General features: G+C 56.0%; 51 protein-coding genes, 2 pseudogenes and 1 other annotated feature (2 of these 54 cut by a window edge). Of the genes and pseudogenes, 33 read left to right on the forward strand and 20 right to left on the reverse strand.

Annotated elements, in window-relative coordinates:
• The 4 genes in view from ACOTZF_RS01905 to xthA are tightly spaced (at most 15 nt apart) and all read right to left on the reverse strand, a layout consistent with a single transcriptional unit that may run on beyond the window.
• Positions 1-717, reverse strand: partial view of a thiamine ABC transporter permease gene (locus ACOTZF_RS01905; protein ID WP_129252773.1) — the 5' portion only. The gene continues 813 nt to the left of window position 1, outside the view; the window shows 717 of its 1,530 coding nt (coding positions 1-717); its start codon is at positions 715-717; its stop codon lies beyond the left edge, outside the window.
• Positions 690-1,850 carry an ABC transporter substrate-binding protein gene (locus ACOTZF_RS01910; protein WP_421636042.1) on the reverse strand — a complete coding sequence of 387 codons (1,161 nt, stop codon included), beginning with the start codon at positions 1,848-1,850 and terminating at the stop codon, positions 690-692. Before ACOTZF_RS01910 ends, ACOTZF_RS01905 begins: the two co-directional genes overlap by 28 nt.
• 15 nt (positions 1,851-1,865) lie before the next feature.
• Positions 1,866-2,549 carry a TVP38/TMEM64 family protein gene (locus tag ACOTZF_RS01915; protein WP_129252775.1) on the reverse strand — a complete coding sequence of 228 codons (684 nt, stop codon included), beginning with the start codon at positions 2,547-2,549 and terminating at the stop codon, positions 1,866-1,868.
• A gap of 6 nt (positions 2,550-2,555) precedes the next feature.
• On the reverse strand, positions 2,556-3,362 hold the full coding sequence (xthA, locus tag ACOTZF_RS01920) for an exodeoxyribonuclease III (RefSeq protein ID WP_038979896.1): 807 nt from the start codon (positions 3,360-3,362) through the stop codon (positions 2,556-2,558).
• 433 nt (positions 3,363-3,795) lie between these two features.
• Between xthA and astC the strand changes: the two genes are divergently transcribed.
• The 7 genes from astC (at position 3,796) to ves (ending at position 11,494) form a co-directional block, all read left to right on the forward strand.
• Positions 3,796-5,016: a succinylornithine/acetylornithine transaminase gene (gene astC / locus ACOTZF_RS01925; RefSeq protein WP_029882003.1), complete on the forward strand. Its 1,221-nt coding sequence runs from the start codon at positions 3,796-3,798 to the stop codon at positions 5,014-5,016.
• Positions 5,013-6,047 carry an arginine N-succinyltransferase gene (gene astA, locus ACOTZF_RS01930; RefSeq protein ID WP_129252777.1) on the forward strand — a complete coding sequence of 345 codons (1,035 nt, stop codon included), beginning with the start codon at positions 5,013-5,015 and terminating at the stop codon, positions 6,045-6,047. The genes astC and astA overlap by 4 nt, the downstream gene beginning before the upstream one ends.
• Positions 6,044-7,531: a succinylglutamate-semialdehyde dehydrogenase gene (gene astD / locus ACOTZF_RS01935; protein WP_013097030.1), complete on the forward strand. Its 1,488-nt coding sequence runs from the start codon at positions 6,044-6,046 to the stop codon at positions 7,529-7,531. The genes astA and astD overlap by 4 nt, the downstream gene beginning before the upstream one ends.
• Entirely contained in the window at positions 7,518-8,843 is a 1,326-nt protein-coding gene (astB, locus tag ACOTZF_RS01940) for an N-succinylarginine dihydrolase (protein WP_058681920.1), read from the forward strand. Before astD ends, astB begins: the two co-directional genes overlap by 14 nt.
• Positions 8,844-8,853: 10 nt before the next feature.
• Positions 8,854-9,819, forward strand: a complete 966-nt coding sequence (gene astE / locus ACOTZF_RS01945) for a succinylglutamate desuccinylase (RefSeq protein WP_129252779.1) — start codon at positions 8,854-8,856, stop codon at positions 9,817-9,819.
• Positions 9,820-10,156: 337 nt separating this feature from the next.
• Positions 10,157-10,648 carry an ATP-independent periplasmic protein-refolding chaperone Spy gene (gene spy, locus ACOTZF_RS01950; protein ID WP_014831529.1) on the forward strand — a complete coding sequence of 164 codons (492 nt, stop codon included), beginning with the start codon at positions 10,157-10,159 and terminating at the stop codon, positions 10,646-10,648.
• A 288-nt stretch (positions 10,649-10,936) separates the two neighbouring features.
• Positions 10,937-11,494, forward strand: a complete 558-nt coding sequence (ves, locus tag ACOTZF_RS01955) for an environmental stress-induced protein Ves (RefSeq protein ID WP_421636041.1) — start codon at positions 10,937-10,939, stop codon at positions 11,492-11,494.
• 27 nt (positions 11,495-11,521) lie between these two features.
• Here the strand turns inward: ves and cho are convergent.
• Both cho and nadE read right to left on the reverse strand, forming a co-directional pair.
• Positions 11,522-12,172 (reverse strand): annotated as a pseudogene (gene cho / locus ACOTZF_RS01960) (excinuclease Cho); the annotation flags it as partial.
• Positions 12,173-12,321: 149 nt separating this feature from the next.
• Positions 12,322-13,149 (reverse strand): ammonia-dependent NAD(+) synthetase, encoded by an 828-nt coding sequence (gene nadE / locus ACOTZF_RS01965; protein ID WP_129317762.1) that lies wholly within the window; start codon positions 13,147-13,149, stop codon positions 12,322-12,324.
• 232 nt (positions 13,150-13,381) lie between these two features.
• On the opposite strand from nadE, the gene osmE reads away from it, so the two are divergent.
• The 7 genes from osmE to chbG all read left to right on the forward strand — a co-directional run bounded on the left by osmE (position 13,382) and on the right by chbG (position 19,234).
• The gene (gene osmE / locus ACOTZF_RS01970; RefSeq protein ID WP_003857836.1) at positions 13,382-13,726 is read left to right on the forward strand and encodes an osmotically-inducible lipoprotein OsmE; all 345 of its coding nucleotides are present in this window, start codon (positions 13,382-13,384) and stop codon (positions 13,724-13,726) included.
• Between the two features lie 281 nt (positions 13,727-14,007).
• Complete coding sequence (gene chbB / locus ACOTZF_RS01975) at positions 14,008-14,325, forward strand: PTS N,N'-diacetylchitobiose transporter subunit IIB (protein ID WP_013097023.1); 318 nt, start codon at positions 14,008-14,010, stop codon at positions 14,323-14,325.
• 79 nt (positions 14,326-14,404) lie between these two features.
• Positions 14,405-15,763, forward strand: a complete 1,359-nt coding sequence (gene chbC, locus ACOTZF_RS01980) for a PTS N,N'-diacetylchitobiose transporter subunit IIC (RefSeq protein WP_013097022.1) — start codon at positions 14,405-14,407, stop codon at positions 15,761-15,763.
• Positions 15,764-15,811: 48 nt separating this feature from the next.
• Positions 15,812-16,159, forward strand: a complete 348-nt coding sequence (chbA, locus tag ACOTZF_RS01985; RefSeq protein ID WP_013097021.1) for a PTS N,N'-diacetylchitobiose transporter subunit IIA — start codon at positions 15,812-15,814, stop codon at positions 16,157-16,159.
• Between the two features lie 29 nt (positions 16,160-16,188).
• Positions 16,189-17,007, forward strand: coding sequence for a transcriptional regulator ChbR (gene chbR / locus ACOTZF_RS01990; RefSeq protein WP_013097020.1), 819 nt, complete (start codon positions 16,189-16,191; stop codon positions 17,005-17,007).
• Positions 17,008-17,117: 110 nt separating this feature from the next.
• Positions 17,118-18,473, forward strand: a complete 1,356-nt coding sequence (locus tag ACOTZF_RS01995; RefSeq protein WP_129252783.1) for a 6-phospho-beta-glucosidase — start codon at positions 17,118-17,120, stop codon at positions 18,471-18,473.
• 11 nt (positions 18,474-18,484) lie between these two features.
• On the forward strand, positions 18,485-19,234 hold the full coding sequence (chbG, locus tag ACOTZF_RS02000) for a chitin disaccharide deacetylase (RefSeq protein WP_038979913.1): 750 nt from the start codon (positions 18,485-18,487) through the stop codon (positions 19,232-19,234).
• Between the two features lie 89 nt (positions 19,235-19,323).
• On the opposite strand, the gene katE is transcribed toward chbG, so the two are convergent.
• Complete coding sequence (gene katE / locus ACOTZF_RS02005) at positions 19,324-21,573, reverse strand: catalase HPII (protein WP_045295825.1); 2,250 nt, start codon at positions 21,571-21,573, stop codon at positions 19,324-19,326.
• Positions 21,574-21,761: 188 nt separating this feature from the next.
• On the opposite strand from katE, the gene cedA reads away from it, so the two are divergent.
• Positions 21,762-22,016, forward strand: coding sequence for a cell division activator CedA (gene cedA, locus ACOTZF_RS02010; RefSeq protein WP_072203699.1), 255 nt, complete (start codon positions 21,762-21,764; stop codon positions 22,014-22,016).
• A gap of 447 nt (positions 22,017-22,463) precedes the next feature.
• Complete coding sequence (locus ACOTZF_RS02015; protein ID WP_348563282.1) at positions 22,464-32,297, forward strand: autotransporter outer membrane beta-barrel domain-containing protein; 9,834 nt, start codon at positions 22,464-22,466, stop codon at positions 32,295-32,297.
• 66 nt (positions 32,298-32,363) lie between these two features.
• Here the strand turns inward: ACOTZF_RS02015 and tcyP are convergent, their stop codons facing one another.
• The 4 genes from tcyP to hxpB all read right to left on the reverse strand — a co-directional run bounded on the left by tcyP (position 32,364) and on the right by hxpB (position 36,129).
• Positions 32,364-33,755: a cystine/sulfocysteine:cation symporter gene (gene tcyP, locus ACOTZF_RS02020; RefSeq protein WP_038419159.1), complete on the reverse strand. Its 1,392-nt coding sequence runs from the start codon at positions 33,753-33,755 to the stop codon at positions 32,364-32,366.
• Positions 33,756-33,882: 127 nt separating this feature from the next.
• Positions 33,883-34,473 carry a metal-dependent hydrolase gene (locus ACOTZF_RS02025; protein WP_013097014.1) on the reverse strand — a complete coding sequence of 197 codons (591 nt, stop codon included), beginning with the start codon at positions 34,471-34,473 and terminating at the stop codon, positions 33,883-33,885.
• Between the two features lie 93 nt (positions 34,474-34,566).
• Positions 34,567-35,328, reverse strand: a complete 762-nt coding sequence (gene kduD, locus ACOTZF_RS02030; RefSeq protein ID WP_038979918.1) for a 2-dehydro-3-deoxy-D-gluconate 5-dehydrogenase KduD — start codon at positions 35,326-35,328, stop codon at positions 34,567-34,569.
• Between the two features lie 129 nt (positions 35,329-35,457).
• Positions 35,458-36,129: a hexitol phosphatase HxpB gene (hxpB, locus tag ACOTZF_RS02035; protein WP_013097012.1), complete on the reverse strand. Its 672-nt coding sequence runs from the start codon at positions 36,127-36,129 to the stop codon at positions 35,458-35,460.
• A gap of 148 nt (positions 36,130-36,277) precedes the next feature.
• On the opposite strand from hxpB, the gene ACOTZF_RS02040 reads away from it, so the two are divergent.
• Complete coding sequence (locus tag ACOTZF_RS02040) at positions 36,278-36,814, forward strand: YniB family protein (RefSeq protein ID WP_020688370.1); 537 nt, start codon at positions 36,278-36,280, stop codon at positions 36,812-36,814.
• A 33-nt stretch (positions 36,815-36,847) separates the two neighbouring features.
• On the opposite strand, the gene ACOTZF_RS02045 is transcribed toward ACOTZF_RS02040, so the two are convergent.
• The 3 genes from ACOTZF_RS02045 to pfkB all read right to left on the reverse strand — a co-directional run bounded on the left by ACOTZF_RS02045 (position 36,848) and on the right by pfkB (position 39,140).
• Positions 36,848-37,708, reverse strand: coding sequence for a fructosamine kinase family protein (locus ACOTZF_RS02045; protein ID WP_038979921.1), 861 nt, complete (start codon positions 37,706-37,708; stop codon positions 36,848-36,850).
• 105 nt (positions 37,709-37,813) lie between these two features.
• Positions 37,814-38,104 (reverse strand): type V toxin-antitoxin system endoribonuclease antitoxin GhoS, encoded by a 291-nt coding sequence (ghoS, locus tag ACOTZF_RS02050; protein WP_013097009.1) that lies wholly within the window; start codon positions 38,102-38,104, stop codon positions 37,814-37,816.
• A gap of 103 nt (positions 38,105-38,207) precedes the next feature.
• A complete protein-coding gene (gene pfkB / locus ACOTZF_RS02055; protein WP_129252807.1) occupies positions 38,208-39,140 on the reverse strand; it encodes a 6-phosphofructokinase II in 933 nt (310 codons plus the stop codon).
• Positions 39,141-39,435: 295 nt separating this feature from the next.
• On the opposite strand from pfkB, the gene ACOTZF_RS02060 reads away from it, so the two are divergent.
• Positions 39,436-40,194 carry a DUF481 domain-containing protein gene (locus ACOTZF_RS02060; protein WP_013097007.1) on the forward strand — a complete coding sequence of 253 codons (759 nt, stop codon included), beginning with the start codon at positions 39,436-39,438 and terminating at the stop codon, positions 40,192-40,194.
• A gap of 261 nt (positions 40,195-40,455) precedes the next feature.
• Complete coding sequence (locus ACOTZF_RS02065; RefSeq protein ID WP_023620708.1) at positions 40,456-40,665, forward strand: hypothetical protein; 210 nt, start codon at positions 40,456-40,458, stop codon at positions 40,663-40,665.
• 107 nt (positions 40,666-40,772) lie between these two features.
• Here ACOTZF_RS02065 and yniD read toward each other — a convergent pair whose 3' ends face one another.
• The gene (gene yniD / locus ACOTZF_RS02070) at positions 40,773-40,880 is read right to left on the reverse strand and encodes a small membrane protein YniD (RefSeq protein ID WP_008500658.1); all 108 of its coding nucleotides are present in this window, start codon (positions 40,878-40,880) and stop codon (positions 40,773-40,775) included.
• 85 nt (positions 40,881-40,965) lie between these two features.
• Positions 40,966-41,070, reverse strand: a complete 105-nt coding sequence (yncL, locus tag ACOTZF_RS02075; protein ID WP_071829997.1) for a stress response membrane protein YncL — start codon at positions 41,068-41,070, stop codon at positions 40,966-40,968.
• Between the two features lie 294 nt (positions 41,071-41,364).
• Here yncL and thrS point away from each other — a divergent pair, with 294 nt between their 5' ends.
• The 14 genes from thrS (at position 41,365) to selO (ending at position 54,060) form a co-directional block, all read left to right on the forward strand.
• Complete coding sequence (gene thrS / locus ACOTZF_RS02080) at positions 41,365-43,293, forward strand: threonine--tRNA ligase (RefSeq protein WP_013097005.1); 1,929 nt, start codon at positions 41,365-41,367, stop codon at positions 43,291-43,293.
• Between the two features lie 3 nt (positions 43,294-43,296).
• A complete protein-coding gene (gene infC / locus ACOTZF_RS02085; RefSeq protein WP_023616141.1) occupies positions 43,297-43,839 on the forward strand; it encodes a translation initiation factor IF-3 in 543 nt (180 codons plus the stop codon).
• A gap of 97 nt (positions 43,840-43,936) precedes the next feature.
• Positions 43,937-44,134, forward strand: coding sequence for a 50S ribosomal protein L35 (gene rpmI / locus ACOTZF_RS02090; RefSeq protein WP_001124225.1), 198 nt, complete (start codon positions 43,937-43,939; stop codon positions 44,132-44,134).
• A gap of 50 nt (positions 44,135-44,184) precedes the next feature.
• Complete coding sequence (rplT, locus tag ACOTZF_RS02095) at positions 44,185-44,541, forward strand: 50S ribosomal protein L20 (protein WP_000124850.1); 357 nt, start codon at positions 44,185-44,187, stop codon at positions 44,539-44,541.
• A gap of 178 nt (positions 44,542-44,719) precedes the next feature.
• Positions 44,720-44,844: a sequence feature (Phe leader region), on the forward strand.
• Entirely contained in the window at positions 44,725-44,769 is a 45-nt protein-coding gene (gene pheM / locus ACOTZF_RS02100; protein ID WP_001386830.1) for a pheST operon leader peptide PheM, read from the forward strand. Its footprint overlaps the feature before it by 45 nt.
• Positions 44,845-44,906: 62 nt before the next feature.
• Positions 44,907-45,890: a phenylalanine--tRNA ligase subunit alpha gene (pheS, locus tag ACOTZF_RS02105; RefSeq protein ID WP_129252790.1), complete on the forward strand. Its 984-nt coding sequence runs from the start codon at positions 44,907-44,909 to the stop codon at positions 45,888-45,890.
• A 15-nt stretch (positions 45,891-45,905) separates the two neighbouring features.
• On the forward strand, positions 45,906-48,293 hold the full coding sequence (pheT, locus tag ACOTZF_RS02110) for a phenylalanine--tRNA ligase subunit beta (RefSeq protein WP_040019679.1): 2,388 nt from the start codon (positions 45,906-45,908) through the stop codon (positions 48,291-48,293).
• Between the two features lie 4 nt (positions 48,294-48,297).
• On the forward strand, positions 48,298-48,597 hold the full coding sequence (ihfA, locus tag ACOTZF_RS02115) for an integration host factor subunit alpha (protein ID WP_013097001.1): 300 nt from the start codon (positions 48,298-48,300) through the stop codon (positions 48,595-48,597).
• A gap of 103 nt (positions 48,598-48,700) precedes the next feature.
• A complete protein-coding gene (gene btuC, locus ACOTZF_RS02120; RefSeq protein ID WP_129252792.1) occupies positions 48,701-49,681 on the forward strand; it encodes a vitamin B12 ABC transporter permease BtuC in 981 nt (326 codons plus the stop codon).
• 22 nt (positions 49,682-49,703) lie between these two features.
• Positions 49,704-50,255 carry a glutathione peroxidase gene (locus ACOTZF_RS02125; RefSeq protein WP_129252794.1) on the forward strand — a complete coding sequence of 184 codons (552 nt, stop codon included), beginning with the start codon at positions 49,704-49,706 and terminating at the stop codon, positions 50,253-50,255.
• Complete coding sequence (gene btuD, locus ACOTZF_RS02130) at positions 50,255-51,010, forward strand: vitamin B12 ABC transporter ATP-binding protein BtuD (protein WP_013096997.1); 756 nt, start codon at positions 50,255-50,257, stop codon at positions 51,008-51,010. Before ACOTZF_RS02125 ends, btuD begins: the two co-directional genes overlap by 1 nt.
• A gap of 74 nt (positions 51,011-51,084) precedes the next feature.
• The gene (locus ACOTZF_RS02135) at positions 51,085-51,549 is read left to right on the forward strand and encodes a C40 family peptidase (RefSeq protein ID WP_023620702.1); all 465 of its coding nucleotides are present in this window, start codon (positions 51,085-51,087) and stop codon (positions 51,547-51,549) included.
• A 293-nt stretch (positions 51,550-51,842) separates the two neighbouring features.
• On the forward strand, positions 51,843-52,553 hold the full coding sequence (locus tag ACOTZF_RS02140) for an EAL domain-containing protein (protein ID WP_038980279.1): 711 nt from the start codon (positions 51,843-51,845) through the stop codon (positions 52,551-52,553).
• Positions 52,554-52,617: 64 nt separating this feature from the next.
• Entirely contained in the window at positions 52,618-54,060 is a 1,443-nt protein-coding gene (selO, locus tag ACOTZF_RS02145) for a protein adenylyltransferase SelO (RefSeq protein WP_129252796.1), read from the forward strand.
• Positions 54,061-54,099: 39 nt separating this feature from the next.
• On the opposite strand, the gene ACOTZF_RS02150 is transcribed toward selO, so the two are convergent.
• The 4 genes and pseudogenes from ACOTZF_RS02150 to ACOTZF_RS02165 all read right to left on the reverse strand — a co-directional run.
• The gene (locus tag ACOTZF_RS02150; protein ID WP_013096993.1) at positions 54,100-54,870 is read right to left on the reverse strand and encodes a 3-hydroxybutyrate dehydrogenase; all 771 of its coding nucleotides are present in this window, start codon (positions 54,868-54,870) and stop codon (positions 54,100-54,102) included.
• A 10-nt stretch (positions 54,871-54,880) separates the two neighbouring features.
• A pseudogene (locus ACOTZF_RS02155) lies at positions 54,881-56,271 on the reverse strand (GntP family permease).
• A 43-nt stretch (positions 56,272-56,314) separates the two neighbouring features.
• On the reverse strand, positions 56,315-57,496 hold the full coding sequence (locus tag ACOTZF_RS02160) for an acetyl-CoA C-acetyltransferase (protein WP_047023718.1): 1,182 nt from the start codon (positions 57,494-57,496) through the stop codon (positions 56,315-56,317).
• Positions 57,497-57,505: 9 nt separating this feature from the next.
• On the reverse strand, positions 57,506-57,671 hold the end of the coding sequence (locus ACOTZF_RS02165; protein ID WP_020688356.1) for a CoA transferase subunit B. The gene runs 491 nt beyond the window's last position; only the last 166 of its 657 coding nucleotides appear in the window; its start codon lies off the right edge, out of view — the gene reads right to left on this strand; the stop codon is at positions 57,506-57,508.

The following is a 57,671-nucleotide window of genomic DNA, read 5'->3' on the forward strand; positions in this document are numbered from 1 at the left end:
CATTCCTTTCGTTTGCTGCTGCACGTCGCCCTGGGTCAGCCACTGCCAGGCCAGTACCGCCAGGGTAGGCGGATTCCCCGGCCCCAGGATAATGGCGACATCCACAACAGAGAGGGACCAGGCGAGCACCGCCAGCATTGTGGCACCCAGCGCCGGCGCGATCTCCGGGATCACCAGCCAGCACAGTCGCTGGAACCGCCCGTATCCCAGGGTTTGCAACACGACATTCTGGCGACCCAGCCGGGTTTCAGGTAACACCGCGTATATCGCCCACAGCACGAAGGCGCTCTCCTTGACGGCGAGAGTCAGCCCCAGCCCAATCCCGTAGCGATCCAACATCGGGGAGCAGCGTGTACAGAGCTGATAAAACAGACCGCCTTCGGCAAAAGTCAGCAACACGCTGGTGGCGAAAGCAACGTGGGGAACGGCCAGCAGCCACGGCAAACGGGTACACAGACGACGCCAGCGCTCACCGGGCCAGAGCGTGGTGACGAAAATCAGGGCGATAAACAGGGCGCCGAGAGTGGCAATCAGCGTGGATACCAGGGTGGCGGCGAGCGCCTGCGGGATCTGCGGGTCGTCAAACAGGCGTTGCCAGTTTCCTGCCGACAGCGCCGGCGTCAACAGCATGGCGGCGGCGGGAACAAGCGGCAGATACACTGCCGCCATCGCCAGCCAGATGAGTGCGCTCAGCGGGTGCCGTAACGACGCAGCCATTCCTGCTCCAGCGCGTTAACCCAGGCTGCGTGTGGCTCCGCAAGCATCCGCGGAAGCCCTTGTGGCGTGTGGGCCTGAAGCTGTTTTGCTTCATCTGCGGGCAGCGTGTTTGCCTGCAGTACGCTCGGATCGCCCCAGATAGTCGGGTCGGCTTTGCGGATCTGCGCCTGAGGTGAAAGCAGGAAATTGGCAACCACCCTGGCCCCCGCACTGGCGCTGGCGTTCGCCGGGATGGCAACAAAATGAACGTTGCCGATCATCCCGTTGTGAAAACCAAAGCTGTAGCTGTCGGCAGGCAGTTCACCGCTGGCCACTTTTTGCAGCGCATGTGCCGGGTTAAAGGTCAGCGACAGGCTCAGACTGCCGCGGGCGAGCAGGGTATCCATCCGCGCAGGTGAAGGCGGGAAATCTTTTCCTTCTCGCCACAGCAGCGGGTGGAGTTTGTCGAGGTAGTCCCAGAGCGGCGCGGTAACCTGTGCAAAGGTGTCATCGGGCGCGCGTTTCAGCGCATCGGGCCGGGAGGTGAGCGTGAGAAGCAACTGTTCCAGAAACGCGGTGCCGGTAAAATCAGGCGGACGAGGATAGCTGATTTTACCCGGATGCTGCTGCGCCCAGGCCAGTAATGCCTGCGGGTCTGATGGCGGAGTCGGCATGCTCGCTTTGCGGGCGATAAAAGTGAGCTGCGCGCCACCCCACGGAGATTCTGCACCCTCGGTTGGCAGGGCGAAATCTTCCGTGACCGGTTTGCCCGTGTCGACATAGCGCCAGTTAGGCAGCGTCTGTGCCCATCCGGTTTGCAGCAGGTTAGCCTCCTTCAGCGTGCGGAAATTCTCACCGTTAACCCACAAAAGGTCCACCGAGCCATGGGTCTTACGCCCGGCGGCAGCTTCTGTCTGGATCCGTTTTACCGCATCCGCCGCATCGGCCAGGTGGACAATGTTGAGGTTGATCGCGTAGTGCGTTTTCATCTCGCCGCTGACCCAGTCGAGGTAGCGGTAAACCGCCTGATCGCCTCCCCAGGCGTTAAACCAGACGGTCTGGCCTTTGGCCTGTTGTTGGATAACGTGCCAGCTGTCGGCGGCACACAGAGGAGTGGTCAGCAGCAGACCGGTCAGAAACGCGCAAAAACGCACACGGCGCATAATGCCTCACTTTTTAAACGAAGAGGGGAGTCGGGAAAACAGCCATCGACTCATCAGCGGTAATAACCCCAGTAGTGTAAAGGCTAACAGCATGCCCGGCGACAGAATATCGCGCAGCGAGGTGATTTTTCCCAGCTCGCGGCCGGCGTTGAGGAAGATAACCGTTGCGGGCAGCATGGCGAGCTGGCTGACCCACCAGTACCGACGCACCCCAATGCGGGTCAGCCCCATCAGCAGATTGACCAGAAAAAACGGGAACAACGGCATCATGCGCAGGGCGAATAGATACCCAGCGCCGTCACGCGCCATCCCGGCGTTCACCGTTTTCATCTGTTGGGCAAACCGTCGCTGAACCCAGTCGCGCAGCAGATAACGGCTGGCGAGCATCGCGAGCGTGGCACCGAGCGTGGAGGCAAACGACACCAGCAGCGTCCCCTTCCACAGCGTAAATAGCGCGCCGCCCAGCAGGGTCAGTATCGCGGCACCGGGGATAGAGAGGGCGGAAACCACCACATAGAGCGCAAAAAAGATCAGCGCACTTTGCTGCGGGGCGTGTTCGATGCAGGCGAGCAAGGTCTGCTGATGCGTTTTGATGGTTTCAAGAGAGAGCGTGCCCGGAGGAAGAGTGAGCCACGTCAGCATAAAGGCGCCCAGCAGGGCGCACAATACGACAATTTTTCGAATGTTCACACGGGGTTACAGCTTGAATTTCGCCCACACCGGCGCGTGGTCCGACGGTTTTTCCATGCTGCGGATATCGTAGTCGATCCCGGTTTCAATGCAGCGTTCCGCCAGCGGGGAGCTTGCCAGCAGCAGGTCTATGCGCAGCCCGCGGTTGTCATCAAATCCTTTTGAGCGGTAATCGAACCATGAGAAGCGATCCTGGGTGTCTGGGTTAGCCGTGCGGAAGGTATCCACCAGACCCCAGCTCAGCAGGCGATCCATCCACTCGCGCTCTTCCGGCAGGAATGAACATTTGCCGGTGCGCAACCAGCGTTTGCGGTTCTCTTCACCAATGCCGATATCCAGATCGGTCGGGCTAATATTCATGTCGCCCATGATCAGCACCGGATTCTCTTTGTTCAGTTCGGTAGTCAGGTAATCCTGCAGATCCTGATAAAACTTCGCTTTCGCCGGGAATTTGGTCTCATGGTCACGGCTCTCCCCCTGCGGGAAATAGCCGTTGATCACGGTGATATTGCCGAGCGCTGAAGGAATTTCCGCCATGATGATCCGGCGCTGCGCTTCTTCGCCATCACCCGGGAAGCCGCGGCGGACGGAAACCGGCGTCTCTTTGGTCAGCAGGGCAACGCCGTAATGCCCTTTCTGCCCGTGATAAAAGACGTTGTAACCCAGTTTCACCACCTCTTCGAGGGGAAACATATCGTCGTGAACTTTTGTCTCCTGCAGGCCGATCACATCAGGCTGATGTTGTTCAACAATCGCTTCAAGCTGGTGAGGGCGGGCACGCAGGCCGTTGATATTAAAAGAGACAAATTTCATAGTCGCTGCCAGTGCAAGGTGAATAGTGCATGGATGGTAGCAGAATTTGCGTCGTCTGTTACGGGGATTGACCAATAACTGCGACAGATAATGCCAACGGTGCAATATTTGCACCATTCTGACGCGCTTCGCCCTTAAAAGGGGCGTAAATGGCCGATAAATTTCGCGAGCGATCACAATTCCAGAATTATATTTGGCCTCTGCATACTCTTTCTGATTTTCATGCGGCAAAGCGCCGCTTGTCGTAAAAATATTCACTTTTTATGCACTAAAAGTGAATAACTCCATATTGTAACTTATTGATATTCTGTTACCCCCACCCGTTTATGCATTTTTATCGCTGGCTGGCACGAAGGCTGCAATCTACATTCATAGTGCAAACACTCAATTATTTAACATTCAAATAACCTTTTATTTACCGGATGAGGTCGCTATGTCTCTGTCAATTACGCGTGAAAATTTCGATGAATGGATGATGCCGGTTTACGCTCCGGCGGCTTTTATTCCGGTTCGTGGGGAAGGCTCGCGCCTGTGGGATCAGCAGGGTAAAGAGTATATCGACTTTGCGGGCGGGATTGCGGTTAACGCGCTGGGCCATGCACACCCGGCGCTGCGCCAGGCGTTAAACGACCAGGCGGCGAAGTTCTGGCACACCGGGAACGGCTATACCAACGAACCGGCGCTGCGTCTGGCGAAAAAACTGATCGACGCGACGTTTGCGGAGAAAGTCTTTTTCTGCAACTCGGGCGCGGAGGCGAACGAAGCGGCGCTGAAGTTGGCACGCAAATATGCGCACGATAAATTCGGTGTGCACAAGAGCGGGATTGTGGCCTTTAAGAACGCGTTCCATGGCCGCACGCTCTTTACCGTCAGCGCAGGGGGGCAGCCGTCCTACTCGCAGGACTTTGCGCCGCTGCCGCCGGATATCCGCCACGGGGTGTATAACGATCTGCAGTCAGCCCGCGAGCTGATCGACGACACCACCTGCGCGGTGATCGTCGAGCCAATGCAGGGAGAAGGCGGTGTGCTGCCCGCACAGAAAGCGTTCCTGCAGGGGTTGCGCGAACTGTGCGATCGTCATAACGCGGTACTGATTTTCGATGAAGTGCAGACCGGCGTTGGCCGTACCGGTGAGCTGTATGCGTATATGCACTACGGCGTAACGCCGGACGTTCTCTCAACGGCGAAAGCGCTGGGCGGCGGCTTCCCGATTGGCGCGATGCTGACCACCGATAAATTCGCCAGCGTAATGGTCGTGGGCACGCATGGCACCACTTATGGCGGTAACCCGCTGGCAACGGCCGTGGCCGGACAGGTTCTGGATATCATCAATACCCCGGAAGTGTTGAAGGGGGTTAAACAGCGTCACGACTGGTTTGTGGAGCGTCTGAACGCCATTAACAGCAAGACCGGTCTGTTTAAAGAGATTCGCGGCCTGGGGCTGTTAATTGGCTGCGAACTGACGCCGGAGTTTGCCGGAAAAGCTAAACTTATTTCACAGGAAGCGGCGAAACAGGGCGTGATGGTGCTGATTGCCGGTGCCAACGTGGTGCGTTTTGCCCCTGCGCTGATTGTCAGCGAGGAAGAGGTGAGCACCGGTTTAGACCGTTTTGCGCTGGCCTGTGAACGTGTGAAATCCGGGGTGTCATCATGATGGTCATCCGTCCCGTTGAGCGCGGCGATCTCGCCGGGCTCATGCAGCTTGCCGGTAAGACGGGGGGCGGGCTGACCTCGCTTCCTGCCGATGAAAAAACGCTGTCGGCGCGCATTGAGCGCGCCCTGCAAACCTGGCAGGGGACGTTGCCAAAAAGCGAACAGGGCTATGTGTTCGTGCTGGAAGATACCGACACGGGGACCGTAGCCGGGATCTGCGCCATCGAAGTGGCCGTTGGTCTTAATGACCCGTGGTACAACTACCGCGTGGGCACCATGGTTCATGCCTCAAAAGAGCTGAACGTCTATAACGCGCTGCCGACGCTGTTTCTCTGTAATGACCACACCGGTGCCAGCGAGCTTTGCACGCTGTTCCTTGATCCGGCGTGGCGTAAAGAGGGCAACGGGTATCTGCTCTCCAAATCGCGCTTTATGTTTATGGCCGCTTTCCGCGATCGTTTTAACGAAAAGGTGGTGGCTGAAATGCGCGGTGTGATCGACGATAAAGGTTATTCGCCGTTCTGGGAGAGCCTGGGCGAGCGTTTCTTCTCGATGGAGTTCAGCCGGGCAGACTATCTGTGCGGCACAGGGCAGAAAGCGTTTATCGCTGAGCTGATGCCGAAACACCCTATCTATACCCATTTCTTAACCCCGGAAGCGCAGGCGGTGATTGGCGAAGTCCATCCGCAAACGGCGCCTGCCCGCGCGGTGCTGGAGAAAGAAGGCTTCCGCTACCGTAACTATGTCGACATCTTTGACGGCGGGCCGACGCTGGAGTGCGACATCGACCGCGTGCGCGCGATCCGTAAAAGCCGACTGGTTGACGTCTCTGAAGGTCAGCCCGCGCCGGGTGACTGGCCGGCGTGCCTGGTGGCGAACGAAAATTACACCAACTTCCGCGCCATGCTGGTGCGTACCAACCCGAAATGTGAACGTCTGGTGCTGACGGCTGCAGAACTGGATGTCCTGAAATGTAATGCCGGCGATACGGTTCGCCTGGTGCGACTCTGCCCTGAGGAGAAAACAGCATGACTTTATGGATCAACGGAGACTGGGTAACGGGCGAAGGCGAACAGCGAGTGAAGACCAATCCGGTCGGCAACGAGGTGCTCTGGAAAGGTAATGATGCCAGCGCCGGGCAGGTTGAACAGGCCTGCCACGCCGCGCGCCGCGCATTTCCGGCGTGGGCGAAACAGCCGTTCACCGTGCGCCAGGGGATTGTCGAAAAGTTTGCCTCTCTGCTGGAAGCGAATAAAACCGAGTTGACCCGCACGATCGCCCTGGAGACCAGCAAGCCACGCTGGGAAGCGGCGACTGAAGTGACGGCGATGATCAACAAAATCGCCATCTCGGTAAAGGCGTACCATACCCGCACCGGCGAGCAGCATACCGAAATGGCTGACGGCGCGGCCACGCTGCGCCATCGCCCCCATGGCGTACTGGCGGTGTTTGGCCCCTACAACTTCCCGGGGCATCTGCCAAACGGGCATATTGTGCCCGCACTGCTGGCGGGAAATAGCGTCATTTTCAAACCGAGTGAATTAACGCCGCTGACCGGTGAGGTGGTGGTGAAGCTCTGGGAGCAGGCGGGTTTGCCGCCGGGCGTGCTGAACCTGGTGCAGGGCGGGCGTGAAACCGGCCAGGCGCTGAGCGCGTTAAGTGATATTGATGGCCTGCTGTTTACCGGCAGCGCCGGGACGGGCTATCAGCTGCATCGCCAGCTGGCCGGGCAGCCGGAAAAAATTCTGGCGCTGGAGATGGGCGGAAACAACCCGCTCATTGTGGAAGATCCTGATGATATTGACGCGGCAGTCCACCTGACCATCCAGTCGGCCTTTATTACTGCCGGTCAGCGCTGCACCTGTGCGCGTCGTCTGCTGGTGAAGCGCGGGGCGCAGGGCGATGCGTTCCTCAGGCGTCTGGTTGAGGTGAGCGCGCGTCTGGTGCCTGCGACGTGGGATGCCGACCCGCAGCCGTTTATCGGCGGGCTCATCTCCGAACAGGCGGCGCTGAACGTTCTGAAAGCCTGGCAGGACCATGTCTCACGCGGCGCGAAAACCTTGCTGGAGCCGAAGCAGGTTCAGCCGGGCACGTCGCTGCTAACGCCGGGCATTGTTGAGATGAGCGGCGCGAGCAACGTGCCGGATGAAGAGGTCTTTGGACCGCTGCTGTGCGTCTGGCGCTATGACGATTTTGACAGTGCCATTGCGATGGCCAACAACACCCGCTACGGCCTGTCGAGCGGTCTGATTTCACCGCAGCGCGAGAAGTTTGATCAGCTGCTGCTCGAAGCGCGCGCCGGGATTGTTAACTGGAACAAACCGCTGACCGGTGCCGCGAGTACCGCCCCGTTTGGCGGCGTAGGAGCTTCCGGGAACCATCGCGCCAGCGCGTGGTATGCCGCAGATTACTGCGCGTGGCCGATGGCGAGCCTGGAAACACCCGCGCTGACGCTGCCGGAAACGCTTAGTCCGGGTCTGGATTTTAGTCAGGGAGATCGCCATGAAAGCGCGTGAAGTCAATTTTGACGGCCTGGTGGGGCTGACGCACCACTATGCCGGGCTCTCCTTTGGTAATGAAGCCTCGACGAAACACCGTTTTCAGGTCTCCAACCCGAAACTGGCGGCAAAGCAGGGGCTGCTGAAAATGAAGGCGCTATCGGACGCGGGTTTTCCGCAGGCGGTGATCCCGCCGCAGGAGCGTCCAAACGTGGCGGTGTTACGTCAGCTTGGTTTTAGCGGCACTGATGAACAGGTAGTGGAGAAAGCGGGAACGCAGACGCCACACCTGCTCTCGGCGGCGAGTTCCGCCTCCTCAATGTGGGTGGCTAACGCGGCGACCGTCGCACCTTCTGCCGATACGCTGGATGGCAAGGTTCATTTGACGGTGGCGAACCTGAACAACAAATTCCACCGTGCCACCGAAGCGGAGACCACGGAGCGCGTGCTGCGCGCCATTTTCCATAATGACGCCCATTTTGCTGTCCATCCGGCTCTGCCGCAGGTGGCGATGTTTGGTGATGAAGGTGCTGCCAACCATAACCGTCTGGGCGGCGATTACGGCGAACCGGGGTTACAGCTGTTTATTTACGGGCGGGAAGAGGGCGGCCATTCTGCGCCAACCCGCTATCCGGCCCGCCAGACGCTGGCGGCAAGCCAGGCCGTGGCGCGTCTGAATCAGGTCAATCCGTCGCAGGTGATTTTTGCCCAGCAGAACCCGCATGTGATCGACCAGGGCGTGTTCCATAACGACGTGATTGCCGTCTCTAACCGCCAGGTTCTGTTCTGCCACGAGCAGGCGTTCGCCCATCAGGAGAAACTCCTCGCCACGCTGCATGAACGCGTGCCCGGGTTTACGCCGATTCAGGTGCCGACGCAGGCGGTGAGCGTGCAGGATGCGGTTGAGACCTACCTCTTCAACAGCCAGCTGTTGAGCCGGGACGATGGCAGCATGATGCTGGTGCTGCCGCAGGAGTCCAGCGATCACCCGGGCGTGTGGCGTTATCTGACTGAACTGGTGAAAGCCGATAACCCGATTGCGGAACTGCGCGTCTTTGATCTGCGCGAGAGCATGGCAAACGGGGGTGGTCCGGCCTGTTTACGCCTGCGCGTGGTGCTGACGCCTGCCGAAATGCAGGCCGTTAACCCGGCAGTGATGATGAATGAGACGCTGTTTAACACCCTGAACGACTGGGTGGACCGCTACTATCGCGACCGGTTAACGCAGGCCGATCTGGTTGACCCGCAGCTGCTGCGCGAAGGCCGCGAGGCGCTGGACGCGTTAACCTCAATCCTGCAGCTGGGTTCGGTTTACCCGTTCCAGCGCTAAAGGAGGCGCTATGGAAAATTTACTGGCGCTGACGCTGGCCGACGAAACGCCCTCACAACGTGAGGGAGAGGGGCCCTCATTCCACTGGCGGTGGCTGGGGCGCGGCGTGCTTGAACTGACACCGACCGCCAGGAGTGAACTGTCGCTTCTGCTCTCAACCGGCATTCACGGCAATGAAACGGCGCCCGTCGAGATTGTCGACCTGCTGCTGCGCGCGTTGTATTGCGGGGAGATCGCGCTGCACTGCCGTCTGCTGGTGGTTCTGGGAAACCCGCCTGCGCTGGCGCAAAATAAACGCTATCTGGTGAGCGACATCAACCGCATGTTCGGTGGCCGCTGGTCGCAATTCCCACAAAGTGATGAAACGGCACGGGCGCAGTGGCTTGAGCAGATCGTCACCGCCTTTTTCACCGACGCGGGGCCATCGCGCTGGCATCTCGATCTGCATACGGCGATCCGCGCCTCGTATCACGTGCGTTTTGGCGTACTGCCGCAGCGTAATCAGCCCTGGGAGGAAGATTTTCTGAGTTGGCTGGGGGATGCGGGGCTGGAAGCGCTGGTCTTCCATCAGTCGCCGGGGGGAACCTTTACCCACTTCACCTGCGAACGCTTCGGCGCGCTGGCCTGCACGCTGGAACTGGGAAAAGCGCTGCCGTTTGGGCAAAACGATCTTACGCGCTTTGCCCCGACGCATTTTGCGCTGCGGGCGCTGCTGGGGGGGACGGAGCCGGAGCATACCAGCCAGCCCGTCGAGCGTTATCGGGTTGTGCAGCAGATCACCCGCCGTAGCGAGGCTTTCCAGCTACACATGGCGGCCCACACGCTCAATTTTACGCCGTTTCGCAAGGGGGCATTACTGGCGGAGGACGGCGACGAGCGCTATGAGGTGCAGAAAACAACCGAATATGTGCTGTTCCCCAACCCGTCGGTGGCCTTTGGTCTGCGGGCCGGGCTGATGCTGGAAAAAGTGTCCTGATCGTTTCCCCTCCTGTCTGCGGGAGGGGAATATTAAAACTATATTCTTAGCGATTAAGGCGATCGCATTTTCTTTGCAGAATATTCCTGGATAATTGCTTTATTATTAAACGGCAGTTGGTTATACTTCTGCACAATCTCTTAATAATCAGCTTATTGCATATTTTTGTTGCAACTCTCCACGCTTTATCCTTATTTCCTCCATATTTGGCGAAAATTTGTTTTTTACACTTTCATTGTTTTACCGTTGCTCTGACTAATTGACGATAAACCCCGTAAAGTTAATCTCGTCAACACGGCATAGCGCCGAAGAATAACTGAAAGTAAGGAAATAAATTATGCGTAAGTTTACTGCACTGTTTGTTGCTTCTACCCTGGCTCTGGGCGCTACCAGCATGGCGTTCGCCGCAGATACCGCAACCACCACTGCCGCGCCTGCTGAAGGCAAAATGATGATGCATCACAAAGGCAAGCCGGGTATGCACGAGATGATGATGTTCAAAGATCTGAACCTGACGGATGCGCAGAAACAGCAGATCCGCGACATCATGAAAAGCCAGCGTGACCAGATGAAACGTCCTCCGCTGGAAGAGCGCCGCGCGATGCATGACATTATCGCCAGCGACAGCTTCGATAAGGCAAAAGCCGAAGCGCAGATCGACAAAATGGCTGAGCAGCATAAAGCCCGCATGCTGGCTCATATGGAAACCCAGAACAAGATCTACAACATTCTGACGCCGGAACAGAAAAAACAATTTAATGCCAATTTTGAGAAGCGTCTGACAGAACGTCCGGCAATGGAAGGTAAAATGCCAGCACCAACCGAATAATCGGTTCACTCTCTTAAGACCGCCGGGATCCTGTCTACAAAAGCGCAAATGCTGTGGACAGGACCGGCGGTTTTTTCTTTCTTACCCTCTTGTCTGCCGCAACAGGCGCGGTATTCTCCTGTCATCGCTTCAGAGAATTCATGACGTTAGATTTTTTATCAGCGTCCCGCTAAGGCTTGCCCGCTCTGCTGCCGATACTACGTCTGTAACTATTCAATCATAACAAACAAGACAGCAACGATAGCGATATCCTTGCCCTGGCGCTCGTTGCGCCATTCAGGAGTGGTGATGGAGTTCTTTGATATCCGTAAAATGCCGGTCAGTCTCTGGCGCAATGGTGCTGGTGAGACGCGCGAAATTTGTTGTTTTCCTCCCGCGACGCGCGATTTTTTCTGGCGTGCCAGCATTGCGACCATCGCCAGCAATAGCGAATTCTCCTCCTTTCCCGGTGTTGACCGGGTTATCACCCTGCTGGAAGGGGGGGAAGTGACGCTGGATGCCGGTCAGGCGTTTTGCCATACCCTGAAGCACCATCAGCCCTTTTGTTTTTCCGGCGACCAGCCGGTAAAAGCGCTGTTAAGCGACGGGCAGATGTCGATGGACTTCAACATCATGACCCGGCGGGATTGCTGCCAGGCGAAAGTGCGGGTGGCGGACCGCACCTTCACTACCTTTGGCTCACGCGGGGGTGTAGTCTTCGTCTTAAGCGGTGCGTGGCAGCTGGGGGATAAATTGCTGACAGCCGATCAGGGCGCGAGCTGGGAGGAGGGAACCCACACCCTGCGTTTGCTGGAATCGCACGGCAGGTTATTATTCAGCGAAATCAACTGGCTGCCTGGTCATTAAGCACAATAACGTCAAATTCGCCGGTCAGCACTTCACGCTGATGGCCGCCAGCCCGCCAAGAAGCCGGGCGTGATGATCCTCGACGCTCTCTTTGCCGCAGCAGGCCCCCGCACAGCGTTTGAGCGCAGAGCGGAAACAGGCGCGTCCACGGGTGGTGGCCTCCAGCCCCAGCAGGCTGTAGCAAAGCTGCTGCTCGTCCGCCAGCGTTTGCAGCGCCTGTAGCGCCGCACGTTTGTTGGCGAACAGGCCGTACAGATTCGGTGCGTGCGAAAAATCGACGTCGCGCGCATAGACAACCTGCGGTTTGCCCGCGGTTATCTGCAGCGAGCAGAGCTGACGATTGCGGCGCAGACGCTTATTAAACAACGGCTGTTGCTCTTTGATCAGACGGGCTTCCAGTAAGAGCGCTCCCATTTCCCCTGCCGTCGGATACCAGCTGATGCGTCGCGACTGGCGGAGCATGGCGGCTTCGTCCGGCGTGCGCAGATGGGACAGCACCCGGCTGCGAATATTCACGCTTTTGCCGATATAGAGCGGCAGAGTGTCGCTTTCGCCATGAAAGATGTACACGCCCGGCTGTTTAGGTAATTCCTCAAGCCAGGGGCGGAGATGTTCGGGATATTCATAGATAGCCGCCGCTTCAAACTCCAGACGCGGGGCAGATTGACGCCTGCTCACATACGACTCCATATACTGTTCAGGTATACAGTGTAGCAGGTGTGGGGTGGTTAAAAAAGAGCCGGGTCGCCTGATGCTCTCACCCCAACCCTCTCCCTCGGGAGAGGGCGCAAACACTAAAAACGGTAACCTGGGTTACCGTTTTGCTTTTATTTCTTCCAGAAATCGTCAAACACGGTAATGGGTGGGCGGCGTTTGTGCTCGGTTTTCAGATACCAGCCTTCGATAATCTTCGCGATACTCTCGTCCAGTTTCTTGCCTTCCAGATAATCATCTATGTTGTCATAGGTCACACCGAGCGCCGCTTCATCCGGCAGGGAAGGGCGATCGTCTTCCAGATCCGCCGTTGGCGCTTTCTTGTATAAATGCTCCGGGCAGCCCAGCGCAGCCAGCAGTTGTTTACCCTGACGCTTGTTCAAACGGAAGATAGGGTTAATGTCGGTGCCCCCGTCGCCATATTTGGTGAAGAAACCGGTGATGGCTTCTGCCGCGTGATCGGTCCCGACAACCATGCCTTTGGTCATGCCTGCAATGCTGTACTGCGCTTTCATACGTTCGCGCGCTTTTTCATTGCCGCGCACAAAATCGCTCAGCTCAATGCCCGCTTCACGCAGCGCCTGTTCACTCGCCAGCACCGATCCTTTGATATTGACCGTCAGTACGCGGTCTGGCTGGATAAAGGCGATGGCATCCTGACAATCCTGTTCGTCTGCCTGCACGCCATACGGAAGACGCACGGCGATAAACTGCAGCGCTTCATCTCCCGTCTCTTCGCGCAGCTCTGAAATGGCCATCTGGCAGAGTTTGCCGGTCAGCGTCGAGTCCTGCCCGCCGCTGATGCCCAGTACCAGCGTTTTCAGAAACGAGTTCGTTTTTAAATAGGATTTTAAAAAATCAACGCTTCGGCGGATCTCTTCATTTGCATCTACCGCAGGCTTCGCGCCCAGCGCCTGAATAATCTCGTGTTGCAGAGCCATCACGCCCTCCATATGCAGACCATAAACAGAATGTGTTAACTGTTAAAACTAACCCTTCAGGCGTAAAACGACAAGGATCACAGTTTCGAGTGCGCTATTTTGCGGCGTTTTAGCAGCTTATCGTTGTTTTATTAGAATTTTCCGAAATTCGTCTGGCGTAACTCGCAAAGTTGAACAATAGTACTTTTTATCCCATGCTTAGATAACACGCTGATAAACAAGAGGACGGAATATGAACAAGAACGTAGCAGGAATTCTTAGCGCAGCGGCGGTACTGACTATGCTGGCAGGGTGTACGGCTTACGATCGCACCAAAGATCAGTTTACACAGCCGGTAGTGAAAGATGTCAAAAAAGGCATGACCCGTTCGCAGGTGGCTGCGATTGCCGGTAAGCCTTCGTCAGAAGTGACCATGATCCACGCGCGTGGTACCTGCCAGACCTATATCCTGGGTCAACGTGATGGTAAGGCAGAAACCTACTTTGTTGCTCTGGATGACACCGGTCACGTCATCAATTCCGGTTACCAGACCTGTGCGGAATACGATACCGATCCGCAGGCACCTAAGGCGCAGTAACCCTGCTTGCCTGAGGATGTTAACAAGCCGGCCTTTGGGCCGGTTTTTTTATGCATACGTAAATCTTATTTCTTTGCGCGAATTATTTGCCTGAAATGTGAAGGTAGTCAACAAGCCAGGTCAATGAGAGACAATTTAGGCCTGTGCAGAATTATCCCCCCTCTGTACCATTACGTATACTCACTCCAACGATAAACAACAGTCAGCACATTACCTGTCAGCCAGGAGAGCGAGTCGAGTGATAGCGAGACGGCAGGTAGTCATAAAAGAGGGAAATCATGATGGAAAAGAAACATATCTACCTGTTCTGCTCTGCAGGCATGTCAACGTCACTGCTGGTGTCGAAGATGCGTGCACAGGCCGAAAAGTATGAAGTGCCGGTGGTGATCGAAGCGTTCCCGGAAACACTGGCGGGCGAAAAAGGCCAGACCGCAGATGTTATTTTACTGGGTCCGCAGATCGCTTACATGCTGCCAGAAATTCAACGTCTGTTACCGAATAAACCGGTCGAGGTTATCGACTCAGGGCTGTACGGTAAGATTGATGGTTTAGGTGTACTGAAAGCTGCTGTGGCAGCAATTAAAAAAGCTGCTAATTAATTTTTATTTTTCCCGTCAAAGAGTTATTTCACACACAATACGCCGCGACATACGTTGCGGCATTTAAGGGTATTTTCCTATGAGTAAAGTCATCGCTTCACTTGAAAAGGTACTCCTTCCTTTTGCTGTTAAAATAGGAAAGCAGCCTCACGTTAACGCCATCAAAAACGGCTTTATTAAATTAATGCCGTTGACGCTGGCCGGGGCAATGTTCGTTTTAATTAACAACGTTTTTCTGAGCTTTGGTGAAGGTTCCTTTTTTTATTCATTAGGAATTCGGTTAGACGCTTCAACCATTGAAACCCTTAACGGTTTTAAAGCCATCGGCGGCAACGTATATAACGGTACGTTGGGTATTATGTCGCTGATGGCGCCTTTCTTTATTGGGATGGCATTAGCCGAAGAACGTAAGGTGGATCCGCTGGCCGCGGGGTTATTGTCCGTTGCCGCCTTTATGACCGTCACCCCATACAGCGTGGGTGAAGCTTATGCTGTGGGTGCCAACTGGCTGGGTGGGGCAAACATTATTTCCGGTATCGTTATCGGTCTGGTGGTTGCCGAGATGTTCACCTTTATTATCCGTCGCAACTGGGTAATTCGCCTGCCAGATAGCGTACCGGGCTCCGTTTCCCGTTCATTTTCCGCGTTGATTCCAGGCTTCATTATTCTCTCCATCATGGGGATTATTGCCTGGGCGCTCTCTCACTGGGGCACAAACTTCCACCAGATCATCATGGACTCTATCTCAACGCCGCTGGCGTCGATGGGGGGCGTGGTCGGTTGGGCGTACGTGATTTTCACCTCCCTGCTGTGGTTCTTCGGCGTACATGGTTCACTGGCACTGGCCGCGCTGGACAGCGGTATCATGACCCCATGGGCACTGGAAAACGTTGCACTTTATCAGCAGTACGGCTCCGTTGATGCGGCGCTGGCAGCCGGTAAAACCTTCCATGTGTGGGCGAAGCCGATGCTGGACTCTTATATCTTCCTGGGGGGTACCGGGGCGACGCTGGGTCTGATCATCGCGGTCTTTATTGTCTCTCGTCGCGCTGACCATCGTCAGGTTGCGAAGCTGGCGCTGCCGTCAGGCATCTTCCAGATTAACGAGCCGATTCTGTTTGGTCTGCCTATCATCATGAACCCGGTGATGTTCATTCCATTCGTCCTGATTCAGCCGCTGCTGGCGGGGATCACCCTGACGGCCTATTACCTGGGCATTATCCCGCCTGTTACCAACATTGCGCCGTGGACCATGCCGGCGGGGCTGGGGGCGTTCTTCAACACCAACGGTAGCGTCGCGGCCTTCCTGCTGGCGATATTCAACCTCGGGATTGCAACACTGCTCTACATGCCATTCGTGGCGATAGCCAACAAAGCCGCGACCGTGATTGATGAAGAAGAGAGCGAAGAGGATATCGCCCTCGCACTGAAATTCTAAATATTGCCCGGCGCGGGGTAACCCGCGCCAGCGAAAAGGAGCTTAAAGATGTTAGATTTGGATAGTATCGTAGCCGAAGACGCTGTAGAGAACGATCTGGAAGAAGTGGTGATGGGGCTTATCATCAACTCCGGGCAAGCACGTAGCCTGGCGTATGCTGCCCTGAAGCAGGCCAAGCAGGGCGATTTTGCCGCCGCTAAGACCATGATGGATCAATCCCGTATCGCGCTGAATGAAGCGCACCTGGTGCAGACTAAGCTTATCGAAGGCGACCAGGGGGAAGGGAAGATGAAAGTCAGCCTGGTGCTGGTGCATGCACAGGATCACCTGATGACCTCGATGCTGGCACGCGAGCTGGTAGCAGAGTTAATTGAGCTTCACGAGAAGCTGCAGTAAGTCAGACTGAGTAGCAGGAGGTCAGCACGATGGAAATTAAAACCGCACTTGAACAGCAGCTGTTTAATGGCAAGAATTTTCACGTGGTTATTTACAACAAGACGGAGAGCGCCAGTGGTCTGCACCAGCATGACTACTACGAGTTCACGATTGTTCTGACCGGCCGCTACTATCAGGAGATTAACGGCAAGCGTGTCCTGCTGGAGCGCGGTGATTTTGTTTTCCTGCCGATGGGATCTTATCACCAGAGCTTTTACGAATTTGGTGCCACCCGTATTCTGAATGTTGGCGTCAGCAGACGTTTCTTTGAGAAACACTATCTGCCGCTGGTGCCGTTCTGCTTTGTGGCGTCACAGGTCTATCGCGTAAAAAACGAATTTATGACCTGGATCGAAACGGTGATCGCCTCGCTCAACTTCCGCGACAATGAGTTCGATGAATTTATTGAAACCGTGACGTTCTATGTGATGAACCGCCTTCGCCACCACCGTGAAGAGCAGCAGGTGAGCGACGACATTCCGCAATGGCTGCGCAGTACCGTCGAGTTGATGCACGACAAAGGGCAGTTCAGCGAGAATGCTCTGGAAAATATGGTGTCACTGTCCGGAAAATCCCAGGAATACCTGACCCGGGCGACACAGCGTTATTATCGTAAAACGCCCGTGCAAATTATTAATGAAATCCGCATTAATTTTGCTAAAAAACAGCTGGAAATTACCAACTACTCTGTCACCGATATTGCTTATGAGTCCGGTTACAGTAGCCCCAGCCTGTTTATTAAAACCTTTAAGAAATTTACCTCATTCACACCAAACAGTTACCGGAAGAATTTGACGGTAATTAATTAGTGCCTGGCGAGTGTATTCGCCACGAATATTGACTTGATTGCTTGCCCAAATAGCGGGAAGAGACCGCTATACCTTGCAGGCGATTAACCTGATACGCTAAGGGAGATGTTATGCAAAAGAAATTAAAAGTCGTGACCATTGGCGGCGGCAGCAGCTATACCCCGGAATTACTGGAAGGTTTCCTGAAACGTTATCATGAATTACCGGTCAGTGAACTATGGCTGGTGGATGTTGAAGAAGGGCAGGAAAAGCTGAATATTATTTTTGACCTGTGCCAGCGGATGGTAGAAAAAGCTGGTGTGCCCTTAACCGTGCATAAAACCCTCGATCGTCGCCTGGCGTTGCAGGACGCTGACTTCGTTACCACTCAGCTGCGCGTGGGCCAGCTCAAAGCGCGTGAACTGGACGAACGCATTCCGCTGAGCCACGGCTATCTGGGACAGGAAACCAATGGCGCGGGCGGCTTGTTTAAAGGTTTGCGCACCATCCCGGTCATTTTCGACATCATCAAAGATGTGCAGGCGATCTGCCCGAACGCATGGGTGATTAACTTTACCAACCCGGCCGGGATGGTCACCGAGGCGGTCTATCGCCATACCAGCTTCAAGCGTTTTATCGGCGTCTGCAATATTCCGATTGGCATGAAGATGTTCATCCGCGACGTGCTGGAGCTGACCGACAACGACGATCTCTCTATCGATCTGTTTGGCCTTAACCACATGGTGTTCATCAGAGATGTGATAGTAAACGGCCAGTCTCGCTTTGCTGAACTGCTGGACGGCGTGGCTTCCGGCCGCCTGACCGCAGCATCCGTAAAAAATATCTTCGACCTGCCGTTCAGCGAAGGGCTCATCCGTTCCCTGAATCTGCTGCCATGCTCGTATCTGCTCTACTACTTCAAGCAGAAAGAGATGCTGGCCATCGAAATGGGCGAGTACTATAAAGGCGGTGCCCGCGCTCAGGTTGTGCAGAAAGTTGAAAAGCAGCTGTTTGATTTGTATAAAGATCCGAACCTGAACGTGAAGCCGAAAGAGCTTGAACAGCGCGGTGGGGCGTACTATTCCGACGCGGCGTGCGAAGTGATCAACGCCATTTACAATGACAAGCAGGCTGAGCACTACGTCAATGTGCCGCACCACGGCCATATCGACAATATCCCGGCCGACTGGGCCGTAGAGATGACCTGTATCCTGGGCCGTGAGGGGGCAAAACCGCATCCGCGTATTACCCACTTTGATGACAAAGTGATGGGGCTCATCCATACCATCAAAGGGTTTGAAGTGGCGGCCAGCAACGCTGCGCTGAGCGGTGAGTTGAATGACGTGCTGCTGGCGTTGAACCTCAGCCCGCTGGTGCATTCCGACCGCGATGCGGAAGGGCTGGCCAGCGAGATGATACTGGCGCATGAAAAATGGCTGCCAAACTTTGCCGCCACGGTTGAGAAGCTCAAGCACCAACACCGTTAAGAGGACGTGCGATGGAAAACCTGCTGATCGTCAATGCTGATGATTTTGGCCTGTCTAAGGGGCAAAACTACGGCATTGTTGAAGCCTGCCGACGGGGTGTGGTGACCTCGACCACCGCGCTGGTGAATGGAGAGGCGATAGAGCACGCGGCGCAGCTGAGCCGTGAAGCGCCTGAGCTGGGCGTGGGCATGCACTTTGTGTTGACGCTGGGGAGGCCGCTTTCAGCGATGCCGGGCCTGACGCGTGACGGGCAACTCGGGAAATGGATTTGGGAACTGGCGGAGCAGGACGCGCTGCCGCTCGAAGAGATTGCCCGCGAGCTGGACTGTCAGTACAACCGTTTTGTTGACCTCTTTGGTCGCGAACCAACCCATATCGACAGCCATCATCATGTGCATATGATCCCGGCGATATTCCCGCTCGTTGCGGATTTTGCTCAGCGTAAAGGCGTGGCGATGCGCGTGGATCGCGACGTGCGCGGGTTGCCTGACTTTGCCGTGACAACAACGGAGGGGTTCAGCAGCGCGTTTTACGGTGAGGAGATCGACGAAGCGCTGTTCCTGAAGGTGCTGGATGATTCCGCAGCCCGGGGGGAACGGTCGCTGGAGGTGATGGCGCATCCCGCGTTTGTCGATAACACCGTCCGTAAGAGCGCCTACTGCTGGCCGCGCCTGGCGGAGCTGGAGGTGCTGACGTCGCCGTCGCTGAAATACGCGATTGCCGAGCGCGGGTATCGGTTGGGGACTTTCGGGGATCTTTAAGACAAAGCCCGGTGGCGGCTTCGCCTTACCGGGCCTACAAAACCAGTCGAAATGTAGGCCGGGTAAGCGCAAGCGCCACCCGGCTTTTTTTACGCCGGTATCTGGTCAATCTTGCTGCTGCGCGACCAGACGCGGTGCGCGGCTAGCAGATCAAACAGCCTGGTCATAAACGCGTCGTCGACGTTATCGCCTTCCACAATCCCGTCTTCACCCTGATCGGCCACGTTCAGGCGTGCTTTAAACTGTCGCGCATCACCGGAAAGGGCGATCGGTTTCAGATGCTTATAGGCTTCAAGCAGATAATAGACCGCGTCACCGTTGCTGAGCAGGCTGGCAATATCGCCGCACGGCACAATCACCGCGTCCACCGTCAGGGATGGCGCACCGGCAAAGGTGGCGGCAACCGGCAGCACTGACCCGTCATCGGCAGTTACTTCACCCATTCGGGAGTAGAGCAGTTTGGCGTGTACGCCTTTGGTTTTCAGCGCCTGCATGATCCCCAGCACGTCGCTGGCGCGGGTTTTGTCGTTAAGCAGGATCGCCACCACCCGGCCTTTAATCGAGCCTCCCGGCACCGCGTACAGGCTGAGCGACGGATCTTTTTTCACCCCGTTGACCTCTTTTGGCGGGGCAAGATTGCGTTGCTCATCCGTCAGCGTAATGCCGAGGTTATCGGCCACGCTCTGGGCGAGCTGAATATCAATGTGTGCCAGCTGATCGACCACGCGCTCGCGGATGTAGGTCCGCACAACCTTGCTCAGTTCGAAGCTAAAACCGCCGATAATATGCTGCTGCTCAATCGGTGTCTGGCTGTTCCAGAACAGGCGAGGGTGGGCGTAATACTCTCCAAATGACGGGCTGCGCTCGCGGATTTTGTTGCCGTCCACACGTTCCTGATACGACTCAAATCCACCCCGTTTCGGGCCAGGAGGCGTTTCGCGCGGCCAGTTATCGTTGATGGAGTTGGGCTCATAGTTGGCCGGGTTGGTATCGATATCCTGACGATGCATCCCGTCGCGCTGGAAATTGTGGTACGGACAGGTGGGGCGGTTAATCGGAATTTCATGGAAGTTCGGCCCGCCGAGTCGGCTGATCTGCGTATCAGTGTAGGAGAACAGTCGCCCCTGCAGCAGCGGATCGTTGGTGAAATCCAGGCCCGGGACGATATGACCGGGGTGGAAAGCCGCCTGTTCGTTCTCGGCAAAGAAGTTATCCGGGTTACGGTTAAGCACCATTTTGCCCACCAGCTGAACCGGTACCAGCTCCTCGGGGATCAGTTTGGTCGGATCCAGCAGGTCAAAATCGAATTTGAATTCGTCCTCTTCCGGGATCAGCTGTAACCCCAGCTCATATTCCGGGAAATCGCCCGCTTCAATGGATTCCCACAGCTCGCGGCGATGGAAGTCCGGATCACGCCCGGTCAGCTTCTGGGCTTCATCCCACACCAGCGAGGCTTTCCCGGCGACCGGTTTCCAGTGGAAACGGACAAACGTCGCTTTGCCCTCGGCGTTGATCATCCGGAAGGTATGAATGCCAAACCCTTCCATGGTGCGATAGCTGCGCGGGATCCCGCGGTCAGACATCGCCCACATCACGTTGTGTAACGTCTCGGGTTGCAGGGAGACATAGTCCCAGAAGGTGTCATGCGCACTTTGTCCCTGCGGTATCGCCCAGTGGGGCTCCGGTTTTACCGCATGGACAAAGTCAGGAAATTTATGCGCATCCTGAATGAAAAAGACTGGGGTGTTATTGCCTACCAGGTCGAAAATACCCTCTTCGGTATAAAACTTGGTGGCAAAGCCGCGAATATCTCGCACGGTATCTGCCGAACCTGCGCCACCCTGCACGGTGGAAAAGCGCACAAACACGGGGGTGATCTTATCCGGGTCTGAAAGGAAGTCAGCTTTGGTGATTTCCTTCAGGCTCTTGTAAGGCTGGAAATAGCCGTGAGCGGCGGAACCGCGCGCGTGCACGATACGCTCCGGGATACGCTCATGGTCAAAGTGGGTGATTTTTTCCCGGAGGATGAAGTCTTCCAGCAGAGTCGGTCCGCGGGATCCCGCGCGCAGGGAATTCTGATCGTCAGCGATGCGCACCCCCTGATTGGTGGTCAACGCATAGCCTTCTCCGCCTTTGCGGTGTGGCTCGAGTGATTTTAGCTTCTCATTGCCGGTGTCCGGCGATTTCATGCTACCGGGCGCGGTGGGCTGCTCGCCAGGGGCTGAGGGACCCGGTGAAGGGCGATGAGAGCCATCTTCAGGTGCAAGGGAGTCCATACCCGGCTGTGATTCTTCAGTGCCATGAATGGGTGATTGATGTGTGTTATCTTTGTTCGACATTGCACGCTTCTCCTTTATTCATTCCTAAAAAACCCTGTTAACTATAGAACAATGTACGGAAAGGGCAGGCGAACTCAGCTTTTTCAGACACCGCCTTAGTAAAAGAGGCGGTCCACCACACGCAAGGCGCGACGCGTGGGGGCAGGATCGGCTATCATAGAAATTTCCTGCTTTCAGAATGTGCTTTAATGAACCAGTCGCTTATGAAACCTCTTCGTCAACAAAATCGCCAGGTTATTAGCTACGTGCCCCGTGTCGAACCCGCTCCCCCTGAACATGCGCTGAAGGTGGATGGCTATCGCGATGTCTGGCAGTTACGTGGCAAATATGTGGCCTTTGTGCTGATTGGCGAGCATTTCCGTCGTTCTCCGGTGTTTACCGTGCCGGAAGCGGCCCAGCGGTGGGCCATGCAGGTCCGTCAGGATGAAGAAATTCAGGAATAGTTTTTTATACAGAACATCCCGTTTGTAAAACGGGATATATTGCTCCGATGAATATATGGCTATTATTCATCGGAGAATAAATGTGCATTCCTGTCTGGAATGTATATTTGAAAAAAATAACACTTCAGGATTATCTGTTTTTTATGATCCTGGTCACTAATTTTTTTTGACACCTCCTAATGCTATGATTTAACGCTGAAAAAATAATGTAATATTTTAATTCATTAATTCTATCCTTTAAGTGTTGCGTCTGTTAAACACCTACGGGTCAGAAAAATGAATAAATCCTGTGCGTTGCAAAACGATGGTTTTCACTTTTCTCGTCTGGCTATCGCCATTCGAAATGCAATCCCTGTTTTAGTCCTTGCCTCGATGCCGGTATGTGCAGATACCATTATTGATAGTCAAACCTCGCCCTATATATTGTCTGGCCCAGGTCCGTTTGTAATGCCTGCACCTAACGATATTACTGTTAGCTCGGGTAGCGCAATCAGCGGCGATAATTCACAAAACTGGCTGGTAACCATTGATGATGGGGCGACGGTCAACGGTGGCTCATATGGCCTGAATCTGGGGTCCGCATCGCAAGGTACGGTGCTGAATCTCAGTGGTGATGTTACCACAACCGGCGGTGGTTCCGGCGGGAATGCCGCCGGGGTTAAGTTGAATAATGGCGGTACGCTGAATATTTTGTCTACCGGTTCTATCGACAGCAACAGCGACGGGATATTTTTGACATCGGGCGGTACGGTTAATAACAGTGGTGTAGTGAGCGGTGCCGATGGCGGAACGTCAGTCTATTTCAGTAATGGTACTGGTAGCTATGTGGGGGACAGTACTTCATCCATTGGCGGCGGGTACGGTATTATTGTCGACTCGGGCACCTCAACAATTAGAAACGCCGGTAAAATTGACTTACTGCATAATGGCGTTTGGTTCCGGGGCAGTTCCTCTGGCTCTGTCGATAACCAGGCGGGTGGCATAATTAATTCAACCAGCACCAGTAATTATGGGATTGATATAAGCGCATCAGGAACGGTGACTATTTCCAACGAAGGTTCTATTACTGGTAATACCGGGATCCTGTTAGGGACCAGCGGGCATACTCTGACAAACAGTGGCATTATTATCGGTTCCGGGGGAACCGCTATTTCGCTGACGGGGAATAATAACGCCGTCACTCTCGACACAGGGAGTAATATCACTGGCAATATCACGGCAACCGGAACCGGTAATACCCTGACGTTGAACGGGCAGGGAACGCTTAGCAGTAACGTTACTGGTGTACAAAGTATTACTGTCGCGGCAGATGTCGGCCAAAGCTGGATCCTTAGCGGCTCTTCGACTACGACGGGAATCACGAACCAGGCGCTGTATGTGCAAAGCGGCACTCTGATCCTTAATGGCGCACTGGATAACGGTGGTACCGGCGGGGGAACCACAATCAACGGCGATGCGGTCCTCCAGCTCGGTAATAATTCCGCCAGCGGCAGCGTAACGGGGAATATTGTTGATAACGGCACGCTACGCTTCTCCCGCACCGATGACATTAGCTTTGCCAATTTCATCAGCGGCAGCGGGCGCGTCAACCAGGCCGGAAGCGGCCAGACCACGCTGACCAGCGCCAATACCTACACCGGCGGCACCGTTGTGGATGCGGGAACCCTGAACGCGTCTGATGGCGGCGCTCTCGGAACCGGAAATATTACCATCAATAATGCAGGGACGCTGGACCTCTCTTTCACCGGTGATGTTTTCACCAACACCATCACCAATAACGGTGTGCTGGATGTGATTGCCGCGGATAACTCACTCGACGGAAACATCTCCGGGACGGGGGAGAACCGCGTCAGCGCGCTCAATACGACCTTCAATGGCGATAACAGCGGCTTTTCCGGTCTCTGGAATATCCTCAGCAGTGGCTCGATGTTTGCCAAAACGACGCAAAATCTGGGTGAGGGTGCGGTTCAACTGGCCGGGATATTGAACGTGGTCCCGGTGACAGGTGGTTTTCTTTTTAGCAATGCCCTTACCGGAGCCGGGATACTCAAAGTCGAATTGACGAGCGGCAACGCCTTTAATTTTGCCAGCAGCGTGGGAAACCTTTTTACAGGCACGCTGGAAATGGGCTCCGGCACCTTCAGCCTTGATGGCGATAACACCCAAACGCTAACTAACGCCACGCTGCAGCTTGATTTGGGCGGGACCACCACCGTGGGGGCAGCCCAGCAAAATGTAGGTAACCTGACGCTAAACGGCGGCATTTTACGCTTCCCGGACCTGCCTGCGGGCACAATCAATACCGGACAGCTGAACATGCTTTCCGGCACCATCCGGGTTGATCCTGACGCCATTGTCGATACCAGTAATTTGTTGAAGGCAGACGATGGCGCGGGCGTGCAGCTGGTGACATCAACCAGCAACACCGGTGCGGCGTCAGCGCTGTCGCTTCAGGATTTAACCGGAAATACCTTAACCACCTCTCAGGCGAACGTCACGCAGGGGGGCAATACCGTGGCGGTGGCAACCTACGGTGATTTCGGCCTGACCGAGAGCGGTGGGCTGGCCGTCGGGTACACCTTAAGCCAGCTGGATATCCAGGCAGGGCAAACCTTAACCCTCTCTGGCGACGCGGCCACCCCTTCCGGCGCGGCAGATATGAAAGCGTTGCTGAGCGGCAGCGGTAATCTGGCGGTCAATGCGACCGACGCCATTACCCTGACAAACGCGGGCAATACCTATACCGGCACCACGACCGTGACCGGTGGCATCCTGCGCACGGGCGCGTTAAACGTGATTGACGACAGCAGCCAGGTCACCTTAAACAGCGGAACTGCGTTCGATCTGAACGGTTTCGATCAGAGCGTAAATAACCTCAGCGGTGCCGGGAACGTGACCCTGGGGGCAACTACTCTGACGGAGAATACTGCAGGCACCGTGACCTACGGCGGCGTAATCAGCGGCACCGGGGCAGTGACGGCCGCCGGAACAGGAACCTGGATCCTGACGGGGGATAATAACTGGACCGGCGGTACAACCATTGATTCTGGCGTGTTACAGCTGGGGGCTGGCGGTACCACGGGGGGGATTACCGGCGATATCACCAACAACGGAGCGCTGGTGGTCAACCGTTCCAGCGCCCTGACGCTGGGCGGAGCCATTGACGGGACGGGGACGCTAACCCAAAGCGGAACGGGAGAGACCACGCTGAGCGGGGCAAACAGCTACAGCGGCGGGACAACGGTCAGCGCCGGCACCCTGAATGCCGCCAGCGCGACGGCGCTGGGCACAGGCGACGCGACGGTCAGCAGCGGTGCGACGCTGGATCTCTCCTTCACCGGTGGAACCCTGACGAACAACATCGCCAACGCAGGTCTGCTGGCGGTCACCGGCGCGAATGCGACGCTCAGCGGCAGCATCACCGGGGCGGGCGAGAACCGCATCAGCGCCCTGAACACCACGCTGAGTGGCGATAACACCCTCTTTACCGGCAACTGGAATATCACTAACGGCGCTTCGGCGAACGTGACCGGCGGGCAAAACCTGGGGGATGCCGCCGTTAATCTGGACGGCACGCTGAATATTGCTCCGGCTAGCGGGGGATATACCTTTACCAACGCCCTGACCGGCGGGGGCCTGATGACCGCCACCGTGACAGGCGGCAACGCCTTTGCCTTTGATGGCACCGTCGGCAGCGCCTTTACCGGTACGCTGCAGCTCGGGCAAGGCACGTTTGCTCTCTCGGGCGTTAACACCACCACTCTGACCAACGCCACCCTACAGCTTGATGGCGGTAACACCACAACGGTGGGGAGCGGCACGCAAACACCCGGCAACCTGACGCTGAACGGCGGAACCCTGCGCTTTGCGAATCTCGCCTCCGGGGTGATCGCTACTGGCCAGCTGGGGCTGACGTCCGGGACGGTGCAAATCGATCCCACCCAGGTCGCCAGCAGCGGGGGCTCGCTGTTAACCGAGGATGATGGTTCCGGGCTGCAGTTGATTACCGCCACCGGCACCAGCGGTGCCGCATCGAACCTGACCCTGACAGATCTCTCCGGGGCCGCGCTGAGCAGTTCGCTGGTCAATATTGATCAGAACGGCGCGACGGTTGCCATTGGTACCTACGGCTACAGCCTGAACAATACCAATGGGCTGGGCGTCGGTTACACCCTTAACCAGCTCGATCTGCAGTCCGGCCAGACGCTTACGCTTTCTGGTGACACCGCCACCCCGGCCGGCGCGTCGGACATGAAGGCGTTAATCAGCGGCAGTGGCAATCTGGCGATTGACGCGACCAACGCGCTCACCCTCACCAATGCCGGTAACACCTATACCGGTACCACCACGGTAACGGGCGGTACACTGCGCGCAGGCGCGCTTAATGTGATTGATGACAGCAGTCAGGTCACGCTGAACAACGGCACCACTTTCGATCTGAACGGCTTCAATCAGAGCGTGAATAATCTGACCGGCACGGGCAACGTCACGCTGGGTGCCAGCACCCTGACGGAGAACACCACCGGCAGCGTCACTTATGGGGGCGCGATCGGCGGCACCGGCTCGGTCACCACCGCAAGCACCGGGACGTGGATCCTCACCGGGAATAACGCCTGGACCGGCGGTACGACGCTGGGCGGTGGGGTATTACAGCTGGGCGCGGGCGGCACCAGCGGGTCGATTGTCGGCAACGTGGTGAACAATGCGGAACTGGTTATTAACCGTTCAGACGATGTCACGTTAGCGGGGGCAATAAGCGGTTCAGGGACACTGACCCAGAACAGCTCTGCGACCGGGACGACGACGTTAACCGGAACGAATAGCTACACCGGGGCGACCACCGTGCAGCAGGGCACCCTGCAGTTGGGCAACGGCGGGACCACCGGCTCCCTTGCCGGCACCAGCGCGATTACGCTCGACAGCGGGGCGGCGCTGGCCTTTAACCGCAGCAACGCCATGACGGTCGCCAACGCGATTACCGGCGATGGTCGGGTCTCGCAGGTCGGCAGCGGAACGACCGTGATGAGCGGCACCAGTGCCTACACCGGCGGGACCACGGTTGCGGCAGGAACGTTAAACGCCGCGAACAGCAGCGCTCTGGGTAGCGGGGCAGCAACCGTTGACAGCGGTGCCAGCCTGCTGCTCTCGTTCAGTAACGGTACGTTTGCCAATGCTGTTGCCAATGGCGGATTACTGAACGTTACAGGCGCGGGGAATACGCTCAACAGCACCCTCACCGGGGCGGGCGAGAACCGCATCAGTGCGCTCAATACCACGCTCGGCGGGGATAACACCCTCTTTACCGGCAACTGGAACATTATCAGCGGCGGTGAGGCGAACGTGGCGGGCGGACAAAACCTCGGGGACGCCGCCGTTAATCTGAACGGTACCCTGAACATTGCCCCGGCCAGCGGGAATTATACCTTCACCAATACCCTGACCGGCTCAGGGCTGATGACCGCCGCGCTTGCCAGCGGCAGTAGCTTTGCCTTTGATAATACCGTCGGCAGCGCCTATACCGGCACGCTCCGCCTGGGGCAGAGCCTTTTCAACCTGGCGGGTGACAATACCGCAGCGCTGACCAACGCGACCTTGCAGCTGGATAACAACAGCGAAACCACGGTGGGCGCGGGAACGCAAACCATCGGCAACCTGACGATGAACGGCGGGGCACTGGTCTTTAACGGCGAGGTTCCGCCCGGACAGCCGGATGGCGTGGTGGCGGTGGGCGACCTGACGCTAAACAGCGGTGAAATTCGCACCGAAGCGCCGTCCGCCGGTATTCCTAACCCGGCGCCAACGGGGCAGAACCTGATGGAAGAGGACGATCGGGCGATCCTGTCCCGGCTGGTCTCCGCTTCCGGCACGGTGACCGGTACGGCGAATAACCTGACCCTGACTGACCATGATGGCAACGCCATCAGCGATCCGCAGCAGTTTGCGATAACGGAAGGGGGGACGGCGGTGGCCAATGCCACCTACAACTATGCCCTCAGTACCGGTACCAGTAACGACGGCCTGTATATCCAGTACGGTTTAACCACGCTCGATCTGCTGAGTGCGCAGACGTTACACCTGACGTCGGATGCCGGAGCGACTGGGGCCGCGGCAACGCTGTCGGCGCAGGTGACCGGCGTCGGTAATCTTGACGTTGATGCCAGTGCGGCTGGCGGCCAGACCGTTACCCTCAATAACAGCAGCAACAACTACACCGGGACCACCAGCGTATCTGGCGGAACGTTGCGTCTGGGCAGCAATCAGGCGCTCGGTAACACCAGCCTGCTTACCATCAACACTGGCGCAAACGCCAATATCAACGGCATGACCCAGACCATTGGCGTGCTGGCGGGCGATGGCGGTCTGGCGATTAACGGCGGTAACCTGACCATCAGCAACGGAGGAACGTTTGGCGGGGTGACCAGCGGCGCGCTCGGTAATCTGACGCTCACTGGCGGCACGCTGACCCTGACGGGGGCAAATACCTTTACCGGCCTCACCACGATTAACAGCGGCGCGGTCATGCAGGTTGGCGCGGGCGGGACAACCGGAAGCGTGGCCGGGCCGATCGCGGATAATGGCACCCTGAGCTTTAATCGCAGCGATAACGTGGCCCTGACGGGGGTGGTGTCCGGTAGCGGTGAACTGCACCAGGACGGTGCCGGTACGCTGTTTATCAACAGCAGCGTCGGAGTGACCGGGCCGGTGGTCATTAATAGCGGAACCGTAAGCATCGGCGATGGCACCACGGACGGCAGCGTGGCCGGAAATATCGTCAACAACAGCGCCCTGCAGTTCAACCGCAGCGACTGGCGCTACGGCGGCGTGATTAGCGGGGCGGGGACGGTGGAACAGGTCAGCGGCAGTCAGACGACGCTGACCGCAGCCAACACCTACAGCGGCGCCACTACCGTCAGCGCAGGAACGTTAAACGCGGCGAACGTTGCCGCCCTGGGAACCAGCGCCGCGACGGTTAACAGTGGCGCAACGCTGGCGCTCTCGTTTGCGAATGGCACCTTTGGCAACGCGGTGGACAATAACGGCGTGCTGAACATCAGCGGTGCCGGAAACACCCTCACCACCAACATCACCGGTACGGGAACCAACCGCATCAGTGCCCTGCAAACCACAATAGCAGGGGATAACAGCGCCTTTAACGGCAGCTGGGATATTACCGGTAGCGGTGGAGCGACCGTTACCACTCAGGAAAACCTCGGCGGCTCACCGGTGCAGTTGAACGGCATTCTCAACGTCAGCCCGGCCAGCGGCGGCTTTACGTTTATCAACGCGCTGACCGGCAACGGCCTGCTGGCCGCGACAATGGGAAGTATCAGCGATGCCTTTAACTTTGCGGCCACGGCGGGGAATGCGTTTAACGGCATTGTGGCGCTGCGTCGCGGTACGATGGCGCTGGAGGGTGATAACACCAGCGCGTTAGCCAACGCCACGCTGTTGCTGGGGATCGGGGCAATCGCCACGCTCAACAGCGACCAGACTATCGCAAACCTGACGTTCAACGGTGGGCTGCTGGACGTGGCGATGAGCACGCCTTCCTCGGCAAATATCCTGACGGTGAATAACCTGAACGTCGATTCTGCCGTTACGCCGCCAGACGTGGGCGTCGTTAATCTGCAGACTACCTCCCTGCCACCGGGGACTAAACCAGACGGCAACTTCCTCGATCAGGATAACGAGGTGGATAACGGTATTCAGGTGGTGAAAGCGACAACCGTCAGTTCGGAAGGGACGCATCTGACCCTGCAGCTGGATGGCGCAGCCCCGGCTGACGAGACGGATCAGGTCTCTGACGGCTTTGGTCATGACGACGTGCTGGCTACCTACGGCTATACCGCCGTCATGACCGCGGGTGCGAATGCCCCTGACGGTCCGGGGCTGTATGCGGGGTATATGCTTAAGGTGCTGAACAGCCTGTCAACGGCGGTGATCGATACCACCGGAGCCACCGACAGCACGCTGGGTGCGCAACTGACCGGCGTGGGCGATTTCGAATTCCGCGCCAACGACGGCACCCTCACGCTGGCGAACACCGCGAACGATTATCAGGGGAATACGCAGGTGACCAGTGGCACCTTGCTGCTCGGTGGGAATAACACCCTCGGCCAGACCCGCGCCCTGAACATAGCTGACGGTGCGACGACCAACCTCAACGGATTCAGCCAGAGCATTGGCGCGCTCAACGGCGCGGCGGGGAGTACGCTCGCGCTGAACGGCGGCGCGCTGACCGTGACCAACGGCGGGCAGAGCTACGGGGCATTAACCGGGGGCGGTAACCTCAACCTGACCGGCGGCGAGTTGATCGTTACAAACGCTAACGATGCGCTGACCGCGACCGTGGATATCGACAGCGGGGCAACGGCGCGCCTCAAAAACGCGGCCGGGCTGGGCAGCGGCGCGGTCACGCTGGACGGCACGCTGGTGCTGGATACCGTAAAAGGATCCCTGGCTAATGCCGTCCAGGGGGCAGGGGCCATGAACCTGGTCAACAGCAGCGACGTGATCCTCACCGGCAATAACGCGGACTTTAGCGGCGACATCAACATTGGTACTGCGAATCGCCTGACGGCGCAGCAGCCTGCCAGCCTCGGTACGTCCACTCTCATCAATAACGGCGAACTGGTGCTGAACGCCAGCGACAACTGGGCGTTTGCCAACACGATGAGCGGCAGCGGCCTGTTGACCAAAGCGGGCGCCGGGAGGGTTACGCTCGCCAGTGACTATGCCCATACGGGGGGCACGCACGTTGAATCAGGTACGCTGGCGCTGGATAACCGCGCGGCGGCTCTCTCCGGCGGTGGGGCCGTCACGGTGGATGAGGGGGCCACGCTCGGCGGCTACGGTAAGATCGTCGGGAATGTCACCAGCAGAGGGACGGTTTCCGCCGGTGATGCCATTACCTCGCTGACCGGTGGTGCAGGGAATCTGACCATCCAGGGGGATCTCGATAACTTCAATACCGTTAACCTGGCGGGGAATAGCGTGGGTAACACGCTCACCGTCACCGGGAATTATACCGCCCACAGCACGCTGGTGCTCAATACGGTGCTGGGCGGGGATAATTCGAAAACCGATAAGCTGGTGGTGCAGGGCGATACCAGTGGTCATACCGACGTTTATGTCAATAACAAAGGTGGAACCGGCGCGCAGACCGTCAATGGTATTCGCGTCATTGAGGTGGATGGGGCGTCAAACGGGGACTTCACCCTTGCGAACCGCGTGGTCGCTGGTGCTTATGATTATCGGCTGCTAAAAGGCACGCCAACCAGCAATGACGGCGACTGGTATCTGCGGGTTCCCGTTGAGCAACCGGTCGTGCCGATTCGCCCGGAAGCGGGGGCCTATCTGGGTAACCAGAGCGCGGCGATGGACATGTTCACCCATAGTCTGCATGACCGTCTGGGGGAAAGCCTGTTTGTCACCGGTAACGGTCAGCAGCTGAACGCGCCGTCTGCCTGGATCCGCACCTTCGGCAGCCGTACCGACAGCCGAAGCGCGGGACAGATTGGGCAGGATACCTGGAGTAATGGCCTGCAGCTTGGTTTCGATCTTGCCAGTAACCTGCAGGTCCAGAACCGCTGGCAGGTGGGTGTCATGGCGGGCTACGGCTCCGCGCGGACCCGTAACCAGAGCGACGGCCAGAGCACCGTCGCCCGCAGCAAAGTGGATGGCTACAGCGTCGGTCTGTATGGGACCTGGTTTGCGGATGGACGCCCGGAAGGGACGGGACCGTACATTGATACCTGGACGCAGTATGGCTGGTACAACAACAAGGTGAACGGAGACGATCTGCCGGAACAGAAATACGACAGCACGACCCAGGCCGTTTCGGTGGAGGGGGGCTGGGCCTTCAACGTCTTTAACACCTCGCTGATGAGCTTCTTCGTGCAGCCTCAGGAGCAGGTTATCTACACGCATTACGATGCGGACGATGTGAAAGAGAACAACGGTACAAAAGTGAAGATGAACGACGGTGGTTTCAGCAACCGTCTGGGCGTAAGGATCTACGGCTATTCCGCAGACAAGAAGGGACGTCAGTGGCAGCCGTTTATCGAGGCGAACTGGCTCTATAACGGCTATACCGACGCCGTGAAAATGGACAGCACGCGTCTGGAATCCGATACGCCGAAGCATCGCTATGAGGTAAAAGCTGGGGTAGAAGCGAAACTGAGTAACCAGTGGAGCCTGTGGGGCAACATCGGTACCCAGCAGGGCGCCAGCGAGTACCGTAACGTAGAGGGCGGTCTCGGGGTGAAATACACCTGGTAAAATTAGCGGACATAAAAAAGCCCATCACGTCGCGGATGGGCTTTTTTTATTCTCACAGGAACGTGATTAACGGTGCGCCAGCTCGGCGTCGTCTTCACTATCCAGGATGGCTTTGTCGGTCTGCTTCAGCCACTGGCTGGTCAGCGTACCGGCCGTCATTGAGCCGCTCACGTTCAGTGCGGTACGCCCCATGTCGATCAGCGGTTCAACGGAGATCAGCAGGGCCACCAGCGTTACCGGCAGGCCCAGCGCAGGCAGAACAATCAGCGCGGCGAAGGTAGCACCGCCGCCCACGCCCGCAACGCCTGCGGAGCTAATGGTGACAATACCGACCAGCGTAGCAATCCAGACCGGATCCAGCGGATTGATCCCAACCGTTGGCGCAACCATCACGGCCAGCATCGCCGGGTAGAGACCCGCACACCCGTTCTGACCAATCGTGGCACCAAAGGAGGCCGAGAAGCTGGCAATAGACTCAGGTACACCCAGGCGACGAGTCTGCGCTTCGACGTTCAGCGGAATAGATGCGGCGCTGGAACGGCTGGTGAAGGCAAAGGTCAGCACCGGCCAGACTTTACGGAAGTATTTCAGCGGGCTTACGCCGTTCACACCCAGCAGGATGCCGTGTACGACAAACATAATGCCCAGACCCAGATAAGAGGCGACGACGAAGCTGCCCAGCTTAATGATGTCCTGCAGGTTAGAGCCAGCAACCACTTTGGTCATCAGCGCCAGAACACCGTAAGGGGTCAGCTGCATCACCAGACGAACCAGCTTCATCACCCAGCTTTGCAGGGTATCGATAGCGGTCAGCACGCGCTCGCCTTTCGGCGCATCGTCTTTCAGCAGTTTCAGTGCCGCCACGCCCAGGAAGGCAGCGAAAATCACCACGCTGATGATGGAAGTTGGGCTGGCGCCTGTCAGGTCAGCAAACGGGTTCTTCGGAATGAAGGAGAGCACCATCTGCGGCACCGTCAGGTCAGCGACTTTACCCACGTAGTTGGTCTGAATTGCGGTCAGGCGCGCGGTTTCAGCTGTACCCTGAACCAGACCCTCGGCGGTCAGGCCGAACAGGTTGGTCACCAGCACCCCCACCAGCGCAGCAATCAGCGTGGTAAACAGCAGCGTACCGATGGTCAGGAAACTGATTTTACCCAACTGCGTAGCGTTATGCAGACGAGCAACAGCGCTCAGAATAGAGGCAAATACCAGCGGCATGACGATCATCTGCAGCAACTGGACATAGCCGTTACCGACAATATTGAACCACTGAATGGAGTCTTTCAGTATCGGGCTATCGGAGCCGTAGACGGCATGTAAGGCCAGGCCAAACACGACACCCATGACCAGACCCACCAGCACTTTCTTCGCCAGGCTCCACTGTTTGTGACGCGCCTGGGCGAGAAGCAATAGCAATATAACGAACACGACAATGTTCGCGATGAGTGGAAAATTCATCCCCGTTCTCCTGATTTATTATGTGGCCGGTTTTTACCGGTCCTGTTGGCGCAAGGTTAGCAGAAGTGTGATGTCGCGCTTATATCCAAATGGAATGGGTTATGACAAATGCGATAATTTTGCTGGTTTACTGTTCAATCTGGTGATGAATAAAGCGATTGAACTGAAATTGCAGCGAATTGATCATCTGAGATGACCAGCGCACTGCACTGTTTTCGGGCAATGTCTGCGGCATCCAGACGGCATAGGCGAACAGAGCCATGCACAACACGCGCTCAAGCTGATTCCCTTTCTGGGGAACGAGAACAGGCAGGCGGAAACGCCAGCGGCAGGGCCACAGCAGCGGCACGCCAGCAGGCGTCAGCATATCGGCGAGAATATGACTCAAATAGCCCAACACCATGCCCTGAATGGCATCGGCGGGCACTATCCAGCTTTCAGGTACTTTTAAATAGAACAGCGTCAGCAGGGCGAACACGGCCAGCAGGCTGTGCGTAAACCCGCGATGGCCAAACGCACGGGCGATAGGTTTTGAGATCCACTTCAGGCGTTGCCCAAGAAAAGATTTAGGATGGTCGATGTCGGGTAACAGGCAGGTCAGCACGGCAGAAGGAACAATATGCCACCAGTCCCCCTGTGCAAGCACGGGGGTAAGCTCAGCGTTTTTGGCAAATACTGCGCACGCAATGGAAAAAAGCAGGTGGCCTTCCGCCGTCATGATAAAACCCAGGAAACTGTCAATTCATACAGTATAGGGTTTTTATACAGTAGGCGAAAGAGGTGACGGTGTAACTCTTTGTCACAAAGCGGGTCAACGCGCCAGCCAGCCCCCGTCGACGGCCAGGGTATGGCCGTTCACGTAGTCTGACGCGGCGGAGGCCAAAAACACCACCGGGCCCTGCAGATCTTCCGGTACGCCCCAACGCCCGGCAGGAATGCGGTCAAGGATTTCCTGGCTACGCTGCTCGTCATCACGCAGCTGCTGCGTATTATTGGTCGCCATGTAACCCGGTGCGATAGCGTTGACGTTAATACCATGCGCCGCCCACTCGTTCGCCAGCAGACGGGTGATCCCCAGCACGCCACTTTTTGAGGCGGTATAAGAGGGCACGCGGATGCCGCCCTGGAAGGAGAGCATTGAGGCGATGTTGATGATTTTTCCACCCTGGCCCTGGGCGATAAATTGCTTTGCCACGGCCTGTGAGAGGAAAAAGACGGATTTCAGATTGAGGTCGATCACCTCATCCCAGTCCTTTTCCGTGAACGCCAGGGCATCTTCCCGGCGAATCGTCCCGGCGTTATTCACCAGAATATCGACGCGCCCCATCTCAGCGACGGCACGCTCCACAACGCCCTGAAGACTCGCCTGCTGGCCGAGGTCGGCCCGAATGGCCGTAAACCGTCTGCCGAGCCCCGTCACGCTGGCCGCTGTTTGCTCAGGCGCTTTACGGTTGACGCCCACGATATCGCAGCCCGCCTGTGCCAGCGCGATGGCCATGCCTTGCCCCAGACCGGTATCGCATCCGGTGACGATGGCCACTTTTCCTGAAAGAGTAAAGGTATCCAGTATCATTCGCGCCTCAGAAGCAGGTGATTGTCGTTCTGAAACTTAGAATAGGAGTCGGGCGTGAGAAATGCAACCGAAATGGAACGGTGTTTTATTTTATTTTCAGGCAGCACGAGGCTGCCTGAAACAGAGCGTTTATTCGCCTCGCAGGTGTTGCACCGTCAGGTCAGCCAGGGAGTTTAGCTTCACGTCGGCAAGCGCAAAACGGGGATCGTGTCGGCCCTCTTCAGCAGGAACGACAATGGAACGCATCCGCGCAGCTTTAGAGGCCACCATGCCGTTAACGGAATCTTCCAGCGCCACGCAGGTTAGCGGATCAAGACCGAGCTTAGCGGCACAATCCATATACACCTGGGGATGGGGCTTACTGTAGGGGAGCTTTTCCGCAGAGGCCAGCGCATCGAAACTGTCACGCAGCTCGAACATGGTGAGCACTTTTTCCAGCATGTGCAGCGGGGAGGCGGAGGCCAGTCCCACCTTCAGCCCCTGCGCCTTGCACAGGGCGACAGCTTCACGGACGCCCGGCAGCAGCGGCCTGGACTCTTCCACCAGCGCAATGGCGCGGCTGATAATGCGGGCGGTGACCTCATCGCGATCCGGGCCCACCCATGGCTGATGGGCATACCACAGGTCAACCACCATATCGATACGCAAGCCCAGCGTATCCGGGAGTTCATGGCGGCGGCTGATATCGACGCCGAGGCTGGCCATGACGTCCAGTTCAGCACGATCCCAGAGCGGTTCGGAATCGATCAGTAATCCATCCATGTCAAAAATAGCGGCAAGAATTTGGCGCGGTGTCGACATCACAACGTCTCCTTATTAAGGGTGTACGACAGACGATACGTGCTAAGTACAATCTGCAATTTAGCATATTGCCTTTAAAGATCGGGCGAAAATGACGGTCAGGAGGTAGACTTAGCCACAAATAACGCGTCTTTATGAAGAGGAACTGATGACGTATCAACAAGCTGGACGCATTGCTGTCTTAAAACGGGTTGCTGGCTGGGTGATTTTTATTCCTGCCGTTATTTCTACGCTGATTTCTGTGCTCAAGTTTATGTACGATCACAGCGAAAAACAGCCGGGTATCAATGCGGTCATGCTTGATTTTGCGCATGTCATGATTGAGATGATGCGTTTCAACACGCCATTTTTGAATATCTTCTGGTTCAACTCGCCCACGCCGGACTTTCACCAGCAGCTGAATATCGGGTTTTGGGTGATTTATGCGCTGATCTTTGTCGCCATGGCGTTACAGGCGTCAGGCGCACGCATGAGCCGTCAGACCCGTTTTTTACGTGAAGGGGTGGAAGACCAGATGATTCTGGAACAGGCCAAAGGCCCGGAAGGGATGACGCGTGAACAGATCGAGTCCCGCATCGTGGTGCCGCGTCACTCTATCTTCCTGCAAATCTTTCCGCTCTATGTCCTGCCGGTGATCATTATTGTGGCGGGCTACTTCTTTTTCTCACTGCTCGGCTTTTTATAATCACAGGGTGGCCTGAGGCCACCCGTCCTGCCTTCACGCGGCCAGCACGCGCTCAACCGCCCGCTGTGCGTTCACCAGATGCTCACCCCCAAACAGGATTGCGCGGTTCATCAGGGTATAAAGCTGATACACCGGCTGACGGTCGAGGAAGCCCTGCGGTAAGGGGGAGATTGACTGATAGCCGTCATAAATTTGTGGCGGCTGCTCGGGGTGCAGGGGCAGCATGGCGAGATCGCACTCTCTGTCGCCCCAGTAGCAGGCCGGATCGTATATATACGGCCCATTGGGGCCCAGCGCGCAGTTATCGGACCACAAATCGCCGTGCAGCAAAGAAGGCTGAGGCTGATGAGAGGCCAGGCGCTGCTGTATATGCTCGACGATAGCATCAATGTTGCCAAATTCGAGGCCTTTCTCGGCGGCGAGCTCAAGTTGCCAGCCGATACGCTGCTCGGCAAAAAAGGTTGACCAGCGGCGTTGCCAGGCATTCGGTTGTGGTGTGGTGGAGAGATCGTTATCAAAGTCGAGACCAAACTGCGGCTGGTCGCTCCATTGATGCAGGCGCGCTATCTGCTGTCCCAGAATAAACGCATTGTGGGCATCCAGCGGACGGGCAGGGAGATATTCCATCACCAGAAAGCTGTAGTCGCGGTCGCTGCCCACGGCCAGCACCTCCGGGACGGTGACCGTTTTGCTGCGCGACAACAGTTCCAGTTGATCGGCTTCGGCGGTGAAAATCGGGAGCAACTCTCGCTCGTCGCATTTTACGAAGAGATCGCGCCCTGAGTAGCGTATGTGCCATGCGGCGTGGATCTCTCCGCCTGGCAGTTCGTTACGCAGTTCAATTTCACCTTCGCCCAGTTGTTCACGTAAAAGATGACTGATAGCCTGCCACATGATCTCTCTCCCATGTTGTCTGCCAGATCATAAAGTTAGCGCATAACTGCGGTAAAAAAATACGAACTAACGCACACCTGAGCGGTTTACCTTCATGCAGGGCACTTATTGTTCTTTTTTCTGCCAGGTTTCCCAGGTATCCACATCAATTTCGGCAGGTTTATCGGTCACGCTCTCAGCCAGGCTTTCCGCCAGCGCGCGAACCTCCTCTTCGCTCAGGGCGCTTATCAGGCCGAATGCCAGCGTGCCTAAATCATGAATATTGCCTTCTTCATCCGTCAGCGTGAGCAGGAAATTGGCCCGGGTAAAGGCGTTGTTAAGCTCATTCAGCTCGGTCAGCGACGCTTCATGAATGTTGACGGTAACGACGTAGCGGGTGATGTCACCACTGCTCATAATTCACCTCGTTGTTATCATGAAAGTTTTCTTAGCATAGTCGATAGTGTGTGTTTGGCGACTTTGCACTGCATTTCCCCTTCAGGGTGAAGGGGAAAGCGGGTTAATTTCGGGACAGGTAATCGACAATTTTTTGCGTATCGGCCAGCGAACACAGCCGCGTTCCCTGGTTGATGGTTGCCGCGCTACCTGCCGCCACGCCGTAGCGTGTCATCTCCAGCAGCGTCGCGCCCTGCGCCAGTTTTAGCGTCATTGCCCCAACCATGCTGTCGCCTGCGCCTACGGTGCTCTGGCTTTTCATCGGCGGCGGGACAACCTGCACTGACCCCGTTTCATCCACGGCCAGCGCCCCTTGTGGGCCAAGAGAGACCACCACGCGCCGCGCTTTACCCGTGCGCACCAACTCCTGGGCCGCGCTGCGCACATCATCCGGCTGATTGAGTTCGCGGTTTACCAGCGCGCTCAGCTCTTTCTGGTTTGGTTTGACCAGCTCAAGATTGCCCGGCTCTAACGCTGCCTGCAACGCCTCGCCACTGCTGTCTACAATACAGCGGATACCGCGCTGCTGTGCGGCCCGAATGAGCGCCGTCAGCTTTTCCGTACTGACACCGGGTGGCAGACTGCCGCTGATGACCAGCAGTGAACCGCTTTCAATCGTCAGCACTTTCTCTTCAAGCTGACGGAACTCGTCGTCGCTCAGTCTGGCGCCTGGCATCACAAAGCGATATTGCTCTCCGCTGGACTCCACGTGCACGTGCAGATTTTGACGTGTCCAGTCTTTGGCCTCGACCGTCTCCACGGCGACCTGTTCATCTGCCAGCAGAGAGACGAGATGTTCGCCGGTGGCACCGCCTGCGGGGAATATCGCCGTAGCTTTCCCACCGAGATGGGTGATGGCGCGTGCCACGTTGATCCCCCCGCCGCCGGGCTCAAACACCGGGGCACTGCAGCGGAGTTTACCTTCCGGGTAAATCTGCGGCGTGAGGGTGGCGGAATCGAGGGAAGGGGAGAGCGTCAGAGTGTAGATAGAAACCATCATTACCTCCTTTTAGCGTGGGTTCCTTTTAGTCTGGCACCATTTGGCAGGAAGGCAATGTAAATAACAGTATGATTTTCAATATGAATAATGACAAAGCGAAGGCTAAGCGATATATAAAATAAAACGCATTTTGGGATCGTTCTTATTCAAAAAATGAAATAAGAAAACATTGCTATGTTATTTGCGGCTTTTTATAATTTGTTACCTTTCTCTGGACGCCTTGTCATTGATCCTCAAGAAAGTTTCCGGGACCGTGTGGTCTCTTTTTTTGTTGTACGGACTCCTTAATAAAATGAAGCTTTTGAAGACAGTGCCCGCTGCACTGATGCTGGCGGGTGGCGTGTTTGCGGCTATGAGCGCAACCGCTGATGATTCCGTTTTTACTGTCATGGACGATCCCACCGCGGCGAAAAAACCTTTTGAAGGTAATTTGAACGCCGGGTACCTGGCGCAATCCGGTAACACGAAAAGCTCCTCTCTGACGGCGGATAGCACGTTGACCTGGTACGGTAACACCACCGCCTGGTCTCTGTGGGGAAACGCCAGCAACACCTCCGCTAACGATGAACGCTCCTCCGAGAAATACGCGGTAGGTGGACGTAGCCGTTACAACATGACTGACTATGACTACCTGTTTGGCCAGGCAAGCTGGCTGACTGACCGCTACAACGGCTATCGTCAACGCGATGTCTTCACCGCAGGTTATGGTCGTCAGTTCCTGAACGGTCCGGTTCATAGCTTCCGCTTCGAATTCGGTCCGGGTGTCCGTTATGACGAGTTCACCGACGGCGATACCAAAACGCAACCGCTCGGCTATGCGTCTGGCACCTACGCCTGGCAGATGACCGACAACACGAAGTTCACCCAGGGTGTTTCTGTGTTTGGCGCCGAGGACACAACGCTGAATTCTGAGACAGCGCTGAATGTGGACATCAACGAACACTTTGGCCTGAAAGTGGCCTATAACGTGACCTGGAACTCTTCGCCTCCAGAGACTGCGCCGGATCATACCGACCGCAGAACCACCGTTTCACTGGGCTATAAGATGTAATGCAGACGGGCCGATTATTTCGGCCCGTTTTTTATTTTCAGAAACTGTGCTGTTTTATATTAAACGCCGTTTTAAAATAATTGGTCCTCAAAAATCTTCTTAATTTCTTCATAATTCATCCTGGCCAGACCGCATTCTGTTTATTTGACACAAATTGATAATAACCAGGCGAGGCAAAAGGATGAACCAGCGTTATACTCAATACACAGGCATTTATTTGCCTTGAGAAGTATTGCATGTCTTCAGAAAGAGAATAATAGTATGAAAAAAATCAAAAATACTGCTGCAGCCATGGTGCTTTCTGCACTTTCGTTTGGTGTATTCGCTGCAGATGATGCCAGTCAGGTTGGAATGACTCACGCTTCTGACGTTGAAGCCGGGTCAAACATCGCGCCGGGCGCGCCGTCTACCGGTCAATCAATGAATGACGCGTTTGATGTACATAAACTGGTAGCAGGTGAATGGTCCTGACAGGTAATTGTGTACGCCATTATTCCACCTGTATTTCGCCTTGACGAAAAACAGGTGGAATATCGATAACGTGTTTTATTCTGTACGCCGTTGCGTCAAATTCCCGCTTAGCCCCAAATCATCGCCGCCCAACGCAATAGCAGCATTGCACCGCAGATGGCAATTAAGACCAGCACCATTTTCCAGTGTTTGACGGCAAATCGTTTTGTTGGCATAACCTAATCCTTGTCTGTTGATGCCTTCAGTCTATCAAAATACGCGCTGTCGGGGACAGAAGGTTATGCCACATCATCGGTTGGGCTAGAACCAATGAAATCTCTCGGCAAGGATCAACGCTAAACCGGCAGCAGAAAGTATATTCAATATCACTACGGTTCTACTGGATACATTCATGTGATGCCTCATGGCTGTGTCAGGACCTGTTCAAGAATAGCTCAACAATCGGGTATTGCGAGCTCTGGTAGGCGATCGTGCCCTCATACGTTCAAACTGGTCGCAGAGGGTGCATACGCCCTGTCATTAGTGTTACCATTAGAAAGCCTGCCGTAAACCGGCATTATTCTGATTTTGGCAGGTGCAGGATGACGAGCCAATTTGACGATTGTTGGTCAGATGGTGTCGTAATCTCTTGTTAAACTATGATTATTTTCTTTGTATATGCTCTTATGTGTGGGGCATCACTGCAAATAAGGATATAAAATGCCTGTAATTACTCTTCCTGATGGCAGCCAACGCCATTTCGACCACGCCGTTAGCCCAATGGATGTTGCCCTGGACATCGGTCCTGGACTCGCGAAAGCGACCATCGCGGGCCGTGTGAACGGTGAGCTGGTTGATGCATCCGATCTGATCGAAAACGACGCGCAACTCTCTATCATCACCGCAAAAGATGAAGAAGGTCTGGAGATCATTCGTCACTCCTGTGCGCACCTGTTAGGTCATGCCATCAAACAGCTGTGGCCAAACACCAAAATGGCGATCGGCCCGGTTATCGACAACGGCTTCTACTACGACGTTGACCTTGACCACACCCTGACCCAGGAAGATATCGACGCGCTCGAGAAACGTATGCACGAGCTCGCCGAAACCAACTATGACGTCATTAAGAAGAAAGTCAGCTGGCACGAAGCGCGTGAAACCTTCGTGAAGCGTGGCGAGAGCTATAAAGTCTCTATTCTTGATGAGAACATTGCTCATGATGACAAGCCTGGCTTGTATCATCACCAGGAATACATCGACATGTGCCGCGGGCCGCACGTGCCGAACATGCGCTTCTGCCATCACTTCAAACTGATGAAAATTGCTGGCGCCTACTGGCGTGGCGATAGCAACAACAAGATGTTGCAGCGTATTTATGGTACCGCGTGGGCAGATAAAAAAGCCCTGAACGCCTACCTGCAGCGCCTGGAAGAGGCGGCGAAGCGTGACCACCGTAAAATCGGTAAACAGCTTGACCTGTACCATATGCAGGAAGAAGCACCGGGTATGGTCTTCTGGCATAACGACGGCTGGACTATTTTCCGTGAACTGGAAACCTTCGTGCGTTCCAAGCTGAAAGAGTACCAGTATCAGGAAGTGAAAGGTCCGTTCATGATGGACCGTGTGCTGTGGGAAAAAACCGGCCACTGGGACAACTACAAAGATGCGATGTTCACCACCTCTTCTGAGAACCGTGAATACTGCATCAAGCCAATGAACTGCCCGGGCCACGTTCAGATCTTTAACCAGGGTCTGAAATCTTACCGCGATCTGCCGCTGCGTATGGCAGAGTTCGGTAGCTGCCACCGTAACGAGCCATCAGGTGCGCTGCACGGTCTGATGCGTGTTCGTGGATTTACGCAGGATGATGCGCATATCTTCTGTACTGAAGATCAGGTACGTGATGAAGTTAACGCCTGTATTCGTATGGTCTACGATATGTACAGTACCTTTGGCTTCGAGAAGATCGTGGTCAAACTCTCAACGCGTCCGGAAAAACGTATTGGTAGCGATGAGACCTGGGATCGTGCAGAAGCGGATCTCGCCGTGGCGCTGGAAGAGAACGGAATTCCGTTTGAATACCAGCTGGGTGAGGGCGCCTTCTACGGTCCGAAAATTGAATTTACCCTGTATGACTGTCTCGACAGAGCTTGGCAGTGCGGCACAGTACAGCTGGACTTCTCCCTGCCTCAGCGTTTAAGCGCCTCTTATGTTGGCGAAGACAACGAGCGTCAGGTCCCTGTAATGATTCACCGTGCTATTCTCGGTTCTCTGGAGCGCTTCATTGGCATCCTGACCGAAGAGTTCGCGGGCTTCTTCCCAACCTGGCTTGCGCCGGTGCAGGTAGTGGTCATGAACATTACCGATTCTCAGGCGGATTACGTTAAAGAATTGACGCAGAAACTACAAAATGCGGGCATTCGCGTAAAAGCAGACTTGAGAAATGAGAAGATTGGCTTTAAAATCCGCGAGCACACTTTACGTCGTGTCCCGTATATGTTGGTCTGTGGTGATAAAGAGGTGGAAGCAGGCAAAGTTGCCGTTCGCACCCGCCGTGGTAAAGACCTGGGCAGCCTGGACGTAAGTGAAGTGATTGAGAAGCTGCAACAAGAGATTCGCAGCCGCAGTCTTCAACAACTGGAGGAATAAGGTATTAAAGGCGGAAAACGAGTTCAAACGGCACGTCCGAATCGTATCAATGGCGAGATTCGCGCCCAGGAAGTTCGCTTAACAGGTCTGGAAGGCGAGCAGCTGGGGATTGTGAGTCTGAGAGAAGCAATCGAAAAAGCTGAAGAAGCTGGAGTAGATTTAGTTGAAATCAGCCCTAACGCCGAACCGCCAGTTTGTCGTATCATGGACTACGGCAAGTTCCTTTATGAAAAAAGTAAGTCTTCTAAGGAACAGAAGAAGAAGCAAAAAGTTATCCAGGTTAAGGAAATTAAATTCCGTCCTGGTACCGACGATGGCGATTATCAGGTAAAACTCCGCAGCCTGATTCGCTTTCTGGAAGATGGCGATAAGGCCAAGATCACACTGCGTTTCCGCGGTCGTGAAATGGCCCACCAACAGATTGGTATGGAAGTGCTTAACCGCGTCCGTGACGATCTGAGTGAACTGGCAGTAGTCGAATCCTTCCCTACGAAGATCGAAGGCCGCCAGATGATCATGGTGCTCGCTCCTAAGAAGAAACAGTAAGGCCTTCAAGCAGCAAAATCTGTGGAGCCTTCGGGCCTCATAGGTTTTGCTCGCCTATGTTTCGTTTATTTAACAATGCGAAGTGGAAGTTATTAAAATGCCAAAAATTAAGACCGTACGCGGTGCTGCTAAGCGCTTCAAAAAAACCGGTAAAGGTGGTTTTAAGCACAAGCACGCTAACCTGCGTCACATTCTGACTAAGAAAGCTACCAAGCGTAAACGTCACCTGCGTCCAAAAGCCATGGTTTCTAAAGGCGATCTGGGCCTGGTTATCGCGTGCCTGCCGTACGCATAAGTCGTTAACGTTTAACTTTTTTAACTTAGAATAGATACAGGAGAGCACACATGGCTCGCGTAAAACGTGGTGTAATTGCACGTGCACGTCACAAGAAAATTTTGAAACAAGCTAAAGGCTACTACGGTGCGCGTTCACGCGTATACCGCGTTGCCTTCCAGGCTGTTATCAAAGCAGGTCAGTACGCTTACCGTGACCGTCGTCAGCGTAAGCGTCAGTTCCGTCAACTGTGGATTGCGCGTATCAACGCAGCAGCACGTCAGAACGGTATTTCTTACAGCAAATTCATCAACGGCCTGAAAAAAGCCTCTGTTGAAATCGACCGTAAGATCCTGGCTGACATCGCAGTATTCGACAAAGTCGCGTTCACCGCGCTGGTCGAAAAAGCGAAAGCAGCACTGGCATAAGCCAGTTGAGAGAGGGGGCCTGGCTCCCTCTTTTCATATACCCGTCATACTTCAAGCTGTACCTGCGTTGGCTGCGTTCGTTCCGAATTATTTAGGGTATAACCTTATCAGAAGATTGACTTTTATCCGTGCAGGCTTTTCAATAAGGTCTTAACGGTTTTTACCACACAAGGTAACGCAAGCATGAATGCTGCTATTTTCCGCTTCTTCTTTTACTTTAGCACCTGACTTCAGGAGGCTAGCGCGTGAAAGATGAAACGAAAAACAGCGCCAGATAAGCCTCCCGATGGAGGCTTTTTTTGTGCCTGAATTTGAGAGAATACGTCCACCAAATCGGTGTCTGTACCGACATAATGAGGAAAATCATGTCACATCTCGCAGAGCTGGTTGCCAGTGCAACAGCCGCCATTAATCAGGCCTCAGATGTTGCCGCGTTAGACAATGTCCGCGTCGAATATTTGGGTAAGAAAGGGCATCTGACCCTTCAAATGACTACCCTGCGTGAGTTGCCGCCGGAAGAGCGCCCGGCAGCCGGTGCGGTGATAAACGAAGCCAAAGAGCAGGTTCAACAGGCTCTGAACGCGCGTAAAGCGGCGCTGGAAAGTGCCGTGCTGAATGCGCGTCTGGCGGCAGAGACGATCGATGTTTCTCTGCCTGGGCGCCGTATCGAAAACGGTGGCCTGCATCCGGTGACCCGCACCATCGATCGTATTGAAAGTTTCTTCGGTGAGCTCGGCTTTACCGTGGCGACTGGCCCGGAAATCGAAGATGATTACCATAACTTCGACGCTCTGAACATTCCAGGCCATCATCCGGCACGTGCTGACCACGACACTTTCTGGTTCGACGCCACCCGTCTGCTGCGTACTCAGACCTCCGGCGTACAGATCCGTACCATGAAGGAGCAGGAACCCCCGATCCGTATCATTGCACCGGGCCGCGTCTACCGTAACGATTACGATCAGACCCACACCCCAATGTTCCACCAGATGGAAGGGCTGATCGTTGATAAAAACATCAGCTTCACCAACCTGAAAGGCACGCTGCACGACTTCCTGAACCACTTCTTTGAGGAAGATCTGCAGGTTCGTTTCCGTCCGTCCTATTTCCCGTTCACCGAACCGTCTGCGGAAGTGGACGTGATGGGCAAAAACGGCAAATGGCTGGAAGTGCTGGGCTGCGGCATGGTGCATCCGAACGTACTGCGCAACGTGGGTATTGACCCGGAAGTTTACTCCGGCTTTGCGTTTGGGATGGGCATGGAGCGTCTGACCATGCTGCGTTATGGCGTGACCGATTTGCGTGCATTCTTCGAAAACGATCTGCGTTTCCTCAAACAGTTTAAATAAGGGCAGGACAGAACAATGAAATTCAGTGAACTGTGGTTACGCGAATGGGTGAACACCACACTGGACAGCGAAGCGCTTTCCAACCAGATCACCATGGCGGGTCTGGAAGTTGACGGTGTAGAGCCGGTTTCTGGCGCCTTCACCGGCGTGGTCGTGGGCGAAGTGGTTGAATGCGGTCAGCACCCTAACGCTGACAAACTGCGCGTCACCAAAGTTAATGTGGGTGGCGATCGTCTGCTGGATATCGTCTGCGGCGCGCCAAACTGCCGTCAGGGCCTGAAAGTGGCCGTGGCGACTGTCGGCGCTGTGCTGCCGGGCGATTTCAAAATTAAAGCGGCCAAACTGCGCGGCGAGCCGTCTGAAGGCATGCTGTGCTCGTTCTCCGAGCTGGGTATTTCCGACGATCACAACGGCATTATTGAACTGCCGCTGGATGCGCCAATCGGCACCGATATCCGCGAATACCTGAAGCTCGATGACAACACCATCGAAATCAGCGTGACGCCAAACCGTGCGGACTGCTTAGGGATTATCGGCGTGGCTCGCGATGTTGCGGTGCTGAACCAGACCGAACTGAACGCGCCGGAGATTGTCCCGGTTGCTGCTACCATCAGCGACATCCTGCCTATTCAGGTAGACGCGCCTGAAGCCTGCCCACGCTACCTCGGTCGTGTGGTGAAAGGTATCAACGTCAAAGCGCCAACCCCGCTGTGGATGAAAGAAAAACTGCGTCGCTGCGGTATCCGTTCTATTGATGCGGTTGTTGACGTGACCAACTATGTTCTGCTGGAACTGGGTCAGCCAATGCACGCGTTCGATAAAGATCGTATCGACGGTGGGATTATCGTGCGTATGGCGAAAGAGGGTGAAACCCTGGTTCTGCTGGACGGCAGCGAAGCAAAACTGAATGCCGACACGCTGGTGATTGCCGATCACGGTAAGGCGCTGGCGATGGGCGGGATCTTCGGTGGCGAACACTCTGGCGTGAACGATGAAACGCAAAACGTTCTGCTGGAATGTGCCTTCTTCAGCCCGCTCTCTATTACCGGTCGTGCGCGTCGTCATGGTCTGCACACCGATGCCTCTCACCGCTACGAGCGCGGCGTTGACCCGGCGCTGCAGTACAAAGCGATGGAACGTGCGACCCGTCTGCTGATCGACATCTGCGGCGGCGAAGCGGGCCCGGTTATTGATGTAACCAACGAAGACACCCTGCCGAAGCGCGCGACCATTACCCTGCGTCGCAGCAAGCTGGATCGCCTGATTGGCCACCACGTTGCCGATGCACAGGTCACCGATATTCTGAAACGTCTGGGTTGCGACGTGACGGAAGGGCAGGACGAGTGGAAAGCCGTTGCGCCATCATGGCGTTTCGACATGGAGATTGAAGAAGATCTGGTGGAAGAAGTGGCCCGCGTCTACGGCTACAACAACATCCCTGACGAGCCGGTACAGGCCGGTCTGGTGATGGGCTCCCACCGTGAAGCCGATCTCTCCCTGAAGCGTGTGAAAACCATGCTGAACGACAAAGGTTATCAGGAAGTGATCACCTACAGCTTTGTCGATCCTAAGCTGCAGCAGCTGATCCATCCAGGCCAGGAGGCGCTGATCCTGCCAAGCCCGATCTCCAGCGAGATGTCGGCGATGCGCCTGTCTCTGTGGACCGGCCTGCTGGGCACGATTGTCTACAACCAGAATCGTCAGCAAAACCGTGTGCGAATTTTCGAAAGCGGTTTGCGCTTTGTGCCGGATAATCAGGCAAATTTAGGCATCCGTCAGGATCTCATGCTGGCTGGCGCCATCAGCGGTAATCGCTATGAAGAGCACTGGGACCTGGCAAAAGGCACGGTTGATTTCTACGATATGAAGGGCGATCTGGAAGCGATTCTCGATCTGACCGGTAAATTATCTGAAATTGAATTCCGTGCAGAAGCCATTCCGGCACTCCATCCGGGTCAAAGTGCGGCTATCTATTTAGCGGGCAAACGCATTGGTTTTATTGGCGTTGTTCATCCTGAGCTGGAACGTAAACTGGACCTGAACGGCCGTACCATCGTGTTTGAGCTGGAATGGAGTCCGGTTGCAGACCGCGTGATTCCACAGGCGCAGGACGTCTCTCGCTTCCCGGCAAACCGCCGTGATATCGCGGTTGTGGTCGCTGAAAACGTGCCTGCAGCAGATATTTTGGCCGAGTGTAAGAAAGTTGGCGTAAATCAGGTAGTTGGCGTAAACTTATTTGACGTGTACCGCGGCAAGGGCGTAGCAGAAGGTTTCAAGAGCCTCGCTATCAGCCTTATCCTTCAGGATACCAGCCGTACACTCGAAGAAGAGGAGATTGCCGCTACCGTCGCCAAATGTGTAGAGGCATTAAAAGAGCGATTCCAGGCATCATTGAGGGATTGAACCTATGGCGCTTACAAAAGCTGAAATGTCAGAATATCTGTTTGATAAGCTTGGGCTTAGCAAACGGGATGCCAAAGAGCTGGTAGAGCTGTTTTTCGAAGAGATCCGTCGTGCTCTGGAAAATGGTGAGCAGGTAAAACTCTCCGGCTTTGGCAATTTTGATTTGCGAGACAAAAACCAACGTCCGGGCCGTAACCCGAAGACGGGGGAAGATATTCCCATTACAGCCCGCCGCGTGGTGACCTTCAGACCCGGACAGAAGTTAAAAAGCCGTGTCGAAAACGCAACGCCCAAAACAGAGTAATATGAACTAACTAAAAAGGCCGCTTTCGCGGCCTTTTTTCTTTGCTCTCGCTGGCAAACCCGCCGTAAAATCAATTACATCTCACGCTAATAAAACCGTACACATGCTTGATTTTGCCCATCGCCAACAGCGTTCCGATCGACGCCGCCTGCTTTTGCTGGTGCTGCTGCTTTTTGTTGCCGCCGGTTTCAGCCTGTGTGCCGGCGACCAGTGGCTAAGCCCGGCACGCTGGTTTGGTCCTGAAGGGCAGCTTTTCGTCTGGCAAATTCGTCTGCCGCGCACGCTGGCGGTGATCCTGGTCGGTGCCGCGCTGGCGCTCTCAGGCACCATTATGCAGGCGTTGTTTGAAAACCCTCTGGCAGAGCCGGGGCTGCTCGGTGTCTCAAATGGCGCCGGTGTAGGGCTGATTGCCGCGGTGATGCTCGGCGGTGGGGCGCTTTCCCCCTGGGGCGTTAGCCTCAGCGCCATTTTCGGGGCATTGCTGATCACCCTTATTCTCCTGCGCTTCGCACGACGCCATTTATCAACCAGTCGGCTGCTGCTTGCCGGGGTTGCGTTGGGGATCATCTGCAGCGCGTTGATGACCTGGGCGGTCTACTTCTCCACCTCGTTCGATCTGCGTCAGCTGATGTACTGGATGATGGGCGGGTTTGGCGGCGTAGACTGGCGGCAGGGCTGGCTGATGATGCTGCTGGTCCCGGTCATACTGTGGGCGGGCGTGCAGTCGCAGCCGCTGAATATTCTCGCTCTTGGTGAAACCTCAGCCCGCCAGCTTGGGATGCCGATTGGCGTCTGGCGCAACGCGCTGGTGATTGCAATCGGCTGGCTGGTGGGAGTGAGCGTGGCGCTGGCGGGGGCGATTGGCTTTATCGGGCTGGTTATCCCGCACATGCTGCGTCTGTGTGGCATCACCGACCATCGAATCTTACTTCCCGCCTCGGCAGTGGCCGGTGCGGCAACGCTGCTGGTGGCGGATATCATCGCCAGGCTCGCCCTGAACGCCGCTGAGTTGCCCATCGGTGTGGTCACCGCCACGCTGGGCGCGCCGGTGTTTATCTGGCTACTATTAAAAGCTGGACGTTAAATCGATAACCTGAGGAAATGCTATGCAGTCTGATATTCTGAATACCGAAGTGACCACCATCGACGGGGACAAAACCACCCTGGAACGCTACAAAGGCAACGTGTTGCTCATTGTGAACGTGGCCTCCAAATGTGGTCTGACGCCGCAGTACGAGCAGTTGGAGAACATTCAGAAAGCCTGGGAGAAAGACGGCTTTACCGTGCTGGGCTTCCCGTGCAATCAGTTCCTGGGTCAGGAGCCGGGCAGCGAAGAGGAGATCAAAACGTTTTGCAGCACCACCTATGGCGTGACGTTCCCGATGTTCAGCAAAATTGATGTGAATGGCGAAAATCGTCACCCGCTGTATGCCAAACTGGTGGCCGCCGCGCCGACCGCCGTGGCACCGAAAGGCAGTGGCTTTTACGAGCGTATGGCCAGCAAAGGGCGAGCACCGCTCTATCCGGACGACATCCTGTGGAATTTCGAAAAATTCCTGATTGGTCGTGACGGCCAGGTCGTTCAGCGTTTTTCTCCGGATATGACGCCTGAAGATCCTATCGTCATGGAGTCAATCAAGCTGGCGCTGGCGAAATAATGACGCAGCTGATGCAGCTCACGGACGTTGCCGAGACGGGGCGTCTGGAGCCGGTGACGGCGGCCATCCGTGCAGGTGAAATCCTGCATCTGGTGGGGCCGAACGGGGCAGGGAAGAGTACTCTGCTGGCGCGCATGGCGGGGCTGACCGTCGGGCCAGGCTCGATCACCTTGCTCGATAGCCCCCTGAGTGACTGGTCGGCGGTCGCGCTGGCGCACCGGAGGAGCTACCTTGTTCAGCAGCAGGTCCCGCCGTTTGCGATGCCGGTCTGGCACTATCTGATGCTGCATCTGCACGATAAACAGCAGACCGCGCTGCTCACCGAAGTGGCGGCAGCGTTGGGGTTAGAGGACAAACTTTCCCGGCATGCCAGCCAGCTTTCCGGTGGCGAGTGGCAGCGCGTCCGTCTGGCGGCGGTGATCCTTCAGATCCATCCGGCGGGCAACCCTCACGGGCGACTGTTGTTGCTGGACGAGCCGATGAGCGGTCTGGACGTGGCGCAACAGGCGGCGCTGGACACGCTCCTCAGCGCGCTGTGTCGACAAGGCATTGCCGTGGTGATGAGCAGCCATGACCTGAACCATACGCTGCGCCATGCGCACAGCGTCTGGCTTCTGGCGCGCGGGAAGATGATTGCCAGCGGCACGCGCGATAGCGTCCTTACGCCGCCAAATCTCGCTCGTGCTTACCATATGCCGTTCCGCAGGCTGGATATCGAAGGGCATAAGATGCTGATTTCTACCGCACACGAGTAACCGTTTCTTGCCTGTTAGCGCCATTGCACGCTAAATTACGAAAAGAATAAAAAAAGCAGAGGATTCGTCTGGACATGCGATTCTGGTTTCTCATGGTGGCAGCGTTATTTCTTGCGGGATGCAGTAGCCATCGCGCACCGCCGCCTAACCCACGACTTTCAGATTCAATCACTGTGATTGCCAGCCTGAACGATCAGCTGAGCAACTGGCGCGGGACACCGTATCGCTACGGTGGCATGAGTCGCGGTGGGGTGGATTGCTCCGGCTTTGTGCTGATGACGTTCCGGGATAAGTTTGATTTGCAGCTTCCACGCGAAACGCGCAAACAGGCTGAAATCGGTACCGAAATTGATAAAGATGAGTTGTTACCCGGCGACCTGGTTTTTTTCAAAACCGGCTCGGGTGAAAGTGGTCTGCATGTTGGCATTTATGATACGGATAACCAGTTTATTCATGCCTCGACCAGTCGTGGGGTGATGCGTTCTTCGCTCGATAATGTTTACTGGCGTAAAAATTTCTGGCAGGCACGACGTATTTAGTCCGCCACCGACCACGCATTTCTGACGGCATGGCACAATTAAACCATGCCGTTTTTTTGCAAATAAGATGATTAAAGTTAAATTTACAACAAATTACTTATGTCCTTATGTGTCTGTTTTATCTAAAACTGGCTATTACGCAGCAACCAGGATAAGATTATTTTAGATTCAGGGATAAATCTGTAAATTAATACGGATCTAATGAAATTAAACTTATTAAAATCAAGACAGTGGAATTGTGTCAGCAATTGCTCCAGGATGTCCTCTCTCATCTTTAATGCGGGGCGAGTGCAATGATTATTACGTTAGATAATGCCTACCAGTCTGAGCTGTTGCTCCAGCCTGCCCGCAATAATGCCGGTGAGCTTAAAGGATTAGAGGTGACGGTTAACTTTACTGGCGTCGGCAGCGATGTACGGATCCCCACTGAACTCGTTATCCCGCGTCTGACACCGGCAGAAGAGTTAGCGCTGTTTCAAGAAAAACTGCAATTGCTTGATACCTGTAAACTGTTTTTTATTCAGCATCAGTTAATTGCATGGATCAATATTACACCTGTAATAGTTGAGTTTTTATTAAGTAATGGGAACGCTGTTTCAATACTTGAGCGTTATCCGTTTCTTGAGTTTACTGTTAATGAGAATTATCCAGGTTTAAATAACGGAAAAGACGATCCCGAACTGGCGAGAATGGCGATTCATTTTCCGCTGGTGCTGGCAAACTTTGGTGCCGGTGAAGCCTCGCTTAAAGCCGTTTATGATGGTTTGTTTAAACGTGTCATTCTGGACAAAGGGTTTATCCAGCAGCACGCGGCAGCGCTTTCTTTTGAGCCCTTTATGCGCGCTATTCTGTGGCAAATAACGTCACATTGTCAGTCTGTGCTCGTCGCCGGTATTGACGATCATGCCCTGTTGCAGCGCGTTTTATCCTTCAACTTTGGTGCCATGCAGGGGGCGCTGTGGCCAGCCGTCTCTGCAGAGCGCGTCACCACGCTGGTTCAGTGATAACCCTTTCTTTCGCCCGTGTTTAAGTCCGGGTAAACCCTCTACACTAAAAGCAGGAGGACTTATGACCCTGTCTTTTACTGCGCACTGGCATGACGAGTTGCCGGGTTTTTATACCGCACTCAAACCAACACCATTACATCATTCCCGTCTTGTCTGGCATAACGATTCGCTGGCGAACGACCTGGCTATCCCACCGGAAATGTTCCAGCCTTCAGACGGCGCGGGCGTCTGGGGAGGGGAAACGCTGCTCGATGGCATGCAGCCCCTCGCTCAGGTCTATAGCGGACACCAGTTTGGCGTCTGGGCGGGACAGCTGGGGGACGGCCGTGGGATCCTGCTCGGCGAACAACAACTCCCCGGCGGAGAGACGGTCGACTGGCACCTGAAAGGGGCGGGTCTCACACCCTATTCACGCATGGGCGACGGGCGCGCGGTACTGCGCTCAACCATTCGTGAAAGTCTGGCGTCGGAAGCGATGCATGCGCTGGGTATTCCCACCACGCGCGCGCTGACGATAGTGACCAGTGACACCCCGGTGGTCCGCGAAACGGTAGAGAAAGGCGCCATGCTGATGCGCATTGCGCAAAGCCATCTGCGTTTCGGCCATTTTGAACACTTTTATTATCGCCGCGAGCCGGAAAAAGTACGCCAGCTTGCCGATTACGCCATCCGACGGCACTGGCCGCAGTTACAGGACGAGGCCGACAAATACCACCTCTGGTTCCAGGATGTGGTTGCCCGCACGGCAATCATGATTGCCCGCTGGCAGTCCGTAGGCTTTGCTCATGGCGTGATGAACACCGACAACATGTCAATTCTGGGGCTGACCTTTGATTACGGTCCGTTTGGTTTTCTCGATGACTATCAGCCGGGGTATATCTGCAACCACTCGGACTATCAGGGGCGCTACAGCTTTGACAATCAGCCGGCGGTGGGGCTGTGGAATCTGCAGCGTCTGGCGCAATCCCTGTCGCCGTTTATCGACGTTGATGCCCTGAATGATGCGCTCGACGGCTATCAGGAGACATTGCTGCGCGAATACGGCACGCTGATGCGCAACAAGCTGGGGCTGATGACGCAGGAGAAGGGCGATAACACTATTCTGAATGGCTTGTTTGCGCTCATGGCGCGTGAGGGCAGCGACTATACCCGTACCTTCCGTATGCTCGGCCAGACAGAGCAGCATAGCCCCGCCTCACCGCTGCGCGATGAGTTTATCGACCGACAGGCGTTTGACGACTGGTTTGCCACTTACCGCTCGCGCCTGCAACAAGAGCAGGTGGATGACGCGACCCGGCAGGCGCAAATGAACGCGGCGAACCCGGCGATGGTCTTGCGCAACTGGCTGGCGCAGCGGGCGATTGAGCAGGCGGAGCAAGGTGAATATGCGGAATTACACCGGCTGCACGTAGCGTTGCGCACGCCGTTTGCCGACCGGGACGACGATTATGTCAGCCGCCCGCCTGACTGGGGCAAGCGGCTGGAGGTCAGCTGCTCAAGCTAATGTTATGGCCGGGAAGCACAGGCTTGCCCGGCCGATACGTCACTGGGCGACCCACCCGCCGTCCATATTCCACGCCGCGCCCCGCACGTGCACGGCGCTGTCGCTACATAAAAACAGCGCCAGTTCACCCAGCTGTTCTGGCGTAACAAACTCTCCTGATGGCTGTTTCTCCGCAAGCAACTGCTCGCGCGCCCGATCCGCAGGCACACCTTCTGCGATACGTTTGTCGATCTGCTGCTGAACCAGCGGCGTAAGCACCCATCCCGGGCAGATGGCGTTAGCAGTAATACCGGTGCGGGCAGTCTCCAGCGCCAGGGATTTTGTAAAACCTACCACCCCATGCTTGGCAGCGACATAGGCTGATTTCTCTTTCGATGCCACCAGCCCATGCACGGAGGCGATATTAATGATGCGTCCCCAGTTTTTCTCGCGCATTGCAGGCAGCGCCAGTCGGCTGGTGTGAAACACCGACGACAGGTTAATGGCAATAATGTCGTTCCATTTCTCCACCGGGAACGCCTCAACCGGGGCGACATGCTGTATCCCGGCATTATTGATAAGAATATCCACTCCGCCGAACTGCGTGTCGGCGTAGCGCATCATCGCGTCGATTTGCAGGGCGTCACGCAGATCTGCATCGTGATAGCCCGGTTTTTTCCCCAGCCGGGCGATCTCTTCTCTTGCTGCGTCACTGTCGCCAAAACCGTTGAGGATCAGCTGCGCTCCGGCCTTTGCCAGTACGCGGGCGATGCCCAGACCAATACCGCTGGTCGAGCCGGTCACCAGCGCCGTTTTACCGTTCAGATTCATTTTATTCTCCTTACACAATGCCGGTGAGATAGAACACGGCAATGACAAAAAGCACCGCCAGACTTTTGATGATCGTGATGGCGAAAATACCGCCATAGGCCTGACGATGGCTAAGACCGGTGATGGCCAGCAGCGTAATCACCGCGCCGTTATGGGGGAGTGTATCCATGCCACCGCTGGCCATAGAAGCCACCCGGTGCAGGACCTCCAGCGGAATATTCGCGGCGTGGGCGGCGGCGACAAAGCTGTCTGCCATGGCCGCAGCGCAATGCTCATCCCACCTGAAGCCGAACCGGTGATCCCGGCGAGAACGGTTACGCTGATCGCTTCATTCAGTAACGGGTTCGGAATAGCCGCCAGCGCATGGGATAAGACCAGAAAGCCGGGCAGGGCGGCGATAACTGCACCGAAACCATATTCCGAGGCGGTATTCATCGCCGCCAGGATCGCGCCGCTCACTGCCGTCCGGCTGCCTTCCGCCAGACGTCCCCGGATATTGCGAAAGCCAAAGATCAGCACCAGCACGATACCGGAAATCAGCGCGGCTTCCACGGCCCAGATGGCGGTGATCTTGCTGACCTCGGTCACAATCGGCTTTGCCAGTCCGGGCAGGGTCAGCTCGTGGCTGGTGCCATACCAGCCGGGGATCCAGCGGGTAAACAGCAGGTTGAGGATCCCCACCACCAGCAGGGGGGAAATCGCAATCAGCGGATGGGGAAGGTTAATGTTGTCCGGCGTTTCCGGTTCGTTTTTCAGATCCGTGCCGTAACCTTCATTGTTATTGAGCGCTTTCCGCCGCTGGCGCTCCAGCCAGAGCAGGCCAAAGCAGATAATAAACAGCGAGCCAATCAGCCCCAGCCAGGGGGCAGCCCAGGCATTAGTGCCGAAGAAGCTGGTGGGGATAATATTCTGGATCTGCGGCGTGCCGGGCAGGGCGTCCATGGTGAACGAGAACGCCCCCAGCGCCACGGTCGCCGGGATCAGCCGTTTGGGGATCCCGCTCTGGCGAAACAGTTCGGCGGCGAAAGGATAAACGGCAAACGCCACCACAAAGAGCGACACGCCGCCGTAGGTTAACAGCGCGCAGACCAGCACAATCACCGGAATGGCGTGGCGGCGGCCAAGGATTTGAATCGCTGCGGCAACAATGGAGCGTGAGAAGCCGGAGAGTTCAATCAGCTTGCCAAACACGGCGCCCAGCAGGAACACCGGGAAGTAGAGCTTGACGAAGCCCACCATCTTTTCCATAAACAGGCCGGTAAACGTCGGGCCGACAGCGCCCGGGTCGGTTAACAGCACGGCACCCAGCGCCGCAATGGGCGCAAAAAGAATAACGCTATATCCGCGATAGGCCGCCAGCATCAGCAGCGCCAGCGCCGCCAGGGCAATTAACACACTCATTGCGACTCCTTACTGTTGTTATATTCGGGTACTCACGAGAGGTTTAACGCTCGACGGTCAGCGCAATGCCTTGCCCGCCGCCTATGCACAGAGTGACCAGCCCTTTTTTGGCGTCACGGCGCTGCATTTCATGCAGCAGCGTCACAAGGATCCGACAGCCGGATGCACCAATCGGATGGCCCAGCGCGATAGCGCCACCGTTAACGTTCACCTTGCGCGCATCCCAGCCAAGCAGGTTACCAACCGCCAGCGCCTGCGCGGCAAAAGCTTCGTTGGCTTCGATGAGATCCACCTCATCCAGCGTCCAGCCTGCCCGCGCCAGCGCGGTCTGGCAGGCGCTGACGGGGCCGATGCCCATTACGGACGGGTCGACCCCGGTAACGGCGTAGCTCACGATCCGGCCCAGCACCGGTAGTCCGCTCGCCCGCGCTTTTTCTTCGCTCATCAGCAACACCGCGGCGGCGCCATCGTTCAGGGTGGAGGCATTCCCCGCCGTGACCGTGCCGTCCTCCTGGCGAAACGCGGGGCGCAGTTGCGCAAGCTGTTCTGCGGTGGTTCCTGGCCGGGGTTGTTCGTCATGACGAATCACCAATGGCGGCTTCTTGCCCTGTTTCACCGTTACCGGGGTAATCTCGGCCTCAAAGCGAGCAGATTCGATGGCAGTCGCCGCCTTTTGCTGTGACCCGGCGGCGAAGGCATCCTGCTGCTCGCGTGAAATGCCGTGCTGCCGGGCGACGTTTTCCGCGGTGATCCCCATGTGGTAATCGTTAAACGCATCCCACAGGCCGTCGACGATCATGCTGTCCTGCAGGCCTGTGTGGCCAAAACGCAGCCCGGAACGGGCGCCATCCAGCAGGTAAGGGGCATTGCTCATGCTCTCCTGACCGCCCGCGATCACCACCTCTGCGTCTCCACAGCGGATAGCCTGTGCCGCAAGCTGTACCGCCTTCAGCCCCGCGCCGCAGACCAGATTGACCGTGGTGGCAGGGGTACTGACGGGCAGCCCGGCGGCGATAGCCGTCTGACGTGCCGGGTTTTGTCCGCAGCCTGCCGTCAGCACCTGCCCAAAAATCAGTTCGTCTGTGTCACCTGCCGAAAGCGAGCTCTCCTCAAGCAGGCGGCGCACCGCGACAGCACCAAGTTCAACGGCGGAAAGGGGAGAGAGCGAACCGCGAAAACTGCCAATCGGCGTTCGCGTTGCCCCGACTATCATGACGTTTTTCATGTTGAGTCCTCAGCTAAAGCGCATTTCGCGAACGTCGTCCGCCACGATGATTTTTCCGGCAGTTTTGCTGACGATCTCGTCAATGCCGACGCCGGGGGCGTATTCACGCAGAATGAACGCACCGTCTTTAATTTCCAGCAGGGCCAGGTCGGTTAACACCCGGCGGATGCAGCCC

This window comes from Enterobacter cloacae complex sp. SHL021 (assembly GCF_049237765.1).
GTDB classification, from domain to species: domain Bacteria; phylum Pseudomonadota; class Gammaproteobacteria; order Enterobacterales; family Enterobacteriaceae; genus Enterobacter; species Enterobacter cloacae.

What these genes read in the sequence shown, in the direction of transcription:
- astD (WP_013097030.1), top strand. Translation starts at nt 6,044, where the DNA reads ATGACTTTATGGATCAACGGAGACTGGGTAACGGGCGAAGGCGAACAG.
- astB (WP_058681920.1), top strand. Translation starts at nt 7,518, where the DNA reads ATGAAAGCGCGTGAAGTCAATTTTGACGGCCTGGTGGGGCTGACGCAC.
- selO (WP_129252796.1), top strand. Translation starts at nt 52,618, where the DNA reads ATGACCCTGTCTTTTACTGCGCACTGGCATGACGAGTTGCCGGGTTTT.
- chbR (WP_013097020.1), top strand. Translation starts at nt 16,189, where the DNA reads ATGGAAATTAAAACCGCACTTGAACAGCAGCTGTTTAATGGCAAGAAT.
- ACOTZF_RS02040 (WP_020688370.1), top strand. Translation starts at nt 36,278, where the DNA reads ATGACGTATCAACAAGCTGGACGCATTGCTGTCTTAAAACGGGTTGCT.
- chbA (WP_013097021.1), top strand. Translation starts at nt 15,812, where the DNA reads ATGTTAGATTTGGATAGTATCGTAGCCGAAGACGCTGTAGAGAACGAT.
- osmE (WP_003857836.1), top strand. Translation starts at nt 13,382, where the DNA reads ATGAACAAGAACGTAGCAGGAATTCTTAGCGCAGCGGCGGTACTGACT.
- yncL (WP_071829997.1), bottom strand. Translation starts at nt 41,070, where the DNA reads ATGAGGCATCACATGAATGTATCCAGTAGAACCGTAGTGATATTGAAT.
- kduD (WP_038979918.1), bottom strand. Translation starts at nt 35,328, where the DNA reads ATGATACTGGATACCTTTACTCTTTCAGGAAAAGTGGCCATCGTCACC.
- ACOTZF_RS02125 (WP_129252794.1), top strand. Translation starts at nt 49,704, where the DNA reads ATGCAGTCTGATATTCTGAATACCGAAGTGACCACCATCGACGGGGAC.
- ACOTZF_RS02160 (WP_047023718.1), bottom strand. Translation starts at nt 57,496, where the DNA reads ATGAAAAACGTCATGATAGTCGGGGCAACGCGAACGCCGATTGGCAGT.
- ACOTZF_RS02060 (WP_013097007.1), top strand. Translation starts at nt 39,436, where the DNA reads ATGAAGCTTTTGAAGACAGTGCCCGCTGCACTGATGCTGGCGGGTGGC.
- ves (WP_421636041.1), top strand. Translation starts at nt 10,937, where the DNA reads ATGGAGTTCTTTGATATCCGTAAAATGCCGGTCAGTCTCTGGCGCAAT.
- astA (WP_129252777.1), top strand. Translation starts at nt 5,013, where the DNA reads ATGATGGTCATCCGTCCCGTTGAGCGCGGCGATCTCGCCGGGCTCATG.
- chbC (WP_013097022.1), top strand. Translation starts at nt 14,405, where the DNA reads ATGAGTAAAGTCATCGCTTCACTTGAAAAGGTACTCCTTCCTTTTGCT.
- xthA (WP_038979896.1), bottom strand. Translation starts at nt 3,362, where the DNA reads ATGAAATTTGTCTCTTTTAATATCAACGGCCTGCGTGCCCGCCCTCAC.
- btuC (WP_129252792.1), top strand. Translation starts at nt 48,701, where the DNA reads ATGCTTGATTTTGCCCATCGCCAACAGCGTTCCGATCGACGCCGCCTG.
- katE (WP_045295825.1), bottom strand. Translation starts at nt 21,573, where the DNA reads ATGTCGAACAAAGATAACACACATCAATCACCCATTCATGGCACTGAA.
- ACOTZF_RS02045 (WP_038979921.1), bottom strand. Translation starts at nt 37,708, where the DNA reads ATGTGGCAGGCTATCAGTCATCTTTTACGTGAACAACTGGGCGAAGGT.
- ACOTZF_RS02135 (WP_023620702.1), top strand. Translation starts at nt 51,085, where the DNA reads ATGCGATTCTGGTTTCTCATGGTGGCAGCGTTATTTCTTGCGGGATGC.
- cedA (WP_072203699.1), top strand. Translation starts at nt 21,762, where the DNA reads ATGAACCAGTCGCTTATGAAACCTCTTCGTCAACAAAATCGCCAGGTT.
- nadE (WP_129317762.1), bottom strand. Translation starts at nt 13,149, where the DNA reads ATGGCTCTGCAACACGAGATTATTCAGGCGCTGGGCGCGAAGCCTGCG.
- rpmI (WP_001124225.1), top strand. Translation starts at nt 43,937, where the DNA reads ATGCCAAAAATTAAGACCGTACGCGGTGCTGCTAAGCGCTTCAAAAAA.
- ACOTZF_RS02015 (WP_348563282.1), top strand. Translation starts at nt 22,464, where the DNA reads ATGCCTGCACCTAACGATATTACTGTTAGCTCGGGTAGCGCAATCAGC.
- pfkB (WP_129252807.1), bottom strand. Translation starts at nt 39,140, where the DNA reads ATGGTTTCTATCTACACTCTGACGCTCTCCCCTTCCCTCGATTCCGCC.
- hxpB (WP_013097012.1), bottom strand. Translation starts at nt 36,129, where the DNA reads ATGTCGACACCGCGCCAAATTCTTGCCGCTATTTTTGACATGGATGGA.
- pheT (WP_040019679.1), top strand. Translation starts at nt 45,906, where the DNA reads ATGAAATTCAGTGAACTGTGGTTACGCGAATGGGTGAACACCACACTG.
- chbB (WP_013097023.1), top strand. Translation starts at nt 14,008, where the DNA reads ATGGAAAAGAAACATATCTACCTGTTCTGCTCTGCAGGCATGTCAACG.
- ACOTZF_RS01995 (WP_129252783.1), top strand. Translation starts at nt 17,118, where the DNA reads ATGCAAAAGAAATTAAAAGTCGTGACCATTGGCGGCGGCAGCAGCTAT.
- ACOTZF_RS02140 (WP_038980279.1), top strand. Translation starts at nt 51,843, where the DNA reads ATGATTATTACGTTAGATAATGCCTACCAGTCTGAGCTGTTGCTCCAG.
- ghoS (WP_013097009.1), bottom strand. Translation starts at nt 38,104, where the DNA reads ATGAGCAGTGGTGACATCACCCGCTACGTCGTTACCGTCAACATTCAT.
- ACOTZF_RS02065 (WP_023620708.1), top strand. Translation starts at nt 40,456, where the DNA reads ATGAAAAAAATCAAAAATACTGCTGCAGCCATGGTGCTTTCTGCACTT.
- yniD (WP_008500658.1), bottom strand. Translation starts at nt 40,880, where the DNA reads ATGCCAACAAAACGATTTGCCGTCAAACACTGGAAAATGGTGCTGGTC.
- tcyP (WP_038419159.1), bottom strand. Translation starts at nt 33,755, where the DNA reads ATGAATTTTCCACTCATCGCGAACATTGTCGTGTTCGTTATATTGCTA.
- btuD (WP_013096997.1), top strand. Translation starts at nt 50,255, where the DNA reads ATGACGCAGCTGATGCAGCTCACGGACGTTGCCGAGACGGGGCGTCTG.
- thrS (WP_013097005.1), top strand. Translation starts at nt 41,365, where the DNA reads ATGCCTGTAATTACTCTTCCTGATGGCAGCCAACGCCATTTCGACCAC.
- chbG (WP_038979913.1), top strand. Translation starts at nt 18,485, where the DNA reads ATGGAAAACCTGCTGATCGTCAATGCTGATGATTTTGGCCTGTCTAAG.
- pheS (WP_129252790.1), top strand. Translation starts at nt 44,907, where the DNA reads ATGTCACATCTCGCAGAGCTGGTTGCCAGTGCAACAGCCGCCATTAAT.
- ACOTZF_RS02150 (WP_013096993.1), bottom strand. Translation starts at nt 54,870, where the DNA reads ATGAATCTGAACGGTAAAACGGCGCTGGTGACCGGCTCGACCAGCGGT.
- ACOTZF_RS02025 (WP_013097014.1), bottom strand. Translation starts at nt 34,473, where the DNA reads ATGACGGCGGAAGGCCACCTGCTTTTTTCCATTGCGTGCGCAGTATTT.
- spy (WP_014831529.1), top strand. Translation starts at nt 10,157, where the DNA reads ATGCGTAAGTTTACTGCACTGTTTGTTGCTTCTACCCTGGCTCTGGGC.
- rplT (WP_000124850.1), top strand. Translation starts at nt 44,185, where the DNA reads ATGGCTCGCGTAAAACGTGGTGTAATTGCACGTGCACGTCACAAGAAA.
- astE (WP_129252779.1), top strand. Translation starts at nt 8,854, where the DNA reads ATGGAAAATTTACTGGCGCTGACGCTGGCCGACGAAACGCCCTCACAA.
- astC (WP_029882003.1), top strand. Translation starts at nt 3,796, where the DNA reads ATGTCTCTGTCAATTACGCGTGAAAATTTCGATGAATGGATGATGCCG.
- ihfA (WP_013097001.1), top strand. Translation starts at nt 48,298, where the DNA reads ATGGCGCTTACAAAAGCTGAAATGTCAGAATATCTGTTTGATAAGCTT.